The 57309-nt window shown below is 62.1% G+C and carries 56 protein-coding genes and 2 pseudogenes (1 of these 58 only partly in view); 28 read left to right on the plus strand and 30 right to left on the minus strand.

The window, feature by feature from the left end:
• Positions 1–195: 195 nt before the first annotated feature.
• The 3 genes from AC1D14_RS16320 to AC1D14_RS16330 all read right to left on the minus strand — a co-directional run bounded on the left by AC1D14_RS16320 (position 196) and on the right by AC1D14_RS16330 (position 1789).
• On the minus strand, positions 196–549 hold the full coding sequence (locus AC1D14_RS16320) for a hypothetical protein (RefSeq protein ID WP_476968773.1): 354 nt from the start codon (positions 547–549) through the stop codon (positions 196–198).
• 76 nt (positions 550–625) lie between these two features.
• Positions 626–1273, minus strand: coding sequence for a hypothetical protein (locus AC1D14_RS16325; RefSeq protein ID WP_476968774.1), 648 nt, complete (start codon positions 1271–1273; stop codon positions 626–628).
• 303 nt (positions 1274–1576) lie between these two features.
• The gene (locus AC1D14_RS16330) at positions 1577–1789 is read right to left on the minus strand and encodes a hypothetical protein (RefSeq protein WP_476968775.1); all 213 of its coding nucleotides are present in this window, start codon (positions 1787–1789) and stop codon (positions 1577–1579) included.
• A gap of 96 nt (positions 1790–1885) precedes the next feature.
• Between AC1D14_RS16330 and AC1D14_RS16335 the strand changes: the two genes are divergently transcribed.
• The 9 genes from AC1D14_RS16335 to AC1D14_RS16375 all read left to right on the plus strand — a co-directional run bounded on the left by AC1D14_RS16335 (position 1886) and on the right by AC1D14_RS16375 (position 8845).
• A complete protein-coding gene (locus tag AC1D14_RS16335; RefSeq protein ID WP_476968776.1) occupies positions 1886–2077 on the plus strand; it encodes a hypothetical protein in 192 nt (63 codons plus the stop codon).
• Between the two features lie 248 nt (positions 2078–2325).
• Positions 2326–2844, plus strand: a complete 519-nt coding sequence (locus AC1D14_RS16340; protein WP_476968777.1) for a hypothetical protein — start codon at positions 2326–2328, stop codon at positions 2842–2844.
• Positions 2845–2879: 35 nt separating this feature from the next.
• A complete protein-coding gene (locus AC1D14_RS16345; protein WP_476968778.1) occupies positions 2880–3383 on the plus strand; it encodes a hypothetical protein in 504 nt (167 codons plus the stop codon).
• A 774-nt stretch (positions 3384–4157) separates the two neighbouring features.
• The gene (locus AC1D14_RS16350) at positions 4158–4883 is read left to right on the plus strand and encodes a hypothetical protein (RefSeq protein WP_476968779.1); all 726 of its coding nucleotides are present in this window, start codon (positions 4158–4160) and stop codon (positions 4881–4883) included.
• A complete protein-coding gene (locus tag AC1D14_RS16355) occupies positions 4880–5683 on the plus strand; it encodes a hypothetical protein (protein WP_476968780.1) in 804 nt (267 codons plus the stop codon). Before AC1D14_RS16350 ends, AC1D14_RS16355 begins: the two co-directional genes overlap by 4 nt.
• Before the next feature lie 188 nt (positions 5684–5871).
• Entirely contained in the window at positions 5872–6561 is a 690-nt protein-coding gene (locus tag AC1D14_RS16360; RefSeq protein WP_476968781.1) for a GIY-YIG nuclease family protein, read from the plus strand.
• Between the two features lie 627 nt (positions 6562–7188).
• Positions 7189–7503, plus strand: coding sequence for a hypothetical protein (locus AC1D14_RS16365; RefSeq protein WP_476968782.1), 315 nt, complete (start codon positions 7189–7191; stop codon positions 7501–7503).
• A 366-nt stretch (positions 7504–7869) separates the two neighbouring features.
• Positions 7870–8355, plus strand: coding sequence for a DUF6884 domain-containing protein (locus AC1D14_RS16370; RefSeq protein WP_476968783.1), 486 nt, complete (start codon positions 7870–7872; stop codon positions 8353–8355).
• A gap of 25 nt (positions 8356–8380) precedes the next feature.
• The gene (locus AC1D14_RS16375) at positions 8381–8845 is read left to right on the plus strand and encodes a hypothetical protein (RefSeq protein WP_476968784.1); all 465 of its coding nucleotides are present in this window, start codon (positions 8381–8383) and stop codon (positions 8843–8845) included.
• Positions 8846–8880: 35 nt separating this feature from the next.
• Here AC1D14_RS16375 and AC1D14_RS16380 read toward each other — a convergent pair whose 3' ends face one another.
• Both AC1D14_RS16380 and AC1D14_RS16385 read right to left on the minus strand, forming a co-directional pair.
• Positions 8881–10083, minus strand: a complete 1203-nt coding sequence (locus AC1D14_RS16380) for a carboxylate-amine ligase (protein WP_476968785.1) — start codon at positions 10081–10083, stop codon at positions 8881–8883.
• Positions 10084–10255: 172 nt separating this feature from the next.
• Positions 10256–10672, minus strand: coding sequence for a GNAT family N-acetyltransferase (locus tag AC1D14_RS16385; protein WP_307104717.1), 417 nt, complete (start codon positions 10670–10672; stop codon positions 10256–10258).
• 211 nt (positions 10673–10883) lie between these two features.
• Here AC1D14_RS16385 and AC1D14_RS16390 point away from each other — a divergent pair.
• A pseudogene (locus AC1D14_RS16390) lies at positions 10884–11018 on the plus strand (DinB family protein); the annotation flags it as partial.
• Between the two features lie 127 nt (positions 11019–11145).
• Positions 11146–11427 (plus strand): mycothiol transferase, encoded by a 282-nt coding sequence (locus AC1D14_RS16395; protein WP_476968786.1) that lies wholly within the window; start codon positions 11146–11148, stop codon positions 11425–11427.
• 193 nt (positions 11428–11620) lie between these two features.
• On the opposite strand, the gene AC1D14_RS16400 is transcribed toward AC1D14_RS16395, so the two are convergent.
• Positions 11621–12064 carry a DUF309 domain-containing protein gene (locus AC1D14_RS16400; protein WP_476968787.1) on the minus strand — a complete coding sequence of 148 codons (444 nt, stop codon included), beginning with the start codon at positions 12062–12064 and terminating at the stop codon, positions 11621–11623.
• 102 nt (positions 12065–12166) lie between these two features.
• On the opposite strand from AC1D14_RS16400, the gene AC1D14_RS16405 reads away from it, so the two are divergent.
• The 3 genes from AC1D14_RS16405 (at position 12167) to AC1D14_RS16415 (ending at position 14104) form a co-directional block, all read left to right on the plus strand.
• Positions 12167–12292 carry a hypothetical protein gene (locus AC1D14_RS16405; RefSeq protein WP_476968788.1) on the plus strand — a complete coding sequence of 42 codons (126 nt, stop codon included), beginning with the start codon at positions 12167–12169 and terminating at the stop codon, positions 12290–12292.
• Positions 12293–12322: 30 nt separating this feature from the next.
• Positions 12323–13069, plus strand: a complete 747-nt coding sequence (locus AC1D14_RS16410; RefSeq protein ID WP_476968789.1) for a potassium channel family protein — start codon at positions 12323–12325, stop codon at positions 13067–13069.
• A gap of 99 nt (positions 13070–13168) precedes the next feature.
• Positions 13169–14104, plus strand: a complete 936-nt coding sequence (locus tag AC1D14_RS16415; protein ID WP_476968790.1) for an endonuclease/exonuclease/phosphatase family protein — start codon at positions 13169–13171, stop codon at positions 14102–14104.
• 51 nt (positions 14105–14155) lie between these two features.
• Here the strand turns inward: AC1D14_RS16415 and AC1D14_RS16420 are convergent.
• Both AC1D14_RS16420 and AC1D14_RS16425 read right to left on the minus strand, forming a co-directional pair.
• Positions 14156–14362: pseudogene (locus AC1D14_RS16420) on the minus strand (alkaline phosphatase family protein); the annotation flags it as partial.
• Between the two features lie 322 nt (positions 14363–14684).
• Complete coding sequence (locus tag AC1D14_RS16425) at positions 14685–16970, minus strand: CAP domain-containing protein (protein ID WP_476968791.1); 2286 nt, start codon at positions 16968–16970, stop codon at positions 14685–14687.
• 912 nt (positions 16971–17882) lie between these two features.
• On the opposite strand from AC1D14_RS16425, the gene AC1D14_RS16430 reads away from it, so the two are divergent.
• A complete protein-coding gene (locus AC1D14_RS16430; protein ID WP_476968792.1) occupies positions 17883–18077 on the plus strand; it encodes a hypothetical protein in 195 nt (64 codons plus the stop codon).
• A gap of 61 nt (positions 18078–18138) precedes the next feature.
• Here AC1D14_RS16430 and AC1D14_RS16435 read toward each other — a convergent pair whose 3' ends face one another.
• The gene (locus tag AC1D14_RS16435) at positions 18139–20079 is read right to left on the minus strand and encodes an NlpC/P60 family protein (RefSeq protein WP_476968793.1); all 1941 of its coding nucleotides are present in this window, start codon (positions 20077–20079) and stop codon (positions 18139–18141) included.
• 221 nt (positions 20080–20300) lie between these two features.
• Between AC1D14_RS16435 and AC1D14_RS16440 the strand changes: the two genes are divergently transcribed.
• Together AC1D14_RS16440 and AC1D14_RS16445 are read left to right on the plus strand one after the other, a co-directional pair.
• Positions 20301–20855, plus strand: a complete 555-nt coding sequence (locus AC1D14_RS16440; RefSeq protein ID WP_476968794.1) for a hypothetical protein — start codon at positions 20301–20303, stop codon at positions 20853–20855.
• 61 nt (positions 20856–20916) lie between these two features.
• A complete protein-coding gene (locus AC1D14_RS16445) occupies positions 20917–21315 on the plus strand; it encodes a DUF4259 domain-containing protein (protein WP_476968795.1) in 399 nt (132 codons plus the stop codon).
• 40 nt (positions 21316–21355) lie between these two features.
• Here AC1D14_RS16445 and AC1D14_RS16450 read toward each other — a convergent pair whose 3' ends face one another.
• The 3 genes from AC1D14_RS16450 to AC1D14_RS16460 form a co-directional block, all read right to left on the minus strand.
• Positions 21356–22231: a hypothetical protein gene (locus AC1D14_RS16450; protein WP_476968796.1), complete on the minus strand. Its 876-nt coding sequence runs from the start codon at positions 22229–22231 to the stop codon at positions 21356–21358.
• 71 nt (positions 22232–22302) lie between these two features.
• Complete coding sequence (locus AC1D14_RS16455) at positions 22303–23082, minus strand: GIY-YIG nuclease family protein (protein ID WP_476968797.1); 780 nt, start codon at positions 23080–23082, stop codon at positions 22303–22305.
• Positions 23083–23095: 13 nt separating this feature from the next.
• Complete coding sequence (locus AC1D14_RS16460) at positions 23096–23389, minus strand: hypothetical protein (protein ID WP_476968798.1); 294 nt, start codon at positions 23387–23389, stop codon at positions 23096–23098.
• Between the two features lie 334 nt (positions 23390–23723).
• On the opposite strand from AC1D14_RS16460, the gene AC1D14_RS16465 reads away from it, so the two are divergent.
• The 4 genes from AC1D14_RS16465 (at position 23724) to AC1D14_RS16480 (ending at position 26991) form a co-directional block, all read left to right on the plus strand.
• The gene (locus tag AC1D14_RS16465) at positions 23724–24077 is read left to right on the plus strand and encodes a hypothetical protein (protein WP_476968799.1); all 354 of its coding nucleotides are present in this window, start codon (positions 23724–23726) and stop codon (positions 24075–24077) included.
• A 237-nt stretch (positions 24078–24314) separates the two neighbouring features.
• Positions 24315–25535, plus strand: coding sequence for a neutral zinc metallopeptidase (locus tag AC1D14_RS16470; RefSeq protein ID WP_476968800.1), 1221 nt, complete (start codon positions 24315–24317; stop codon positions 25533–25535).
• A gap of 34 nt (positions 25536–25569) precedes the next feature.
• Positions 25570–25923: a hypothetical protein gene (locus tag AC1D14_RS16475; protein WP_476968801.1), complete on the plus strand. Its 354-nt coding sequence runs from the start codon at positions 25570–25572 to the stop codon at positions 25921–25923.
• 225 nt (positions 25924–26148) lie between these two features.
• A complete protein-coding gene (locus tag AC1D14_RS16480) occupies positions 26149–26991 on the plus strand; it encodes a GIY-YIG nuclease family protein (protein ID WP_476968802.1) in 843 nt (280 codons plus the stop codon).
• 8 nt (positions 26992–26999) lie between these two features.
• Here the strand turns inward: AC1D14_RS16480 and AC1D14_RS16485 are convergent, their stop codons facing one another.
• Entirely contained in the window at positions 27000–27626 is a 627-nt protein-coding gene (locus AC1D14_RS16485; protein WP_476968803.1) for a uracil-DNA glycosylase, read from the minus strand.
• Positions 27627–27697: 71 nt separating this feature from the next.
• A complete protein-coding gene (locus tag AC1D14_RS16490; RefSeq protein ID WP_476968804.1) occupies positions 27698–28744 on the minus strand; it encodes a hypothetical protein in 1047 nt (348 codons plus the stop codon).
• A 259-nt stretch (positions 28745–29003) separates the two neighbouring features.
• Between AC1D14_RS16490 and AC1D14_RS16495 the strand changes: the two genes are divergently transcribed.
• A complete protein-coding gene (locus AC1D14_RS16495; protein WP_476968805.1) occupies positions 29004–29882 on the plus strand; it encodes a DUF4839 domain-containing protein in 879 nt (292 codons plus the stop codon).
• A gap of 570 nt (positions 29883–30452) precedes the next feature.
• Here the strand turns inward: AC1D14_RS16495 and AC1D14_RS16500 are convergent.
• The 6 genes from AC1D14_RS16500 to AC1D14_RS16525 all read right to left on the minus strand — a co-directional run bounded on the left by AC1D14_RS16500 (position 30453) and on the right by AC1D14_RS16525 (position 35123).
• Positions 30453–30578 (minus strand): hypothetical protein, encoded by a 126-nt coding sequence (locus tag AC1D14_RS16500; protein WP_476968806.1) that lies wholly within the window; start codon positions 30576–30578, stop codon positions 30453–30455.
• Positions 30579–30654: 76 nt separating this feature from the next.
• Complete coding sequence (locus AC1D14_RS16505; RefSeq protein ID WP_476968807.1) at positions 30655–31461, minus strand: BRCT domain-containing protein; 807 nt, start codon at positions 31459–31461, stop codon at positions 30655–30657.
• A gap of 219 nt (positions 31462–31680) precedes the next feature.
• Complete coding sequence (locus AC1D14_RS16510; RefSeq protein WP_476968808.1) at positions 31681–32277, minus strand: hypothetical protein; 597 nt, start codon at positions 32275–32277, stop codon at positions 31681–31683.
• Positions 32278–32299: 22 nt separating this feature from the next.
• Positions 32300–33466, minus strand: coding sequence for a hypothetical protein (locus AC1D14_RS16515; RefSeq protein ID WP_476968809.1), 1167 nt, complete (start codon positions 33464–33466; stop codon positions 32300–32302).
• Between the two features lie 251 nt (positions 33467–33717).
• Positions 33718–34542 carry a hypothetical protein gene (locus AC1D14_RS16520; RefSeq protein WP_476968810.1) on the minus strand — a complete coding sequence of 275 codons (825 nt, stop codon included), beginning with the start codon at positions 34540–34542 and terminating at the stop codon, positions 33718–33720.
• A 182-nt stretch (positions 34543–34724) separates the two neighbouring features.
• Entirely contained in the window at positions 34725–35123 is a 399-nt protein-coding gene (locus AC1D14_RS16525; RefSeq protein WP_476968811.1) for a nuclear transport factor 2 family protein, read from the minus strand.
• A gap of 207 nt (positions 35124–35330) precedes the next feature.
• Between AC1D14_RS16525 and AC1D14_RS16530 the strand changes: the two genes are divergently transcribed.
• From AC1D14_RS16530 to AC1D14_RS16555, 6 genes are all read left to right on the plus strand, one after another.
• A complete protein-coding gene (locus AC1D14_RS16530) occupies positions 35331–36239 on the plus strand; it encodes a hypothetical protein (protein WP_476968812.1) in 909 nt (302 codons plus the stop codon).
• Positions 36240–36426: 187 nt separating this feature from the next.
• Positions 36427–37086 (plus strand): recombinase family protein, encoded by a 660-nt coding sequence (locus AC1D14_RS16535; RefSeq protein WP_476968813.1) that lies wholly within the window; start codon positions 36427–36429, stop codon positions 37084–37086.
• Between the two features lie 42 nt (positions 37087–37128).
• Entirely contained in the window at positions 37129–38025 is an 897-nt protein-coding gene (locus AC1D14_RS16540; protein WP_476968814.1) for a nuclease-related domain-containing protein, read from the plus strand.
• A 43-nt stretch (positions 38026–38068) separates the two neighbouring features.
• Positions 38069–38590, plus strand: a complete 522-nt coding sequence (locus AC1D14_RS16545; protein ID WP_476968815.1) for a hypothetical protein — start codon at positions 38069–38071, stop codon at positions 38588–38590.
• Positions 38591–39145 (plus strand): RES domain-containing protein, encoded by a 555-nt coding sequence (locus AC1D14_RS16550; RefSeq protein ID WP_476968816.1) that lies wholly within the window; start codon positions 38591–38593, stop codon positions 39143–39145. It abuts the gene before it with no gap.
• 77 nt (positions 39146–39222) lie between these two features.
• Positions 39223–39558, plus strand: coding sequence for a hypothetical protein (locus AC1D14_RS16555; protein WP_476968817.1), 336 nt, complete (start codon positions 39223–39225; stop codon positions 39556–39558).
• A gap of 34 nt (positions 39559–39592) precedes the next feature.
• Here AC1D14_RS16555 and AC1D14_RS16560 read toward each other — a convergent pair whose 3' ends face one another.
• The 10 genes from AC1D14_RS16560 to mobF all read right to left on the minus strand — a co-directional run.
• The gene (locus tag AC1D14_RS16560; protein ID WP_476968818.1) at positions 39593–39718 is read right to left on the minus strand and encodes a hypothetical protein; all 126 of its coding nucleotides are present in this window, start codon (positions 39716–39718) and stop codon (positions 39593–39595) included.
• Positions 39719–40202: 484 nt separating this feature from the next.
• Entirely contained in the window at positions 40203–42329 is a 2127-nt protein-coding gene (brxL, locus tag AC1D14_RS16565; protein WP_476968837.1) for a BREX system Lon protease-like protein BrxL, read from the minus strand.
• Between the two features lie 27 nt (positions 42330–42356).
• Positions 42357–44855, minus strand: coding sequence for a BREX-1 system phosphatase PglZ type A (gene pglZ, locus AC1D14_RS16570; protein WP_476968819.1), 2499 nt, complete (start codon positions 44853–44855; stop codon positions 42357–42359).
• Positions 44852–48361 (minus strand): BREX-1 system adenine-specific DNA-methyltransferase PglX, encoded by a 3510-nt coding sequence (gene pglX / locus AC1D14_RS16575; RefSeq protein WP_476968820.1) that lies wholly within the window; start codon positions 48359–48361, stop codon positions 44852–44854. The genes pglZ and pglX overlap by 4 nt, the downstream gene beginning before the upstream one ends.
• A 12-nt stretch (positions 48362–48373) precedes the next feature.
• Positions 48374–51889 carry a BREX system P-loop protein BrxC gene (gene brxC, locus AC1D14_RS16580; protein WP_476968821.1) on the minus strand — a complete coding sequence of 1172 codons (3516 nt, stop codon included), beginning with the start codon at positions 51887–51889 and terminating at the stop codon, positions 48374–48376.
• A gap of 3 nt (positions 51890–51892) precedes the next feature.
• Complete coding sequence (locus AC1D14_RS16585) at positions 51893–52489, minus strand: DUF1788 domain-containing protein (protein ID WP_476968822.1); 597 nt, start codon at positions 52487–52489, stop codon at positions 51893–51895.
• 8 nt (positions 52490–52497) lie between these two features.
• Positions 52498–53121: a DUF1819 family protein gene (locus AC1D14_RS16590; protein ID WP_476968823.1), complete on the minus strand. Its 624-nt coding sequence runs from the start codon at positions 53119–53121 to the stop codon at positions 52498–52500.
• Between the two features lie 89 nt (positions 53122–53210).
• Complete coding sequence (locus tag AC1D14_RS16595) at positions 53211–53405, minus strand: helix-turn-helix domain-containing protein (protein WP_476968824.1); 195 nt, start codon at positions 53403–53405, stop codon at positions 53211–53213.
• Between the two features lie 261 nt (positions 53406–53666).
• Positions 53667–54248: a hypothetical protein gene (locus tag AC1D14_RS16600; protein WP_476968825.1), complete on the minus strand. Its 582-nt coding sequence runs from the start codon at positions 54246–54248 to the stop codon at positions 53667–53669.
• 1171 nt (positions 54249–55419) lie between these two features.
• Positions 55420–57309 carry the 3' portion of a MobF family relaxase gene (gene mobF, locus AC1D14_RS16605; protein WP_476968826.1) on the minus strand. Its footprint extends 1683 nt past the window's final position, so the window shows 1890 of its 3573 coding nt (coding positions 1684–3573); its start codon lies beyond the right edge, outside the window; the stop codon is at positions 55420–55422.

Here is a 57309-nt window from a genome sequence, read left to right on the forward strand (position 1 = left end):
CCGAAGCCCTTTTCGGCGTTGAACCACTTGACCGTACCTCCGAAGCCCTTTTCGGCGTTGAACCACTTGACCGTACCTGTTGCCATGCTTGTTTCCTTCACGGGTCGCTGGCCGGTTCCGCTTTTCGGATGACCGTCCCAGCCACTCACAAAGTTGAGCCTATGTGTCTGCCCCGACGGTGGGCAATAGATTGCGTCAGGAGCGGACAAACGGGTTAAGCCGCGACGGGCATGATTGCGGTTTCGGAGAGCGGCAGGACTGCCCCGCGGAGGTCGGAGCATTGAGGCCGACGCCTTCGAGGAAGACCAGCGGGAGCGGTTCCATCCATCCCCTGGTGACGTGGGTGAGCACCGCGCCGTTGGACAGGAACGTCAGGCGCAGCAACGGCTGCTGCCCGATCATGTTGAGCAGATCGGCATGGGGCACGACCGCGGCTCCCGCGCCGGGCCTGCCGGATGCGGCCAGCCAGGCCCGGACCGGATCCGACCCGTCCAATGTCACGACGGACTGCCGGAAGCCGGAAAGGACAGGAATGCTGTGGGCGCTCATGCGCGTGTGCGGCGGACCCGACGTCCATCGACAAGGGTCGCGGTCTGGATGCGGAACGGTAGCCGCCCGCGGAGGCCTATCCGCCCAGGCAGTGCAGGTCGGTGAGGCCCATCGACTCGCCAACGCCTGATGTATCCGTCAGCTTCACAATGGCGTCTTTGCCCTGCGGCAACGAAGCTGTGATGCTGTTGGCGCGGCCGACAGAGGCGCCACCGGCATCGACTGTCGCCTCCACGTAGAGGCCGCCTGAACACCCTGCGGGAGCCATGGTCGTAACGTGATAGACGAGACACTGTGAATAGCCGCAGGAGTATTCGGACTTGTCGGCCACCTGGTAGTAGAAGTCCCCGGAGAATTGCTTCCAGCCCTGAGCCTCCATCTGGTTCTTGATAGAATCAGCCTGCTCTGCAGCACGGTCCTGGCTCGCGTTAAAGGCGGCAGCGTCAGCAGCCGCCTTCTCAGCTCTAGCCTTGTTGTCCTTCTCGATCTTGGCCCAGAAAGCTGCCGAGTCATCTGCTTTCTTCTTGGCCGCTGCTTGCGTCTTTGCCTGCTCGGCTGCGCTTGCTTCGGCGGCCTGGCGGGCAGGCAAGCCCACGCCGAACCACCACGCGCCGCCGACGAATGCGGCGAGGATCACGGCCAGAGCGACAACCAGAACGCCCCGGCGACGTTTGTGCGGCCGCTCGCCAGGCAGCGGCAAGTCCATCGTCTGATTGAATTTCATGCTTCCCCCGATTCGTCACCGTCCGGAGTCGGCAATGACATTTTCATTTGACCATAAGGGACACGACCGATTGTGCGAAGGGGGTTACGTCGTGTCCCCGGAATCCGGAATACCCCACTCGAGGCCAGGTAGGCGTCGCCCGGGTAAACAGGGTACTTTCGTCCCCCGTGTGCTCACCGAGCGGACGGTGAGCTACTTCCACAATAAGAAGCAGTCCTTCGAAAGTCTCGACGTCGAGCGTCGTGAATGGACTCCGGTAGCGGCGCCGTACTTCGATTCGGCGGAGTCGCTCGGGCTGTCCGGTTAGGAAGCGCGGCTGCGGGGTTTTCCGGCGGCCAGTTCCTTGACCCAGTCAGGGGTCTCAAGTCCGAGCTGGCTGTCCGTGACGAGGCGCAGGCGGGCTGCCGCGATCTGCACTCCGCGGTCATATGAGGCCGCGCGGTGACTGGTCTTCGGAGCAGGAGCGGCCTCTGCGCTGTGAGCAGCGTTCGCTCCGGCTGTGGACGTGTCGTGCATGTACCCCGGCCTTCGCGCATCACCGGTGACATGTACCGCGCGTTCGGCATGTAGATCCCGGAGCGTCTCAACTCCTGGGCGGAGTGAGCATCGGTCGTGCCGAATCTGGACCGCGTGTTCGCGTTCGCTGGCGTGGAACGGCACGAGAAGGAGAAGCTGGCCCTGGTGGCCCAGGTTGTCGAAGGCTATCTGGTGGGCCGCGCCGCGAACCTTCCCGAGGCAGGAACTGCCAGCGCTGATGAGCTGGCCGTCGGTGATGTACTCGAAGCCGTCGACGTCCGCTGGTAAGGCCATTCCCCGGTCCGCGTCGTCTATACCGTCGCCGCAATCGAGCCCGCCGCGGACGGCAAGCTCACCCTGAGCTTCACTTCCGAGAAGGACCGCGACCGGACGCTCACCGTCCCGGCGGACCGGCGTTTTCTGAAGGCGGCAGACTCGTAGGCGCCCCGGCCGCCCTTCGACGCCGGGTACGCTCTGTGCGTCACAGAGCGGCGGGCTCCCATCCGGGCCCTATCATCTGATTTATGCGTAAACACATGGCCGCACTTGGGGTGGCGGCATTCCTCCTTGCCGGCTGCTCGGCCCCGTCCACCCAGTCCTCAGCCCCGGCTTCTGCTTCGCAGACCTCGGCGCCAACTGCTACCACGGAAGCTCCCAGTCCGACGCCGACTCCCACAGTCGCCGCTGACGCCACCTCGGTCGCCACGGCACTTAGGCCGAAGGTCGCCAGCATCACCAAGATCACCACGGTCACGGCAGCCCTGGACACCAACAAACTCTTGGGACGGCCCAACCAGTACACGTCCGCCGCCTGGATCACTGACAAGGGCGGAACGCCGGGGGAGACCGGCGCCGATGGGGGCGCCGTGGTTGAGGTCTTTGCCAACGCTGAAGACGCGAAGGCACGCTCCGAGTACATCCTGCGCGTCCTGAAGGCAGCAGGATCGATGTTCGGTAGCGAGTGGCACCACCTGAAGGGCGCGACGCTGCTGCGGGTCAGTGGACAGCTGAGTCCGAGCGTCAATACGCGGTACAAGGCTGCTTTCGGCGCTTAAGGCCGGACATCTGAACCTTCAAGCATCGGGACATTATGGAAGACAGACCTCAGAACATCGGCGATCAGCGACTCGCGAAACAATTGCCTGAGCAGTACTCGCCTGATGGGAACGTACCTGCCGGACAATGGGTCTACCAGATTGTCGCGCCAACCGAACCCCACATGCCCAAGTCGGGCTATCGCGTCTCAGCAGGCATCATCAGCATTGTGTTGGGAGTTGTGCAGCTCATGCAGTTCCTGACTTTCTTCCGGATACACTTTCCGCCCCGCCACTTCCTGGACCTGGTGCTGGCGTTACCTGTGATCATCGCGTCGGCCGGCACTCTTGTCTTTGGGATCAGGCTCCTTTGGGCCCACCGCGAACGTCGCAGGGGCGCGCCAGTTACTCTTCTGGCCTTCGCATCGCTCGCCCTGGCAGCGGCCATCGGAAACGCTGTATTCATGCCGATGTTCTTCCCGGTCCTTATTATGCTGCTGGCAGTGCCTGCCATCGTGCTCCTGGCTATCGGATTGTTCCGGGAGACACGGGGTCTTTGATAACTGCCGGACAATCCGGCAGTTACAGCCGGACTGTCCGGCAGTTACAGCCGGACGGTCTGCTCAGCGTGGCTGTAGGAGGTAAAGCTGCCCCTATTGGACGCAGCAGTCGTCTTTCCGCGGCCCGTGCCGGAGCCTGCTGAGCCCATTGCTTCAGCCATCCGGTTCTACCTTCCGCCGGGCGTTCCACAGCTCCGACTGGATTTCGTGAGCTCTGCCTCAGTGGTCGGTTCAGAGGAAAAGCAGGGACCGGGGAGCGTGTTCTAAGCAGCGGGGCCGAGTGGCCGCTGCCGGAACAGGATCCACCTTGCCACCCCTTTCATTCCGTTCACCATGCGCGCCTCGGCCTGTGAGGGCCGCCTAGAGGCTTCCGGACCGACATTGATCGGCTTACATGAGGCAGAGGCGCCTGCGCGCCGGTGTTTATGGTTAGTGCCACGGACACACCGTGGGCTGTCTTCGTGATGCGATCGCGGAAAGCGAGCATAGAGTCAGCGCCGCGAGCCTCGCGCAGTTCCTGGAGGACGGGCTTGGCGGCAAAGATATTCACTTGGACATCACCGGCTCCCTTGATTGGCAGTCCGGTATCCGCTTGACAGCCCGGCAGTAATGACGGTGGAGCCTCATCGATCGAACGACGGGGGAGTGAGCCGATTTGTTCCTTCGACCCCGAGACCGGCTTTGCTATCAATACAAGCACCGTGGACGAGTTGCGCTGGTACACATACCCGAGTCGTGATGAAGGTGACGAAGAAACCTTGCTACAGTCCAGAAATGACGACTGAGCAGACCCAGGATGCAACCAAGCTCGTTGAATCATGCCGAGCGATCTTCGGCGATGAAGCATCGTGGATTACGGCTAACGGGTACCCGGCAAGCCTGGCTCTCTGCATCATTGACTCCATTTTCTCCACTGGATCGCACTACACAAGCGTCATCAACGTAGTCCGTGAGTACTGTGCGCTCAGGCAGGCAAAAGGCGCAGACCCTCACCGAGACGGTGTAGAGGAACTCCTGGCGTCCTTTGAGCACGTTGGCGGTAGCGCGGGGTGGGCCGTGGCCGTAGACAACCACAAACCGGCCCACACAAAGCCTGGTGCACTCCTAAAGGCCGAAGTCATCCATCGGGCAGCGCTGGCCTTGAAAGCGCTCAAGGGCGGGCCGATCTTGACGACGGCGGACATGCACGCGGAGTTCGCAAAGGACGACGAGCTCAAGAGGATCAAGAAGGTTTGGCTAGGTCTTCCCAGCCAGTCTTCTGGCGTGACATTCAACTACCTGCTCATCTTGGCCGGATTTCAGTCCGTGAAGCCCGACCGCATGGTTATCCGATTCATCAAGGAGCAGGCTGGTCTAGATGGCCAGCAGATCACTCCCAAGCGGGCAACGAAACTGATCCGCGAGGTGGCTGAGCTATATCCAACTCAAGTGAGAAAGCTTGACCATGTAATTTGGCGGCACGTGTCCGGACGAGAGGTATTCCGGGCGGATGAGCTGTGACAGACGATGAGTGGGCAAATCTCGCCAAGGAGCTAATTCGAGCTGTACAAGACAACGATCCCAACGTTGCTGACTGGATCTCAGCAGTTTCGACGGCTCTGACGCTGCTTATCGCGGTCGTTGCCGCTGTCTTTGCAAGGGGCCAACTTGTCGAAGCGTCGAAGGCAAGGAAGCAGACAAAAAAGCTGGAACTTGAGAAGTCCCAGCCATACGTGGTGGCTTACCTGGAAGAGAACGGCGTCGGCGCTGAAATCCTTGACCTTGTAGTCAAGAACTTCGGCCAGACCGCAGGGCGTGATGTGCACCTGGCGTTCGACCCCGTCTTGAACCGAACCGAAACTACTGGTGGCGAACAGCCCGTAGGGCTTCCCGAGGTGATTTCTTTCTTGGCGCCGGGTCAGGAATGGCGCACGGTGTTCGATGTCATGAATGAGCGGGCAACACGAGATGACATGCCCTTGACCTATAAGGGAGTTGTCACCTACGAAGGAATCGATGGAGAGGCCCTAAGTAGTGACGTCGTAATTGATCTCCGGCCCTACAAGGCCCGCATCTATACACAGGTCTTTGGAGTCCACCATGCAGCACGAGCTCTTCGTGACATTCGGGACAACCAGAAGAAGTGGACCGAGGGCACGCCCGGAGGGTTGAAGGTCTACTCACGCGATGGTGACGCCAAGGACGAGGCGCTTGTCCGGGAGGCGCAGGAATACCGCCGGCAGAGAGCGGCTGAAGAAGCTAGCAACCCTACTCAGCCACGACGACGTGTTCAGCATAAGGAACCTGAAGAGCAGCAATAGTTTAGCGTTGCTTTAGTCGAGAAACGATCAGAGGTGTCTTCGTAACGTTGACCCTGTCGCTCCGCCGTCTCAGACGGGAAAACTGGAGACCGACGCCGCCGCAGCGGAGGTGCAAGCCGCCACGGCAGAGCAGGAGCCAGCGGCGGTCTTGTCTACCGCCGGGCACGCTGCTTGGGATACTTGTAGGCATGATCAAAATAGAAGGCAAAACAGACGCCGATGCGAAGAAGGGATGGGTCTACGTACTCTACGACAGTGCCCACCCTCTGCAGGTGAAGGTCGGCATGACAAAACGTGACGTTCCCAAGCGAGTGAAAGAGTTGGCCACCGGACGTGCTACACCCCTGGCCCCGGTCTGGACCGAGTACGTAAAGAACATGGAATTGGTAGAGGCCCTCGTTCACGAGCAACTCCAGGCATACAGGTTTCTGAACAACGAGTTCTTCGCCGTCGCGCCTGAGTTGGCGATCCACGTCCTCCAGGTTGAGGCGCGCCCGTTTCGGCTGAATCATCCGCAGTTGAAGGGGTTCCGGTACGACATGCTCCCGGAACTGCTCGAAAAGTATGGACGTGGAGTAGTTAGCTGGGACGCACGGTCACTTGAGATGTTGCGCACGAGCAAGGGAATTTTTCTGGAAGCGCGCCTAAGTTCGGGAGTTACTGGGGGGACGCACACTTTACAGCGGCACCTAGCTGCCACCGACCCGAACGTGGACGATATGTCTTTGCCAGACGACCTTGATGAAAGCGCGTTCTCGACTGAGCGAACGGCCAAGGAAAATGCTGCCGTTTTCCTGACTTTGGACGTTATTACTCAGGCGTACTTGACTGATGAAGTTTTTAATATGGACGCGGTACGTCAGCTCCCTCTGAGCTAAAGCCCGTCTAATCCGTTAAGCAGGTTTCGTCGGCGGGCGCCGCCCTTCCCCCACCCACGCGGTGGAGAGAGAAGAATTTGACGAATGGAACTTTCAGTCGAAGAACGGGCTAGGGCCGCCGCCGCGCTTGAGGAACTGCTGCAACAGATGGCTGGAGGACAGCCCGCCGGCAGCCCTGGCCAGACGGCGTACATAGCGGGCGATCCCGCCGGAGTATCGGAGCTGGGATTACGGGCGATGGCCCAGGGTAGAAGTTGTCCTCCAGTGGCGCCCGCGCTGCGCCCAATCTGGTGGGGGAAACCCACCGTTTATGGTTGCCAGTCTTCGTTGTAGTCGCCCTGGGCGGCATAGGGCTCGTCAAGGGACCGGTCAGCGCTCCTGCCCTCGCGGCGACGGGTTTTCAATTCACCGGCCCACAGCTTTCCTCAGCACCATTTCTTGGTCCGGCCTGACCTCAAGCGCATGCCAGCTGGACATGGAAGGGCTGTTCAGCGTGCTGCTGCCAGGTCGCCGTCAACGGGATTTCTACGCATGTAGGTGGGTAGACGAACACTTCATGAATGACCATGCGGGAGACACTTTGAAAAAGCTCATACCCCTCGCGCTGACGGTGCTGATGCTGACCGGATGCGCCGGCATGCCGTTCGCAGCGTCGCCCACCACGGCCCCGGCGGCCGCGGCCCGGGAGGTCCCGTGCCTGACGCGGCCCAGTGGAAGGCTCTCTTCGCCGACCTGGCCAAAATCGACCCCGACTACACGGGCGCAAGGGCAGCGAATGCGGCCATGAAGGTATGCCACAGCATCCTCAGCGAATCCAAGGAGCCGCTCCAGATCACCGCCGCCCAGTCCGGGTTCGCGGGGGCCGCAAGGAAGCCGGTCACCGACGCCCAGGCTAAAAAGATCATCACGGCCGTCAAGCGCAACGGTTTCTGCAAGAAGTAGATCCTCTGGCCCACCAATGCCGCGAGGCGCGGCCCAGAGGGCTGTCGGCGGACCGGGTTTCGCCCGTGGGGCCGACGACGACTGGGGTACCAAAGTCCCGGTCTCAGAGGGCTTCAGTTCGTCGCCGGCCCCGGTCAAAACCCCGAACGCAACGCGCCCGGGAACTGGCGAAGCAGCCGCTGAGTTCCTAGGGCGCGGCACAGAGGGCTGCTTCACCTTCAATTCAACGCCGGCCGCCCGGGCACGGCATCAGTGGCCGATACCTGACTTTGTGCGTGCCTGGCTACTCACCTGCGCAGATGCCACCTCTCAGGGATGGGCAAGCGCCGGGACACCCGGCCCCTGCGTCTACGCATGTTCCGGTGCATGAGTGAGAACGTGTACACGGTGGGACTGGTCGGCTGCGCCTCGCAGAAGCTGCAGCGCCTGGCGCCGGCCCGTGAACTCCCGGCCCGTGAACTCTACGTCTCCCAGCTGTTCAAGAAGGCCTCCGCCTACGCCGAGCTGACCTGTGACCGCTGGTACGTCCTGTCCGCCAAGCACGGGCTCGTCCACCCCGACGAGGTCATCGAGCCGTACGACATGCGGCTCGGCACGACCCACAGGACGACGCCTCCGATCCACGACTGGGCCGCCAGGGTCCAGGATCAGATGGCGGCCCAGCTGGCCGGCCTAGAGAGCGTCAGGCTCATCGCCCTGGCGGGGGAACAGTACCGGACGATCCTCTGGGACTGCCCTTGGCCCTACGAAGTGCCCATGAAGGGGCTTGGCATCGGGCAGCAGCTCGGCTGGCTGACCGGGAAACTCTCTGCCTGCGTGGCGCAGACGACTGAACCGGGCCCGCGCGATTGACCGCGGCAACAGGTACCGTCAGTCCATGACGGGATACATCCGCTGGGCCGACGGGGCGTGGTCGATGCTGGTCCTGCTCGCAGCCGCGGTGACGGCATGCGGGCTGTCGGAGTCGTTCAACTTCATCGTCCGCTCACCCACGGACGCGGAAGGGCACCGGCTGATACTTCTCGGGTCCATCGCGTTCGCGTGGTCGGCTGTGTGGGCGCGGCTGGGGGGACGACCGATCTGGGTTTCGGCTCTGACGGCCCTGCCGGCGGTGGTCGTTGGTGGGTTGTCCGTGGAAATGCCTGATGGGCTCTACGCCCATTTGGCGGGCCTGTTCCTGATCCCCGGAGCGCTCAGCGATGCTGGCGGAGCTGCTGATACCCCTGAGTGTCCCCGTGGACAGGCACTGAACCCCCGGACCTTTTCCGCCATGCAGCCAACCCGGCGCGGCTGCATCCAGCGCTTCCGTCTTCTGGGGTTGAGTTTGCCGCGCCGCAGTTGAAACGTCGGTTGCTGGCCCCGAAGGTCCCCGGCGGCTCAGCCCACGGTTGCGATGGCGGTGGCTGCGTGCCGGTTCGGGAGTCGTTCCTCAAGGGGGTGATCGGCGGGTGCCCGGTGGGTAATGTCGATGGCATGCGTGATGACGTCGGCCATACTGCCGTTACGCCGGTAGGCTTGGCGCTGCCGGGTGGCCCCCGTGCCCTGGCTGAGGATTCTTTGCAGAGACTCCTCGACGTAGGCTGCGTCGGCGGTCTGGTCGAGAGCGTCCCGGACGTGCGCGTGAAAAGCGGCGATGACGTTCCTGGCCGTATCCGGCGTGTGCCTCACCGGATGGAGCAGGTCCCCGTGCAGGCCGAACCGGCTGGCTCGCCAGGCACCCTGGCGCAGGATTGCGGCTGGAACCAAGTCCGGCGCCTGTCCTGCCTCCCATTCCCTGGCGGCGGTCTCCACCAGGGCCCGCACCAAGGCCGCAATCAGGGCTGCGTCCCGTGCGTCCAGGCAGACATCTGAAACGCGGATCTCGACGGTCGGATGTCGGGCGGACAGACGCGCGTCGAAGTCGGGGCTGGTGACGACCCCGGTGCCCGACAGCCCCGCCACGAGTGCGTGGTACGCCTCGGCCGAGCCGAAGACGTCAGTAGGCCCTGCGCTCGACCACCGGTTCCAGGCCTGGGTGCGGAAACTGGCATAACCGGTGTCAGCGCCGTTCCAGAACGGCGAGTTCGAGCTCAGGGCTAGGAGGGACGGCAACCAGGACCTGATCCGGTCCAGGACCCCGACGCCTTCCTCGTCCGAGGCGACGGAAACGTGGACGTGGTAGCCGCCCGTCAGCTGCTCCCGCGCCGTCAGGGCAAATTTCTCCATCAGTGCGTCGTAGCGGTCGCCGCGGGTGGCGCGGGGCTTGACCGGTATCGGAGAGGTGGCCAGGGCTGCGATCCTCGCGCCCGCCTTCCGGGCGAGGGAGTCTGCATAGGTCCGGCCAGCCCGTATCTCGGCGGCGAGTCCGCTCAGGCTGCTGTCGGGGCGTGTGATGACTTCGAGTTGTTCCTGCTGTAGCTCGACAGCCAACTCGGGAAGGGGAAAGGGATGGTTCAGCGCCTGGCGACCGGGGTCATGGAGCCGCAGCATCTCTCCGGCCAAGGGCAGGGGACTGCCGTTACGGGGATCCACGATCAGGAATTCTTCCTCGACACCAAAAGTACGCACGTCACCAGTGTGGACGATGAAATCGCCGGTCAAGGACAGCCTGCGGGTTATGGCACCCCCACGCCGCGAAATCGCGTGGTGCGTACGAGGAACCGGCCGAAGTGGTCAGCCTATGCCGTCCCGGCAGACCACCCGCTTCCGGGCATCTCAGCTCAGGCGTCCATGCGATTGGTTTCACGCCATTCCGTGCCCGCTGAGCGTCCGGCTAACGGTGCAGGAGCTTCTGTCTCATCACTGGTCGGGTTGGGTAGGTGCGCCCGATCTCGCCGAACCCGGCTCGCTGGAACATGGCGAGTGTTCCAGTGAAGAGGGCAGATGGCGACGGGGCGCCGGCGAGACCGCTGGTGTCAATGGGGTGACCTTCGAGTATGGAGGCACCATGCTGCGCTGCCCAGTCCACCGCGGCGTCGAGCAGCACAGTTCCGATGCCCTTCCCTCGGTATTCGCGGCGCACCACGAAGCAGGACACCCACCACGCGTCGGGATCGTCGTCAAGGATCCTGGCGAGTGCGCGGTTCTCGGTGACTCCCGGCAACGTCGAACGCGGTACCACCCGCGTCCAGCCGACGACGTCGTCGTCGAGGTAGGCCACCAACCCGATCGGGACCTCGGCTTCCTGCACTTCACGTCCTAGCGCGCTCCGATTGTCTGCCTCCTCGTGCCGAAGAAATCGTTGGCACCAGCATGAGTTTGGGTCCTTCTCTCGGGCTCCGAAGACGTGCCCCAGTCGTGGCCACTGCTCAGCAGTCGCTGGCACCACGCGCACGGCGGTCAGGTCGAATCCTTCCCCGGCTTCGAAGTCCATGTCTGTCCTCTGCTCTAAGGCTTTCCCTATGACGCTAGACCTCGATGAGCACGGCCGCACAGAGCCACCCCTGGACGGCAACGAATGGGAAATCTTGACCGGGTTCCTCGACTACCAGCGAGCGACCTTCGCATGGAAGAGCGCCAACCTCACTGCCGCTCAACTCTCGCAACGCCTACCTCCGAGCAGCATGACTCTCGCCGGGCTGATGAAGCACTTGGCCCCTACGTGGAGGACGACTGGGTCGGGCGATGGCTCCATGACGAGCCCCCCGAGAGCCCTGGGCCTCGGTGGACTGGGCAGCAGAACCGGATTGGGAGTGGGAGTCTGCCCGGGCAGACGCCCCAGCCGAAGCGCGCACCCTGTGGCAGGAGTCCGTCGCCCACGCTCGGACCGCCGCGGAAAAGGCCTTCGAGGCCGGCGGTCTCGGCTGCAAGACGCGCAGGACCTGGCCCGACGGCAGATCACCCAGTCTCCGCTGGGTAATCACCCACATGATCGAGGAGTACGCACGCCACAACGGCCACGCCGACCTTCTCCGCGAATCAATAGACGGCCAAGTCGGTGAATAGCTCTCCGCCCGGATAGCGTTCCTCAAACGGCACGGCCAAACCGTCAGTAAAGCAGCGATCTAACCGCTATTTTGGACTAACAGTGACACTCATTGGTGGCTTGACGATTTTCCTCCCGTAAGAAGGCCAACCAGGTCAATCAGCAGTCCCCGGGAGTGACTCCGCCGCCTGCGCGGGGACGCTGGCCGCCGGCTCAATGGCCAGTGCGCATCCGATCACGTGTGCAATTCACCAGGGCGGACAAGTCCAGCCCATAGGTCGGCCCTTCGCCGGAACCGTACTCCTCGAGTCGGGCCGCACCGCGCTCGAAGAGACGGAGCGCGCCAACGCTGTTCCCCCGGGCGGCATGGGTGAGCCCGACGCAGATCTGGGCGAGACCCTGCCAGAGGTTGCGTTCTTCGGCCGGCCCGGCTTTCCAACGGGCCTCGAGTACCTCATGGGCGGCGAAGGGCCGGCCGGCCTCCACCAGACTCCGGGCCGAGACCAACGTCTGCGCCGGCGGCAGCGGCTCCTCCGAGACCGGCTCAACGCCGGCGCTTCCATACGGCAGGGGCCGCCCAAGAGCGTCACGGGGGCGGGCCTGACGCGGGCGCCTTAGAGCATCCCTATCCCTGTCACCGGTCATTGCAGTTTCCATCCCGAGCGTCCCTGGACCTTACCGACTTTCATACGCCCAATGCTAAGACCCGGCACCTTCGAAGACGTGCGGCGCGGAGGAGGCGGTCGGCCCGGAGCAGAAATGATTACCGCTCACAGCATCTTGGAAGCCGCGATCGAAACCAGCCGCGTCCTGTCGACCTTCGTGGAGGAGACATGGCCCAGACCCTTCTTCGTGGGCGTCCCGATGAAGTACTCGCACCGCTGAACCCGACTGAGCCTGTCCTAGAATTCAGCAATGACTCAGGAAGCATGGCGGAGGCATTCCGAATGGCCTCTGACCGCGGCGGCACTCGTATTTTTGGCAGCCTACTCAGTCCAGGTCATCGCCAACACGGACCTGCTGGTCGTTGAAGTCCTGATCTGGGGCACCTGGGCGGCGTTCGTTGCGGACTACGTGATGAATCTTGTTCTTGCGCGGGAGCGCGGGCGCTGGTTCATCCGTAACCTGCACGAACTGGCCATCGTGGCGTTGCCGGCGCTCCGGCCCTTGCGGCTGCTGCGGCTGGTCACCCTCCTTCGGGTCATGCACCGGGTCGGAGGTAATGCCCTGCGCGGCCGAGTCCTGACCTATGTCCTTGGCGCGGCCACGCTCCTGATCTACGCCGGCGCCCTGGGAGTGCTGGACGCCGAGGAAAACGCGCCGGGCTCGAACCTGACCACTTTCGGTGACGCTATCTGGTGGGCGATGACAACGATCACCACGGTCGGGTACGGGGACCACTACCCGGTGACCTTTCTCGGACGCTGCGTGGCCGCCGGGCTGATGGTTGGCGGCGTCGCTGTCCTGGGCGTAGTCACTGCCTCCGTTGCCTCGTGGATGGTGCAGTCCGTCGCCGAGGAAACCCAGGCGGAGCTGGACGCCGCCGAGGCACCGGTCCATGAGGAGCTTGGCAGACTATCAGCTCAGGTGGAGCATCTGACGGAGCTGTTGAAGGCCCGGGGCGTGTCGCCGCACCAGGGCCGCAGCGAGGAAAAGCCTTGACGATCGACTCGGATGCTCGGACGCCGTACGGACACCCTCCGTTCACCGGCCGGCGGTAGCGTGGTTTCGTCAGTGACGTCCCGTTGAAGGAGCCCTGCGATGCCGGTAATCACGACGTGGAACCTGGAGAACTTCTTCCGCCCCGGCGGCGAGTACGGCCCCCGCACCCAGGACGTCTACGAGAAGAAGCTCACCTACCTGGCTGACCGGGTCGTCGCCCTGGCCCCGGACGTGGCCGCGGTCCAGGAGGTCGGGGACCCCACCGCGATGGCGGATCTGGCGGGCAGGCTGCCGGGAACCTGGCACACCGCCCTGTCCTCCCATCCGGACCGGAGGGGTATCCGGGTCGGGTTCCTGAGCCAAACTCCGCTTATCACGGTGGGGAAGGTAACGGCGCTGCCCGCCCCTCTGCTGCCGGTGCAGGTCGGGGATGCCCCCACGGACACTGACGGGTCGATGGGACGCGGTGCCCTTCACGTCAGGACCACGGTCGGCGGCAGCGAGCTGGACCTGGTCACCGCGCACCTGAAATCAAAGCTGCTCACCTACCCGGGCGGCCGATTCGGCCCGCGGAACGAGGACGAACGGGCCCGGTACGGCGCCTACGCCCTGTACCGGCGGACGATGGAAGCGGCGACCCTGCGCATTTACGCCAACGGGGTACTGGAAGGCGGCGTGGAGAATCTTGTGGTCCTGGGCGACATGAACGACACGCAGCTGGCGGCCACCACGCAGCTCCTCTACGGCCCGGACGGATCCCAGCTGGGCACGCCCGGGTTTGACCGGCCGGACGCCGGTGACGCCGCCCGGCTCTGGAACATCGCCCCGCGGATCCCCGACGGGCGCCGGTTCTCGCGCCTGCACGGCGGCGACCGGGAACTCATCGACCACATCCTGCTCAGCCACAGCCTGGTCAAAAATCTCGTCACGGCCGACGCCTACGTCCAGGACATCACCACGATCGGGAACACACCGTCCAGTCGCCGGGACGCCACCGTCCCTGACCACGCACCGGTCGCCGTCACCATCGGCTAGGGGCGAGGGATCGATGTGGCCCGCCGCGGCCACTACTCGCAACTTGGACTTGCCGTCGGGCATTCGCGGCGTCGATTTGTCGCCGAAGCCGCGGACGCCGCGAATCGATCCGAAGTAGTCGTCGAAGGACCTGTTCTCCTGCATGAGCACGATGACGTGCTTGATGGCCTTGACGCCACCGGCAACCCCGGCGTAGCAGTGCGTACGGAGCGGGGGGTTAGGGGGACATACTCGCGCGGCTGGGCCTCGGCTGGTCACAGCGAGCCGGCTCCTGCCCTTCTGCTCATCGAGCCCTGCGTTGACTAGTAAAAACCAACCACAACCCGCCGGGTTGTTCTCCGGGCCATCATGATGTGGCTCAAGGATTTAGGAGACATGTGCTGGCAGTCCGACAACGACCAGACTGAGTTCATCCACCTGAGCAGCCCCATCCCGGTGACGGTGTGGGTTGACGAAAGACGCGCGATGAGCGGATTGCCTACCAGTTCGCCGGAGAGCCCAACAGACGGACAAAACGGAAGGGGAGACGCCCCGCGAAATAGAATCGCAGGGCGTCTCCCTTTTTCTTTGCTGTTGCCTGTTATCCGGCGATGTTCATCGGAGTCCAGCCGGAGCCTTTAGCTACTCGGGCGAACCATGCGCTGGTGCCGGTTCCATAGTAGTAGAGGAACCCGTTAGCGTCCTTCGCGAGGAAGCCGTAGGTCCCCGCACCTGCATAGTCCTTGGTGCTTTGAATCTGAAACGAACCCCAACCGGTGCCAATGACCTTGCGCGCCTCGGACTTGAAGTTACCGAGTCCGTCAGTACGGTATAGGAGCAAGCTTCCAGCACTGTTCTTGGCGATGATGTCCAGGTTGCCGTCCTTATCCCAGTCGAGGAGGTTCACCTGTAGTGCTTTCCATCCTGCACCCTTTAGAGTCCGGGCGTTGATCCCCGTACCGTAGAGGTTGGAATAGTGCCACAGATTACCGGCAGTGTCCTTAGCGATGATCGACGGGTATTTATCTGCCTTCTTGTATTTCCCGATGGAGAGGTCGAAGGAGCCCCAGCCGCTACCAGTAGCCTTTGCCGCTGCGAAAGTGCCAGCGTTGGAACCGTAGCTGAGCGTCATACTCCCGGACTTCCACTGAGTCAGAATGTCAGCAACACCATCCCAGTTCCAGTCAACAGCGAAGACCTTCTTGGCTGTGGCATATCCCGAAGGAAAGACACTCTTCCGCGTTTTCGATGAGTTGTTGCCGTAGTTCCACAACACACCGGCAGCATCCACGGCAAGCAGGTCGCCAGACCTCACGGCTGGTGTGTTCATCATGTTCAGCGTCCACGTCGTGGTGCCGTTGAGAAGGTAGCCGGGAAGAGCGTTCGCTGTAATAGAGACAACACCCGTAGCGGCATAAGTGCCCGCGTTCTTCTGAACGTTGGCGACCTTGTAGATCACTCCTGTGGATACTGGAATAGTGTATGTCCCGGTCTTGGTATTCACCGTAGGAGGCGCAGCCAGGACTGGTACGAGTGGTTTCGTGATGTTCCCCGACCATGAGGTCTTCGCGCCAGCGGCGAAGATGTACCCTGCCTTCGGGGAAGCAGTGACAGTGATGACTCCACTCCCGTTGTAGACACCGGCCGGTACGATGACACCGTTGATCTTGTAGTCAACGCCGATGGTCGTGGGAATAGTGTAGGTTCCCGCTGTAGCGTTGAAGAGAGGCGCTTCGGTAGAGACAACGGTGGGGGCTGGTGGAGTGACGGTCGGAGTGAAGTCATGGCTCCAAGACGTGGGGCGAGTCGGATCGAGGACGAACCCCGCCGTGGCTCTCACCTGAATATTGACGAGTTTCTGCGAGTAGTACAGACCCGAAGGCCAGACGACGCCGTTGACGAGGTACTCAGCTCCGGGCACGTTGGCTAGCATGAACGTTGACTCAACAGTGTTGAAGAACGGGTCCGGGACGGTAGCAATCGAGACGGAGGGTGCAGGGTAGTTTATGCCCCATTGTTCCGACACGGTTGATTCCGGGAAGTAATATCCGGGCAATGGATAGGCATGAACGTTGTAGAAGGTTTCTGTCACATTGTAGGTTCCAGCCTCACGGTCAACTCCATTGACCGTGTAACGGACACCTGTTACGGCGGGGATGGTGTACGTGGAGAGATCGAATGTAGGAGCCGTGGGAACAACAGAAATCAGTGAGCCGGGGAGCGGTAGCTTACCGGCAAAGTAATCAGCCGGGGAATTGTATGTTCCAACCGGGTTCCCGTTGTAGCTGAACAGGTTAGCTGTTCCGTAGGTGCCATACCTTGCAACGCCGTCCGTGAATGTCACACCGATTCCCATCGTGGTCATTCTGGCGTCTGACATGATGGCGTTGTGAGGCGGTGACCCGATCCACTGATCCACGAGACCTTGACCGGACCTGTCCCAGCGGGCTGCGATGATCTCGGACGCTAACAGGCGACCTTCGGGAGTACCTGTCTGAAAATCCGGGTTGTGGGAGAAATCTCCGGTCGTCGCCATGGTGTCAGACCATTTCTGCGATACAGCCGAGATAGGGACACTGAACGTCAGCCGTGAGAGTCCCTTGGTAGCGCGGAAGGCATTGATGCCGTTGAACGTGTCAATGAGGGCCTGCTGGTTGCTGTCATTGACAATGTTGCTGGCAGAAGTAGTCACTATTGGTGCTGCACTGGCAGCTGGAGCAGCAAAGGTGCTGGCCGCGGCCACAACAGTAATTGCCGTAATTATCCTTATCGAAAAGGTTGGCCTCCGGCCGCTCTGCGCGCGCGCTGAAGGAGAACGGCCGTTGAACATGATTCCCCCATGAAAGTGATGTTCGCATCGTGCGATGAGACGCACTATCAGCATCATGCCCTATTTTTGCCAGCCCGCTGCATTAGGAGCCAATTGAGGGAAGAACCAGAGCCAGTCTTCACCCAGTTCACTTGATGTCGCCCACACACCCTCCGTCAAAGTGTTTTCGGAAACACAGGGCCTCGGAAGCGGCAGATGGATGGACCCCTGCGTGGCGGCGACTATTGGAGTGGTTGCCTGCCCGCCAACCAGGAACAGATTTGTCCAGAGTGTCGACCTTGTCAGCGGGCAGCTGCCCGGACGCCCGCAGCATCGAATGCCGTCAGCCCCGCAAGCCTCTGCTGCCATTTGGCCTCGTCGGCCTCGGCACGGGGCGTGGTCTCCCAGCCAGGTATCGCTGCGAGACCGTCCCGGTACTCCGAGCCATGGCCCGGGGGTCTTCCCGCCCCGGCTGCAGCCAAGCCGCCAGAGTCCGATCGGATTCGTTGGGGGATTGCCGGGACGGGTACTGGACGCCTGTTCCCTGTGGAACTCGCACTATCCAGCTGGCTGCGCGCATCGGATTGGGACACCGCATAAGAACTGAATGCGGTGCGGTGCCCCTTTTCCAAGGTCCCACCGGAATTTCCCAATGTGTGCGCGACAGACTGGCCATGTCCTGGAGCTGAAGGAGCCGCATTCCTTCGGCAGCGGGATGGCCGGGTCCGGTCGCATTCCCCAACATCGCCGGACCTGGCCACCCAGAACGATAGCCATAAGACCTCCTGGAGCTGCGCATCCCGGCGCTCAGGGGTCTATAAACTCCGGTCCTCACATGCAGGCTCGGCTAGAGGACGAGCAGGTCAGCGGGACGACGGTGCCCGTGGTTTCTAGTCGAAGTCCTGCTGAATGGACTGAAGGTCGGCCGCCTGTGCGCCCATCTCCGCGCGGGGGAGGCCCGGGCTCTTCTGAATCGTCACCGAACCATTTGTGCCAGACGTTGGCTACGACCTCCGGAGTGAGGTTCTCGCCTTCGGTAATGAGCCGGCCGAACTCTTCCATCTGAGGGTCGCACTCATCGGTCGGCGCCCCAAGGTCGAGGACGTCGAGCAGGTCGTGGGGGTGTTCGGTTACGGCGCTGCGGAGACGGCCGTTAGTCCGGGCTCGTGGTTTCCCTTGGCGTGATTCTAGGAGCATTCGGACCGGCAGGGCTGAGAGTTCCCTGCCTGGGCACGACCGGATTGCCTCAGTACCTCGCGACGTAGGCGTACGGGCTGACGGGCCGGCCGCCGGTGTCCAGCAGCTGGTTGATTGACAGTTCCAGGATCCCTACGGCGGGGTTCAGCGCATTGACCATCTTTCCGTTGCCGGTGTAGATGCCGACGTGCCAGAAGTTGCCGGGGCTGCCGAAGAATACGAGGTCGCCCGGCTGCGCCTGGGCCAGCGGGATCCTGTTGTTCGACGTGCCGGCGTATTGCTGGGTGGCTGTGCGAGGCACCGAGATGCCTCCGGCTGCGAAGGAGAACTGGACGAGGCCTGAGCAGTCAAAGCCGGTGGGTCCGGTACCACCCCAGACGTAGTGGCCGCTGGCGATTTTGCCGCGGGCGACGGCGATGGCTGTCGCGGCCCCGCCGGAGGGCGCCGGAGCGGTTCCGGACCCGCCGCCGTCTGAACGTGTCCAGACCGCCTTGCCGTTCTGATAAATCACGAGGTTGCCGTCGGTTTGGACGTGCAGCTCTCCGCCCGGCAGTCCGGCGGTGCGGCTGTCCCAGACCGGCTTGTTGGCTGCCGTATAGACGACAAGGTTGCCGTCACCTTGCATGGCGGCCCAGTTGCCGGCGCCCGCGGTTGCGGTCGACCACAGGGCACCGTTGGGGCCATACAGGACGAGGTTTCCATCGCCCTGCATAATGAGGCGGAAGCGCCGGTCCAGCGAGAGGCGCCACTGGTTGGCCGTCAGGGTCGTATTGGGCGCCAGCTTGAAGTACAGCGCGCCGCCGAACCGGGCCCACGTCGGGTATCCGGAGCTGTAGATCACCAGGTTCCCGTCGCTCTGCATGACCAGGGATGAAACGCCCAGCCCGTCCGTTCCGGAGCCCCACAGGGCTTTGCCCGCTGCCGTGTAGACGACCAGGTTGCCGTCGCCCTGCATGACGGCCCAGTTCCCGGCTCCACTGGTGCGGCTGTCCCAGACAGCGCCCGTGGGACCGTAGGCGACGAGGTTGCCGTCGCCCTGCATGATGAGGCGGAACCTGCCGTCGGTGGAGAGCAACGAGTTGTTCGCCTGCAGGACAGCCCCGGACCCGAGCGTGTCGGTTGAGACGGCAACGGCCGTGCTGGTCTTAGCGAGGGTGGTGTAGCCGGCCTTGGTCCCGGTGACCTTGACGCTGATGGATTTGCCCGCGTCGGCCGCGGCCAGCAGATAGTCCTGGGCGGTTCCGCCACTGATCGGGGCCCCGGACCGAAGCCACTGGTAGTTCAGGGTCACCGTCGCCGGACCCCAGGCCCCCGGATTGGCTGTCAGGCGGAACCCCTCTCTGGCAGTTCCGCTCACAGTGGGCGCAGGACCCGTGAGCGTCCCGGCCGCGACAAGCCCAGTCGCCCTGCTGGTTCGGGCCACGGCGCCATATCCGGTTTTCGAACCGGTGACCCGGACGGAGAGCGACTTTCCCTTGTCCCCGGGGGCCTGCACATAGGTGGTGCTTGCTGCCCCCGGAATGGCAACACCGGCGCGCAGCCACTGGTACCGCAGCGTCACGGGAGCGGGACCCCAGGTGCCGGACGCAGCCGTGAGCCTGGACCCGACTCTTACCAGGCCAGTCACGGTGGGAGTGGGGGCAGTAAGTGTCCCGGCCGCCACCACAGCGGTGGCCCTGCTCGTCCGGGCCACGCTGGTGTATCCCGCCTTCGACCCGGCAATGCGGACAGAGAGCACTTTGCCGCGGTCCGCGGGGGTTCCGATGTAGCTGGCGCCTGTTGCCCCCGGGATCGCGAGGCCCGAGCGGAGCCATTGGTACCGCAAGGCCACCGGCGCCGGACCCCACGTGCCTGGGACGGCTGTGAGCCGTGCGCCAACCCTGGCGGCTCCGGCAACGGACGGTACCGGGGCGGACAGGGTGCCGGCCGCCGTAGCCCCCGGCAGGCCGACCAGCCCCATCATGATAGCCAGAGTGATGAACAGACCCAAAACACGACCCAGACGGCCAGGACCCACGATGCTTCCCCCATTTGCATTCGACCAGTTGCTCTTGCCGAACCTATGTGCCCGCCAACGGGCTGTCCATGGAACACGGCGGGGCCTGTGTGAATCCTTCGGCAATCTTGATCCGCCGCTTTTGCCCCCGTTTCTTTAGCGTCACGGCACCCGTACTCCCATCCGACCCGACTGTGGTGTCTAGGATGACTGGCATGAGGAAGTGGATAGCCGCCCACCGTAGAGTGCTGGCGCTGGTTCTCCTCGCCTTTCTGTGGGTCGGCGGGATAGTTCTCTTCGTCAGCTTGGGGCATCCGCTGGACCAGGTACTCTTCAATGCGGCGTTGTGGGCAGCCTTCATGGCAGCCTCGTGGCATTTCGACGCACGCCGGCAACGAAAGACAGCGGCCAGGCTCGACTCGCAGGGCGGCATGGTCGTCTACGTCCGCTACCCGGACTCACTTCCCGGCTCCCTCAGCGGCATCTGGAACATGGGTGTGGCCTCATTCGACCAGGCTGCAGGATTGAAGTTTCAACCGGCCGTCTACGACACACTCGAACCATCAGGTCGGCCCACTGCCTTCAGGCTCCTGGGCGCAGGGTTCTCCGAGCCCCGGAAGCTCAGACGAAAGGAGTCCAGATACGTCACGCACATGGGCTACCAGGCAATCAGCCTCACTACCGACAAGGGGGCTATTGAAGTAGCTGGCCGGCCAGAATCACTCCGCAAGATCCTCGACGCCGCTGCTGGATCCTCCGACAGCGGATGATGCCCGGAGGCCGTCAGGCTAGGCTCAAGCATCACTTGAACGCAACCGAAAGGGCGAACAGATGGGCGCGTGGGGCTTCTTGCCTTTCGAGAATGACGACGCACTGGATTGGCTGGAAGAACTCGAAGCCGGGGGCGCAGAAGCAGTCCGTGGGGCGCTGGCGAATGCGGGGGCCGACTACCTTGAGGCGCCCGACGGCAGCGTCGCCATTGCCGCAGCAGAAATCACGTCAGCTTCCCAGGGCAACCCTCACGGTGATCTGCCAGAGAACGTGGCGTCATGGGTGACCGCTCACGGCCAGGAGCTTGGCCCTGAGGACGTGGAACTCGCGCTGCAAGCGGTTGAACGGGTGGCCGGGGAAGAATCCGAGCTTGCTGAACTGTGGGACGACGCTGATGAACCGGAATGGCGGGAATCCCTCGGGGAGCTCTCAGAAAGACTGCGCGCAGCCCTGCGGTAGCGATGGACCGAACAGCTGCTCTCCATCGGCCCCCGCGGCATCACGCCTCCAGCTTCGCGAGGCGCTCACCGATGCGGCTGCCGGCACGGTGGGCCTTCGGGCATCGGGCCAGCCACCTCTTCAGCACCGCGATCTCCTCGTCCTTCTGGGAAAGCTTGCGGTGGATGATGGCCGCCTGCTCCGTATAAGCCGGCGCGGGCGCCCCACGTCCAGCGTTACCTTCTGCACCTTCGATGGCTTTGTAGCAGAGGACGAGGGCTTCTTCGAGCCGGCCCTCGCGTTTGAGTTGCTTGATCGGCTCAATGAGCTCAAGGTAGTGGACGCCGTCGACCATGCCCCGCTTGAACTGGGCCGCCCGTTCGCCGCCTTCCTGCAACGCTTCGTGGACCATCTCAGTCCTGTCAGCATGGGCGCTGTTGATCCGTTCCCTGGACGTGAGCGCCGGCGGGGTCTCCCGGGTGTGCACCCACACGGGTTCGCCGTCTCCCAGCCAGACGTAGGCCTTGGCCAGCAGCTTCTGCTCCCGCAGGACGTGCAGTTGGTATGTCACCGGATGGCTGATACCTGTCGGCAGGGCAACGTTCTTCGCCGCATAGGAGGGGAGGTTGCCGACCTTCTCGCCGTCCACCAGTACGGCCACCGCCTGCGGGTCCACCTGGTTGTGCGGTTCCCGCTGGAGCTGGGCCTGGCCCTCGTAGTAGCCGCGCTCACCAAGGCCCTTGCGGTCAGCCAGCGCAGCGACCGCTTCCTTGGTGAAGGTGGTGGTGCCTGCCAGTTCCACACACGGGTTGAAGCCCATGGAGATGCGGATTGTAAACGGCGGCTGGCCGGCAGCTTGTTCCGCTGGTGCCGCGGGTTCCAGCGGAGTCGACACGCTTCCGCCCAAGGTCTGTCGCAGCCAGCTGCCAAGTCCCACCAATGCCCCCTGAAAAGTTCCAAGCAGCTGAGATGCCGCGGGCCTGACTTTACCAAGAGAGCGCCGCCGGATTACTGCAGGTCCGAGGGCTCCAGAGCCATGGGACCGTCGGGTACGGCCGGAGTCTCTGCTGGCACGAGGCCTCTCCGCTTCATCTCGGCCGAAATGAACAGCCCGCGCATGCCCGTCACCGCTCCGCCGTCGATCCGGTTGAGCAGGTAGTCGGGCGGGAACGTCTTCACGAGCCGGGCCTCCAAGGTGTCGTAGTTGATGGTCCGGGAGGCGAAGATCCGTGTTGTGTCGAGGGCACGGAACGAATCGATCGACATCACCGATTCCTCAACACCGCCCCACAGGAGCCGGTCGAACTGCTTGGTGCCGTTCCAGTGCGCCTTGATGCGTTTGCGCATGTCCCACGAGGACTGGCCGATGTAGGCCTGGCGGTATTCGTCCAGGACCAGCACGTAGACGCCCCACTCTCCGTCCAGGGACTTCAGATCAGTCACCGGCCGCAGTCGCTTGTTCTTCCGGAGCATCTCGTCCAGAGCTTCGTCGAAAGACTCCTGCGGGATCTGCGCGAAGAAGACCATGTTCAGGTCGAAGTTCTCCAGGGCCATTTCCCGGTGGCGCCGACAGAACTCGTCGGTGTGGATCGTCATCTCAGCGTCCTCGTAATGCGGGGCCAGGAAAGCCCTCAGTTCGTCGGTAAGCACGTGCTCGGGGATCCGGGTCGAGGATTTCTTGTTCACCAGCGCGTACATCTCACGGGTCAGGCGGTGTCCGTACTTTCCTGGCCGGACCAGGTCCCCGAAGTGTTCAACCGGGCCGCCTGGAAGGTGTTTGGCTGCCACAGCTGGTCGCCGGCTAACGTTCAGCGAAGGGCAAGAGGGCCTGGAGGTCACTGGCCAGGGCTTCCATCTCAGCCGTGGGAGGTTCGGCTTGTTCGGACGGGTCACCGAACCACTTGTGCCAGCCGACGGCCACGACTTCCGGGGTGATGGGTTCGCGGGCGGCCAGTAGCTGCACGAAGTCTTCCATCTCCGGGTCGTACTCGTCGGCCGGCGCGCCCAGGTCAAGAACCCCGAGCAGGTCATGGGAGTTCAGGCACGCCGTCACAGCTTCGCGGAGGCGGGCATAATCCCGGGTGGTGGTTCCCATGCCGCCAGTCTAGGAGCAATCGGACAGGCGGGCCGCTGAGAGACGATCTCTGCTGAAGCCCGGCCGCGCGCCGATCTTGTACGATGGACGTCGAGGTTGCCCCTCGGAGTGTTGTGCTGGACAGTGCAGTGCTGGAAAGAGGGGCAGCCTTTTCTCTTGCGTAGCTGCGCCCCTTCAGCCGTCTCTCACCGGCACTGTGTGTACCCTCTCTAGGAGAGAAGGACTATTGGGGAACTTCATGAAAGCACGGTGCGTTTTCCGAGCCATCCGGCGGATGTTCCACTTCAAAGGTGTGACCGGGCGTGACGCCCGAGTCCGGCGTTAGGAAGGCAGCATGACCCCGACTGGGACCACCCCCGTGGCCACCGCTGCCAGTGCAGCCAAGGCGTCCCTGGTACCGACAGGGGTCTCACTAGGCGTGGCCATTCTGCTCGCGTTCGCTGGCCTCATCTTTCACGCTCTCGCGCTGGCCTCCGCGTCCGTCGCCTTCGGCATCGGGACGGTGACGGTGTCGGCCGGATGGTCCCTGGTGCGGCCTGGAACCCGCGGCGCGGGATGGCTGCTAGCCTCCGCCATCGGCTGGGCATCGACCGCCCCACTCTCCGCGGCCCTCTGGGCGGCGCTACCGTCCGCCGACTCGACCACCGGTGTGCCAGCGTTCGAGCTAGTCCCGCAGATATGGCTGTAGGCAATCATCCCCGCAGCTATCTATGCGGCGGTCGTCGTGCGCCGCAGGGGCCGGCTCTAGCAGCACTTTGTTAAACGCAGGACGGGTATCTAGGCATACCCGTCCGGCCGATTTTCCTCAGCGGCGTCCCAGGTAAGGTCGGCCCGCTCTCGGGTCTGGAAGGCTTCGATTCTTGCGTCGGCTACGAGCAACGCGAAATGCTCGATCGGTTTCCGCCGTATCCGCTACTGTTCACACATGAACCCGACGCCGAAGAATAGGGTGCGGACCCTTTGGACCGTCATCCTTCTGACGGTCTCAGTAGCGGCCGTCGGACTTGCCGCAATCGTCATCGCGCAACCAGCCTGGAAGGGAACTGACCCAAGAGCCACCGCACCGACGGCGACAGCCTTCGCTTCCACGCCCAGTCCAACCATCACACGATCGACGACGTTGCCGGTTGCGACTGTCACCGTCACCGCCCCCGCGCCGCCTCCGGTATCGGCGGCTCCCGTCGCTGCACCTGGACTCTTGGCGGACATCCAAACGGCCCAAAGGGTCACAGACAAATTCTGGGCCAGGCACTGGAGCGAATACTTTCCCGGCCGTTACACGCCGCCCCACGTTATCGGCACATACGACGGGACGTCACCGGATGCCCCTTACTGCGAAGCGGAACAACTGCCAGCTGAGAACGCCTCCTACTGCCCCCCTGACAATTCCATTGCATGGGATGTAAGCCTGATGAGCGACGGCTACGCAAAGGGGGACTCGTGGCCCTATCTCGTGATTGCACATGAATGGGGGCACGCGGTACAAGCCCGACTTGGCAGATCCGTTACTGCAGTCGCTGAGGAATTGCAGGCCGATTGCTTGGCTGGAGCCGTGCTCTTCGGCGCAGCCGCAGACGGAGACCTCATTCTTGAAACCGGAGATCAGAAGGAACTCGCCAGCGCACTAAGCACATTGGCAGACGAAACCTCGTGGACACGAAGCGCCGATCATGGCGACCCCTTTGAGCGGATTGGTGCTTTTGATCTGGGCAGGCTTCACGGTGTCCTCGCCTGCTTTCCCGACCTCAAGCCAGCACAGTTCGGCGGTTCCGTGCGCTACAAAAGCGGGGTTTCCGTGTCAGTTACCAGGGCAGGATTTAGGGAGCTCACGCCCAATCCTGAGACAACGGGCGAAGGTGCGGTTTTTCAAATCACGGTGTACAACGGGAGCCCAGACCCACTGAATGCTTCACATATGTCCAAGCCCGTAATCAAGTTCGGCGAAACTGGAATCGTGGGGCAGCTCGTTCCCGACCCAGATGGCCTCCTGGGGCCTAGTAACTTGGGCACGATTGGTCCAAGTGAGACGCGAAGCATTTATGTAGGGGCTGCTGTCCCGAAGGGTCAGGACGGTCAACAAGTCCGGATCACTATTCCTGGCCCGAACCCGGAAACGGATTTTTCAGCGGCGTTCGAGGGCCAATAGTAGATCCCTGCACTTGTGCGAAACCGAGGAAGGCTTGGACTTCGCACTCGATCAACGGATCGACGGGGCGCTGGTGCCGATGGATCAGGACTGGCTGGACGGCTTGTTCGCAGGCCGTCGGGCGGTGCCGTTGCAGCTCGACACCTACGCCGCCGCAGTGCGGAACCTCTCCGGCCCTTCCGCGTGGACTCTGCTCTCCGGTCGCGTGGCTCGAATCGATCAGATCTCGGTGCGTTACCGCCCATCGAGGGATCCGGCGGAACGTGGAGCGCGGTTGCCAGAAGTTGGGGAAGCCATGCAGCACAGCGTGCTCGGCCTGAAGAAGCCGCGCGCACATCAAGGTGAGCTTGTCGGTTGGATTGTCAGGATCCGGGAACAGGCTTCGTAAATGGGCAGAAGACGGGGAGATCTGCCCGAAGTTCGACGCCGTGCCTTACGCCGTCGTTCAGCGGCCGGGCACCGGGGATGAAGCGGACGTCTTCATCCCCGGCTTCCTGCGCTGAGATTCGTGCTGGACGGACTAGAATCCGCTGAGCGATAGCTCCCCGGCATCTCAGGATCTGTGAAGATGCGATCCGGGATCCAGGCGGCAAATGACTAGTGAAGGTAAGGCATGAATAACGGCAACTCGGGCGAACTGAGCCTCGGAGATCTCTTCCAGGCTACTGGGCTGGCGCCAGAGGACGTGCAGGTCATCCGGCACACGCTCAAGCCAGATGGGTTGAAAACGCGGGCGGATGCGATGGGATCCAACCTGCTGCCGTACGTGCGAGAACAGGGCATCCGCAACAGCAAGCTGCCGACGACTCCTCCGAGGGTCTGGTTGAACTTCCTCGCCACGACCGGCCGCCGCGCACGGTTCATTACCGCGCACGAGAACCATGGCGAAGTCCTGGCGGAGCGCACCGACATCCGCCGCTTCTTCGATCTGCGGCCCTCGCCGGTGTTCGCTGCCTTGGCGGACCGGCTGGTGATTGAGTGGACGAAGGACACGGTGAACTGGGCCAAGACCGGCGACCAGGCAACCACCATGACGGTTGTGGAGATCTCCGACCCGTCCAGCGTGCCGTTCCCGGGATTTGATTCGCTCCTTGTCAGCTTCGACGAGCTCCAGGCCGTCATCACCGACGACCGCTACGGGCAGTGGCGGACGGCCCTCAGCTCCGTGCAGGGCATCTACCTCATCGCCGACACCAGCAACGGCAGGTTGTACGTGGGGAAGGCCGACGGCGCCGAGCGCTTCTTTGGCCGCTGGAGCGAGTATGCCAGGAACGGCCACGGCGGCAACGTCGCCCTCCGGGAGCTGGCCGCCGCCGACGCCCGGCACAGGCAGCACTTCCAGTTCAGCATCCTGCAGGTCTTCTCGCCGAGCGCGCCGGCCGCGCAGGTCGATGCAGCCGAGGCCCACTTCAAGCGGGCACTTCTCACCCGGCAGTTTGGCATGAACCTGAACTAGCCTGCGGCCTACTTTAAGGCTTGTCTGGCTTCCTGGAACGCCCCGTACCGGCGCTCCTCCCGTGCTTTGCGTACTTCCGGATCGGGATGGCGCAACGCCGTGCGGCCCGGATGGTAGGTTTCCACGACCGTATACCTGCCAGCCAGCCGGGGCTCCTTCCTGGCGAAGCGCTTCCAGAGGGTTCGGGCCTCGCCGCCCTGGAGCAGGACGACTTCAAGGGCGGGCATGAGGTCCACGATTCGGCGCAGCGGGGACAGGCCCTCAGTGATCTGTGGACTGCTCAACCCCGAGCTCTGGTCATAGCGGAACCAGGGGTAGGCGTTCCAGGGTGTCAGGTCCCTTGGGGTGAGGTCCGCGGAGGTGAGCAGGTCGCACTGCAGGGCGGCGGAGTCATCATCGTTTTCGACGCAAAGCATGCCGGAACCGGTGTCCTTGTGGGTTTTCGGACCCGGGTCACGCAGGATGCTGAGGATCCGCGCCTGGGTTCCGCCATGGAGTGGGGCTACATACGGGGCCCACCCGCGTCCGGCCGGTGGTTCGGCTTCGCGCAGCTCGTCCACCAGCCTGTTCACCGGTTCGACGTGCGGCTGGTACTTGCCGGACAGTTGCTCCGCTTTGAACCGGGGGTCCTTCATTCTCCGCACCATGCGAACCAGCATACGGGCGCATGACATACTCCCGATGCCTGACTTGCAGCGCGCCCGGGCTACCTTTTCCACGCCTCGAACGAGGCATCCTCGGCACCCTTACCCTTGCTGAAGCACAAAACGTCGGCCGGACTTTCCTCAGGGACTGGGTAAAAGCAAAGCCAGTCACTGGTTTCGATGTATTGGTAATCTACGCTTCCGGTCTTTTGCACTCGGTCCCAGGCTGCAATCGCCTCATCGCAGCTGAGCCTGCGAAGCTTCTCGTACCGGAACCTGGCCCCGAGGCACTCTGTCTGGGGGACTTCAGTCATATCGGACGGCGCCTGGGGGACTTCAGCCGTATTGGGGTCCTCAGGCGGGGTGAGCCCCTGGAGGCGAAGCAGACCGGTTTGAACTTTGTCCAGTTCGGAGGAGCCGGCTGCGGCGTACTGGATGGACTGGGACAGGGCTCCCTGGTCGTTCTTTTCAAAAAACTTGGCGCACTTGTCAGCGGCGATTTGAGTGCCGGTTCTGCCGTCCTCGAAGGCCTGCACCAGGTCATCTCCAACGGCGGGATCCGGGTCAGGAATATGCAGCAGGCCCTGCGGTGACCACATGGATGCGTAGTCCTGTAGCTGCGAGCAGTTCAACTGCGCGTCTGCCAAATTGCCAGCCTGGGCTGCTGCCGCAAATCGATCCAGAACGCTGATTGTTGAATTTATCTGGTTTCCACCCCGGTCGAACCACCAGTCCTTGGACGCATCCCGGGCGTTCATCGTTGGAGTAGGCGTAGGTGTGGGCGTCTTGGTGGCCGTTGAGGTCACGATGCGCCGCGTGGGTGTGAGGGTTGGCCGGTCCTTCGCCACAGGTGGTGTCTTCGGAGCCGCGGACACGGGCGCCGGCGCAGTTGTCGGGAAAGCCGTTCCCGACGAGTTGGGGTGGTCCGGGAGCAGGTTGCCGATGATGCCGAGCATAACCACACCGCCGGCAATGATGAGCCACATTTTAAGGCCGAGCCGGCGCTTAGGCTTTTGCGGCGGTCGCTGGGGCATCGGCGGCAGATCGGCGCCTTGTCCAGGGCCGTTAATAATCTGATCCCACTCGGAAGGACCTGGATTTTTGCCCATTTTCTCCCCCTCTGTGCCGCACCCGTACTTCGAGCGTTTCCACTCCATAGAGACCAAGCCCAGCCTACAACCGGTGTGAGCCTGGTTTGGAGAGCGAGTGTCGTCAGGTGGGGACGCTCCATTGAGCGGTAAGGCGAGTCCCGAATCATAGAGGACGGGTTCACGCTTTATGCTGATCGAGCGAACCGCGAACTGCGGTGGGAACCATTGGTGCGAGTCCATTAGACGTAGGCACTTTAGATAAGGGTTGGGGAGCCGCATGTCGGACGACATCGAGTACGAATACAAATCTGTTCAGGCTGTGCGGGGTTTGGAGGACCGCTCTATTGCTAAAGCACAGCAGGAAGGCGGCTGGGAACTTTACGACCAGACCCAAGGCACGCTACGGACCACACTGAAGTTCCGGCGCGTGAAGCCCGAGACATTCCTATCGAAAGCGTGGGTCGCGTTCCGGGGACTCGAACCCGCGAGGCAACGAGTTGTCGCGGCAGGTCTGGCGATTCTCCTCCTACTCGCTGCTGTCGGCATCGGAACCGCCACAGCACTGGACAAGGGCTCCGCTAATGCGGAGAACAGCGCCACCAAGCCGACCGAGGCGGTGGCCGTGAACGAGAAGCCGACCCCGTCGCCTACTCCAACCGCGTCTAAAACTGATCAGGTGACCAGTAGGGAGAACAGTGCCACTGCTTCGGACGAGGCGGCGGCCGTCAGCGAGAAACCGGCCCCAGCCTCGTCTGAAGACACCGAGCAGGTGATCAACGTCAAGAACAACAAAGACTTCGCGGCGCTCTTGCTGGCCACCGACTACTGTGCCCCCTCGATGGCGCAGTTCGCGGACAAGTACCAGGGCAGGAAAATTGAGTTCGACGGCTCGATCGTCAACATGCAACATCATGAGAACTACAAGACCCGATACGACATCCTCATCGGGCCCGGCAATGCAGGACCGAAGACCACAGCGGGCCCTGCGTTCAAGTACGAAGATGTGAACATGTTCGACCTCAAGTTCGCCGGAACGAGCGTCCCGTCCTATGTCGCCGAAGGCGACAACTTCCGGTTCACCGCCGAGGTCGGCGAGTACAACGCCAACCAGGGCTGCCTGTTCTTCCTCACCCCGGTCTCCACCACAGTTCGGTAGACGCGCGAGCAATCAGCTGGAGACCTATCTGGAGGACCCGGACCGCTTCGACGCGGTGACCCCTGCGGACGACCACCCGGACGAGGTACGGAACCGCACCTCCAACTGCTCGGCCACAGCTTCTCTTCAGGCGGGGAACCGCCTCCCCAGCGGCGGTTCCGGCCTTTTCTGGCACCAGTCGCACCAGTCCCTCGGCGTCGCGTGGAGGCCGCACCGCAAGGGCAGGACAGGACCCGAAGTGATAACGGCACCGATGGGTGGGGTCGGAGCCGGAACAGGGGCCTTGGTTCGAACTGGTGTCGGGGTCGGCGTCAGTACCGGGGCCGGCGCCGTTGACTTTCCGCCGGGGCTGCTAAGGATGGACCATTTCTCGGTGCGGATTTTCGAGACGAAGAACTGCCCCATCGTGCTGTCGCAGGAAGGGCAGACGAAGGCGCTGTAGAGCCGGCCGCTGGGTTTGGTGCGCCGTGGTTTGATGCCTGCCTCGCGGATGTCAGGCCCGTGGTCGACCTTGCAGCCGGCTTTGCGAAGGTGCGCGAAGAACCCTGGTGGTTTCACCCCGAGCCTTAGCTACCGCACGCACACGGGCATGACCATGCGCTTCCGTTCCTCTGACTTCTGCAGCTCGGACCAGGAGTCAGCGTTGTACGTCGTGGCGTCGACGCGTTCACTGTCGAGCAAGGCAGTCAGCAGCAATATTCCCCCTGGTCCGCGCGTATAACAACGCCGTGCGGGCTCATGTGCCAACCAAGCTCTGCTTGGCAGCCTTGCGTCACGATATGCCGGCAAAGAAGGGCGCCCAGGTCAGCGTGACATCGTGCGACGCACAAAGCGGCCGCCAGTGGGTTGCCTCCTGGGGCTTCTGTTCGAGCACAAGGAAGAGTTTCGGATGAAATCCCCGTGCCTTCACCCGGTGGCCGTAATCCAACACCTGACCTAATCCGTGTCTGATTTGAAAGGCCTCGTTCTCCTCGGTGTTGCTTTTCACCTCAGCGATCCCGACCGCTCCGTCCTCGAATTCCCATGCAAGGTCGAAGTTGCACTTCTTGTGGAACGGGGACAGCGGTGTAAGCCCGTGCATGCCCAGCAGGTCCGCCAGCTTGTCCTGCGTCCTGGCGTGGGCTTTGAGTCCGCGCTCCATGCTGTCGGGATCACGGTAGTACTCACCATCTCCCTGCACGGGAGCGGCGAAGCTGCCCGCCCGGTACGGCGCGCCCAGTACCCCGCCTTCCGCGGCGTCCTCCCGGGCTGGGACAGCCAGTGTGTGGGGCGTGAGGGCCGGAGCCGGGAAACCGGATCGGAGGCCGAAGAAGCCCTCCTGATCGATGAGCTGAATGTGGTGGCCGGCTGCCTGCATGTCCGAAACCTGTTTTTCCCTCTCACCGAAGTCCCCGTACTTCCACTGGGGGCTCCAGCCTCGGACTAAGACGTCGGTGGTGGACTTGTTGACCCAACCCGTCACATTCCCGGCGCCAAGGCTCCTGGCGATCTTCGCGAGATCCTCTTTGACGTAACCGTCGAATTTGCCTGTAAAGACAACTTCCTTGCCCTTCAGGTCGTAGACCCATTCGTTCGCCATGCAGTGATCAAACGGCACGGACGACGTGGGCTGCAAATGTGTTCGCCATGGCAGACGGATGTTACGCGGTTCCCCCACCGTCAACTGCAAACAATTCTCTCGTGGTGGGCGCCGCACATAGAATCGCAGTGGCGGCGATGTCGGCTGAGCCCACAGGTTTCCGATGCCAGGTTCAAACACGGCTGCATCATCGGGTCGGGCCTCCGCTAATGAGACAGGCTAGGCCCGGCCGCCCAACCAATACAGTGCAAGGTCGACTTCGCGGGCGGACCAGTCATACCCGTGATGCTTCGCGTTTGCGGTCAGGTCTTCGACGATTTGCATATAGCGTCCATACCTGCCGCGCGCTGGGGACAGCGAGAGCCCGAGCGCCTCCAGTCCTTTTTGCGCGCGGCGGTCGTATACCGCCATGCGATCCGGCGCGGCTGCCGTCAGAAGCGCCGATGCCAGAGCGTCTCCTCGCGCGAAACCTGGCAACGCGGAGAGTGCGGCGCGGCCCCGGCTGGCGGCAGCTGGGACGTCCAGTGAAGCGTCGTTGGCGGCTGCCGCAGCCTTGCTGGTGACAAGGCGCACCTCGTCGTCCTTCATGACCATCAGGTCCCTGACCCAGCGGGTATCAGCGCGTAACCTCTTCCAAAACAGCAGAGCGCCAATGTCGGCCTTGCCGACGCTGCCTGAATCGCGAACACGTTCAGAGACTTCAATGAACACCTCGTCATAGGCTGGCGAAGTCTCGGACTGGAAGTCTTGGTGCGCCCCGAGGAGGGTCTCCCATGCCTCACCGGTCAGTTGGTTCGATGTCGATCCCTTTGTCATGTTCAGAGCTTTCCACATGCATCTACTTCTCGGCAGGCGCGATGACGTCCAACCCTTCTGCCGTAGGAGCGAGCTCGAGAACAGTCTGATCGGACTCTGTCAAAAGGGGCAGGCTGTCAGGAGTCGAGTGAAGTGCCCGGGCGAGACGCCCGAAGCTCGTGCGGGCTTCGAGTGCGCCTTTGCCTGCGAATGCAACCGGCACCTTGCTCGAATCAATCTGCAAGACATTGAGGTCATCAAGGAGACCCACAAGCTGCTCCTGTCGCTTGGCAAGTCCTGACAGCTGGTCGCGAAGGACCTTCTCGACATGAGGAAGCGGCCGATCCGCATTCGAGAACTCTGCCGCGATTTTCTCAAGTACGACCACTCGTGCCCGGAGCGCCAGTGCCTGGTACGTCTGGGGCACCATCTGCTCGAATTCCCGCACCGGGTTGTCCCGTTTGTCGACGAGTTCCTTCATGAGATCAGGTCCGTACACGCGGGCAGAGTCGCGATGTTTCTCGGCTACCTCCAGCCAACGATCGAGCCGGCGAATGTATTTGTTGGTCAAGGTGTCCATTTCGCCGAATGCATGGCTGACGGAGGAAATATGGGGTATCTCGGCCTGATCCAGCAGGTAACCTGCCACGTTGTGGGCTTGTTGCTCTGCAGTTGCCAAGACCGAACGCTCGTCTTCGTCCATGCGGAACTGGATTCCGATCACGGCGTTCTTGATCGCGTCGAGCTTTATATTCATCTGATGCTGCGCCAGCATCTCTCCCGCTACGGCAAGGCCGACGGTAGCGATGAGAGGCCCGGCTGCCACGGTGGCACCGGTCCCTGCAGCCGCGGGTACGAGGCGTACGTGTCCGGCGATCTTTGTTGATCCTGCCGCCCGGGCGATTCCACGAAAACCGCCACCAACTGCAGGGACGAGATCTCGTGCCACCGATCCGCTCGGCAGGATCACCCGGTATAGGCCTTCGGTCTGTGCGGCACGGCCAGCTTGTCCGATCGCTTGGCTGATTGCCTTGGCGAACGCTCCGGAGGCCGGTGCGACCATCCCGGTTGTGGTGCTTTCTGCAGGCCTTGGGGCCCGACTGATGACGAGCGCCTCTCGATTGAGCAGCATCCGGAGCATAGTCTCGGTGCTGGGCTCCGCTTCCAGTGGGACGAGCGGAACAACAACGGCTTCTTCTTCAAGTCCCACAGGGCCCCCAAAATCGTGATCTATCAACTAGCCAGTAAGTATCGCGTACCCAGGTGATCGACCTCCAATTGGGCAGGAGGGTGAAGCGAATCCAGGCGGGGGAGTGAGAGCCGGTAGTGCCGCGACCTAATGCCTGAGTGTCGATCGACGTGCCCGGTATGACCGCGGGAGGTTCTTACCTGCGGCCTCCGCAGGGCAGCACTCGACAACTGTGTCGGCATGCGGGGTGGCAGACGTACGCATTAGGGGCATTACAACAGTGGATCTGAGTCGCTCAGTTCCACAATCCATGGCTCGGCCCGCTCGATGACTCCACGCCAGCCTTCGCGGTGCTCGGGCGCCATGCCGAAATGCTCGATCAACTTTTCCAGCACGACTCGGCAAGTCGCAAAGAGGATTCCTGCGTAGGGGAGCAGGACATCACGGCGGGGAACAAAATGAAGGCGGCTTTCAGGCGCCTCCTGGATGAACATGGAGACACCAGCGGTCTCCCCGTGTGCCACCGATGACAGCTGTGAATAGAAGTGGCGCCCAAGGGCACCCGGAGAACTTTCGCTCAGAAGGTCGGAGGCCAGCGTGGTCAGCCCAATCCGATCGATCTTTCCAAGCCCCAACTGGGCAAGTAGGCCCCTTATCCCCTCAAGGTATTCCTTGCCGTCTACCCCGGTTCCGTCGAAGAAGGCGAACTCGCTGTGCTTGGTGGATACGAAAAGTTCCATGTTGGCGAGACTGATATGCCGGTGCAGCAGCTCTTCGATTGAGGTGGCGCTCAACAGGTAGTTGGCTTTAGCAAAGGCTTCAACTGCCGCTCTTGTAACCGTCGCCAGGGGCATGATGTGTCGCCCTGCTCTAAGCAGGGTCACGAACGCCCGCATATGGTCGAGTGCCGTGGCGTTGTAGAAGGCCGTGGCCAAGTGGGCATGCCGGACGTGGGTGCTGCCCCGGGAAGTGGCCAAATTCAGGTTGTCACTGAGAAACCGCTGTGCTGCAGAGCCTTCCCCTGGCTCCCGACCTACCGCCAAACCCGTCAATTCCTCAGCCCTGGGGATCACTCCGATGACGAGTTGTCGCATCAACCGCAGATCTTGGTCTGAGAGTACGTCTGAGCGCGCAGCAGTTGTCACTCCACGAATGCTAATCGCCCAGGCCTCTGTGACCTATTGCCAGGTAGGCAGCCGGGGCGAGGTTCCCCGTGGACAGGGCCGGCAACCTTTAGTTCACACGTTTTGATGGGCGACTACCCGCACGTCGCAGGCTCTTACCCTGACGCGGTATCGGCGGGGCGGTGCGCGACCTTCCAGACGCCCTCCTCGCGACGGGAGACCTGCGTGGCCCGAAGGATGAAGGCCCGCCGTTCTCCGTCCACGGAGGCGGAGACATGTTCCAAGCCCGCTGTGTAGGCCATGTCGCCTTTCACATCAGATGCGAGCAGTTCGAAACGGTATGAGCTGCAGTTAGAGAACTGGGCCACAAGGCCGACGAACAGCGCCTCAAGTTCCTGCTGCCCGAAGGCGTTGCGCCACGCGCCCAGGACACAGACGGGTTCGTTGCGGGACCAGATTGCTCGCCGCGGGCCGGCATCGCCGTTGTGAAGCGCCAGTTCCGCCTCATACAACGAGGACCTCACCCAAGCTAGGAATTCGTCGGAGTCAGTCATGTGCCCAGTATGCTCCCGCATGATCCACGTGGGGAGCGGTCCGGCTGGAGCCGAAACCTAAGGCCGTGGCGGACAAGGAATCAGCACATGCACTGGGAGACTTGGGATGTGACTTCGCATTCAAGCCCTGCCGCCGGTCCTTCTCTTGACATTTTTGCTGGGCTATTCCAGGCGACACCGGCCCGTGAGCTTCCGAAGCAAGCAACCGTGAAGACCGTGCGAAGCGCCATAGCCGAAGCGATTTCGGGTGCGAAGGCGTATGAGGTAGCCGCTGAATGCGTCCGCTACGGGCTCGAACCGGCCGGGGAAGGCGAAGACCCGTGGGCGGGTAAATACCGATACGTGGAAGGGAAGCTGAAAGGGTTGACGCTGGAGGAGTTGACTGCCCTTGGGCATAAAGTGTGTGTCGACTACCCGTCTGACGAGCTGGAGCATCTTCTTACCCTGGCGGGAGCCGGAGGCGTGGCGGGGCAGCTGAAGAACCTCATCTTCGCTGCGGACGGACCGAAGCCGAGGATTGTCTTACGCGACGCAGTGAACAACGACATCGAAATCCTCGGGGACGTTGACCGCTGCCTTTTCTATGATCGTCCCCTTCCTCTAGAGGGGCTGACCTGGCGGGCTCTTCTGGCATGGTGGGCAAAAACCGACAAGGTCCCGGACGACACCGAGCGCGATGTCGCCCTGGACCTCTATCGCCGCCTCAAGCTGTCCCTATCTGACAACGAGGCAGAAAAGTTTCTCTTCGACACATATTGTGGCCTCTACGGAACGTTCGGCTTCGACTTGCCTGCCCTGATTCCACAGGTGTATCTGCACTTCGACCCGTACACCAAGAGGGAAGGCAGCCCGCTTGTCCGCCAGCGGATGGACTTCCTTCTGCTTCTGCCAAACCGTCGCCGCATCGTCATCGAGCTCGACGGCAAGCAGCATTACTCGAGCGACGGACGTCCCCGGCCAGACCTGTATGCGTCGATGGTGGCCGAAGACCGCCGGCTCCGACTGGACGGCTACGAGGTGTACCGCTTCGGCGGCCAAGAGTTTGTGGACCGCGGAAAAGCTGAGGACATGCTGAAAGGATTCTTCCGGGAACTGCTCAAGCTGCCGCCGCAATGAACCGACCCCCAGTCGCGAAGGCCGCGCGAAACCGACCCGTATGGTCTCACGAACTATAGGTCATGGCACTTTTGCTCCAGTGCCTGATTTTCCGCCGTTGTGGGGCTAATAATGTCTCACCAAGCCGGTACAAGTTGTTGTCTTAGATGTCCTCAAGGAAACCCGGACTGCGACACCAGGAGCCAAGATGAAACTCGGATACGCCCGCATCTCCACCTCAGACCAGGATGCCAGCATGCAGATCGAGGCACTCATCTCCGTCGGCGTGGATCCGAAGCGGATCTTCACCGATGAACTGTCCGGGGCCAGGGAGGCCAAGGAGCGGCCAGGCATGAAGGCCCTGATGGATTACGCACGCGACGACGACGACATCTATTTCTGGAGGCTGGACCGTATCGGACGGTCGGTGATCGACGTTCTCAACACAGTCAACGACTTCACGTCGCGCGGCGTCCGGCTCCACTCGATCATGGACAATCTGGATCCGACCAGCGTTCAGGGCAGGATGCAGTTGGCGATCATGGCAACGCTGGCGGAGTACGAGCGCGAGCTCATCAACGAGAGAGTGCGGGCCGGGGTTATCAGCGCCCAGAAACGGGGTGTCCGGTTCGGGCCGGCGCCGATGGAGGAGTCTGTCGCCAGGGAGCGCGTAAATACGGCTCGCCGTCTGATGGCCGAGGGCAAGACGGCCGCGCACGCCGCCAAGACGGTCGGCTGGTCCAAAGCCACCCTCTACAGGTACATGAAGACCTATGACGGCGCTCCCGTGGCCAAGGACGCGGTTCGGCCGAAACGAACGGCACGGTCACGGTACGTCGAACAGGAAACTCTGCCCGCCCGGGACTGATCTGCGCATGTTCCCCTGTAGAGCCAATCGAAAGGGAACACCGTGGATCAGTTCGCATGGATGAACGAAGGATCGGGCGACGCAGAAGGAGCATCGGGGAGTACTTCAGCTGTCGCGGTCGCCGATCCGCCCGTGCTCCGGGATGGTCGGGAGTTCGTCTACAACCCCTGGAAGATGAAGGACGTTCGCCGGCTGTACATCAACCTTCAGGACGGGACCAAGGTCGGCTATCTGGATCTGGCCACGATGGAGGCCTTCCCGGAATCGGCAGCCACCAGCGAATTGCTGCAGCGGGCACTTGCTGGCCTGTCCCCGCTCACGGCAGCCCGGCGGCTCATCGCCGCTGCCCAGCTTGGCGAGGCCCCGGAACCGCAGCCATCCCTCCTGAATGTACTTCCTTGGTCGGATCTGTCTGCGAACCGGCCTGGACAGCTCATTGAGAACCAGGATGATGCTTCCTATCGTGCCGGGGTTGCTGGCGAGCAGAGGACGGCCGGCGTCCTGGCGGGGCTGGAGCGGGACGGCTACCGCGTCCTGCACTCGGTCCCGCTGAGTCCGCGGAAAGACATCGATCATCTTGTTATCGGACCGACCGGTGTCTGGGCCATCAACACGAAGGCCACCACGTATGACGTCACGGCCAGAGCCGACGGCGCCGTGTACTCCGACCGCTACCGGCAAAAATGGATCGAGTCCATCTCTCGGGACGCCATCGTCGCAGCCGAGCATCTTTCCCTCGCAGTCAGGATGGGCCTGCGGGGCCGGCCGCTGGTCGCCGTCTGGTCGACTATGGGGGTAGCGAGCGATAACGACGCACTGACTGCGGGGGAGCGCCTACTGGACGCCATCACGCGGCCGGGCGCCGGCTTCCCGCCGGAGTGGGTCGACGTCGTCTTCAACGTGGCCCGCCGTTCCGACACATGGACAGCGCACCACTAAACAGGGCCTTCCAGACGCACAGGCCAACAGATAGTGTTGGGCTATGGAAAAGCAGCGGAAAGCCGTCGAGCAGACCGTCATCCTCAAGGGCGGCGGCCGGGAAACCCCGGTCAAAATGCGGAACGGCGTCATTCTTCTCCCCAAGGGATTCAAGGTTGCGCCCCGCCGTGCCACGGCCCGGGGCAAGGCTCCGGCCAAGACGGTCACAGTCAACCTGGCCGGGCTGAAAGACGCACCGGACTACGGTCCGCGCGCCATCACGCAGCGCCTGGTGAACGCGCTCGGCAACAACGCCGTGGCGGCCCTCCTCGGAGTTAATAAGGACAGGCCCGGCAGGTGGGTGTCGGGGCAGGACGCGCCGAACGAGGAGAACCGCGCCCAGCTCGCTGACCTGGATGCCCTCGTGGGTCATCTGCACAGCGCGTTCACCCCGGCCCAGGCCAGGCTCTGGCTGGAAGGCCAGGACCCCCACCTGGGCGCCCGTCCCATCGACGTGTACCGGCTCGAAGGCGCAGCACCGGTGATCGAGGCGATCCGCGCTTTCGAACAGGGGGCGTTCGCCTAGGTGGAGTTCTGGCGCGTACTCAACTGGCACCCCGCCGCTTCCTCCCCAACCGAAAACGGGCACCCGCTCTACATCTGGCCGCGGCAGGGATCTGGCCGGGTGGATGACCCGGAGCGCGAGTACACGGTGCTCTACGTCGGCGACTCGGCTGAAGGCGCCGTCGCGGAAGCCTTCGGACGATACCCCGTCTGGACTCCCGACGTCCTTGCCCCGCACCCGGGAACTCCCGACGGCACGAGGAAAGCGCTCGTGCGGTACGTGGGAGATCCGCCGATCCTGGACCTGGATGACCCGGAGGTACTGCAGGAATGGTCGCTCAGGCCCAGCAGCGTCGTCTCCAGGGACCGGGCCTCCACGCAGCAGTGGGCGCGGTCAATGTACGAGGCCGGGGACTACGCCGGCCTCTCCTGGTGGTCCTTTTACGAGCCGCGCTGGGCCAGCTTCGGACTGTGGGACGTTGCCGGGCTGACAGTATCCGGCGAGCCGGAACCGCTGACCATGGCCCATGACGCCGTCCAGGACGCAGCAGCACTGATCAGGCGTGTCATCAGTTGACCGGCAGCTTGCACAGACCGTCGACTCCGCCGCGTATGTCCCCGAGAGTTGCGGCGTGAACCGGGGGGAAGCGGGCAGTGGCATGGGCGGCGTCGGCCGCAGTAGTACTGCTGATCGTTCTGGTCCCGATCGGAATCAGGCTGTGGACTGTGTATCTGCAGACCTCGGACTGGACCCTGTGGCCCAAGGAAGTGCCGTCCAAAGTCCAGTACGATGACAGGGAGTTCAACTGCGGGCCCGACGCCAAGCCGCGTCCGGGACGCACGCTGGACGGGCTGACGATACGAGGGAAAACCGCCGGCGGCGCCGACATCTACGCTGCCGAGCCGCCGCCAGGGGAGAGCGTGGTGACCTCCTTTTCGATCCGCACCGCGGAAGGCGTGTTCACGTGCGACCTCATGGGTGGCCCCTAGGCAATCGCCAGCGCCGGGCTCATCCGGTGCCGGCTTACCGTGCGATCACTTCCAGGACGTCGAATATGGTGCGGAGCAGCGCCAGGGCCAGGCTGGCCGCCGCGATCCACAGACCGGCGACCTGGACGCGGGTCGCCTTGCCACTGCCTTGTTGGTTCATTTGAGACCGCCCTTCGCTTGCTGCGGGACCATCGTAGAGGGCAGGCGCTGACACTCAGATGCGGCAGAATCGGGCTCATTGGCGGCTATGTCCACCGAGGCTTCCGGCTCGGGACTGGCGTCGGAACGGCGAAGGGCAAGTACGGATCGGATCGGGAGTTTTGGCCCATCGGGTAACAGGTAACACCATTACCGCCGTTACCGTCCGGAACGAGCCCCAATCAGTGGGGCAGGTTTCCGGGCAGCCACCTGCAGAGCAGACGCCGGCTGCGCTGCCGAGCCGACGGTAGCAGAAGTATGGCCTGGTCCGGATAAGAATCTCGCCCGAGGCTGAGGCTGAGGCGGCCAGAGCGTGGAGTGACGCAGAAGCGATCCGGCTGCATAGGGTAGGGCAGTGCTAGTCGAGCCCGAGTCCTGGCAATGCGTCCACGATCCGGTTGGTCTCTAGGCTGAGCGCCACGACGCGGCCGATCAGGTCGATGATGTCAACCCTCTTCGCGAATGTAGGTGACTCCGAAGGCTCGGACCTGGCGGAACTCCTGGCGGCTCGTGCCAAAGTCGAACCAGCCGCCGTCTGACTTCTGGAAGATGTCGAGGCCGCGGCCGAGGTTGATGCGCCAGCCGGTGTCGGTTCGGATCCAGCGGTCGTGGCCGCCGGGATCCTTCGCCACGTTGACCTTGATGCCTTGCTGAGCGGCTCCCTGAACGATGTCGTTGAGCATGCGGAGTTGTTTCGTCTGGTGCTCGGGGTCTTCGTCGAGCACTGTGAAGAGGTTGACGGTGACCTCGTCTGCCGGGTCCTTTGCCGCGGCGATGAGTGCGAGCAGCTCGACGAGATTGCGGCCTTGGTGTCCCATACGGATGTACGGATCGTGCAGCTCGATCTCGGTTGCACCTCGCAGGTACGGCATGAGCAGCGTCTCGTACGAGATACCCCGCTGGTTGTCCAGGAAGTCCCGTTGTCCTCGGAACAGTTCCGCCTGAAGGGAGCCGGGCGCGGATGCGGGAACCGATGACGATGCCGAGGTGGAGACTACCGGCTCGTCCGACTCGGCCAATGGCCCACCAGTCGGGGCAGTCGAGTGGCGTCGATGGTAGTGGGTCGGGTATTCGTCTTCCTCAAGCGTCGTTACCGCTGACCAGCCACCGCCGGGTGAGTCATAACCGAAGTTCACCGCTGCCATGGTGGCGTCGATCCGGAGGATCTGGTCCTTGACGCGCTTGCGCCCTTCGATTGCGAAGCGCAGTACCTCTTCGACCTCTGCGGTGGTCGCCTGGTCATGCGGGTAGAGCAGCTTCATCAGCCCAGAGAAGGTCTTGTGGATGCCGTCGCGATCACGTGTCGAGATGTCGGACCCGAGCGTGAAGTGCTTGTGGTAGCGGTCGGAGTAGTCGAGATTGCGCATCGACCTGAGGACCTCGGCGATGTAGTCAACGACGAACCCGTATCCGGTCGAGAACATTTCGCCACGGATCGTGTCGACTTCCCATCCGGGGATGTAGAAGTGCAGCCGATCGAGGTATGCGGGGTCGTGGTAGCTCTCGGGCAGCTCGTCAAACAGGTCGGAGTGCTTGAGCATGTACGGCACGGTATGCGAGGTATTGCCGACGAAAACCATCGATGCCTCGGCGCCAAGCGTCTCCACACCGCGGGAGAACGACTTGTTCGCCATGTAGTTCTTCATGATGTCGACCAGCGCCTTATCCGTACGCTTCTTCTTGCCCGCAAACTCATCGAAAGCGACGACGTCCCAGTACCCGACGAGGCCGAGGCGACCGTTTGCGTTGTTCACGAACAGCTTCGGCACGGTCACCTCTCCACCCGAGATGAGCATGCCGTGCGGTGAGAACTCCGAGTAGATGTGCGACTTGCCTGTGCCCTTGGGGCCCAGCTCAACGAGGTTGTAGTTGCGCTCCACGAACGGGATCAGGCGCACCAACTGCAGCAGTTTTCCGCGGCGCCCGAATTTATCGGGTTCAAATCCGATCGACTGGATCAGCAGGTCGATCCACTCATCGGTGGTGAACTTCGCGCGTGCATCGAGATACCCGTCGTAGTCGAAGTTCGACATCTGAATCGGTTTGAGGGAACCAAGAATCCACGGGGACACACGGTTGTCTTCGGTGTGGAAGTACTCGACGTCGCACAGGCACCACACGCCTCCGACAAGCAGCTTCTGGTGGGCATTGACGGTGGCGGAATCCACGACCACGCTGCTGATCCCAAGGTTCGCGAACGAGGCGTGGTAGACATCGTCCTTCTCGTTGAGAGTGACGCTGACCTTGTCGATGATCCGGTAACGCCCGCGCTCTTTGATCTTCGACTTCACCAGCTCAGACTCGTTGCGGTGCACGTAATGCTGAGCGAGGATGTCCCGTACCTTGTCGATACCCGCCTGGATCGTGGCCTCGTCGTCGGATGCCGCGTACTGGCCGAGCAGATACTCCAGCACGTATGAGGGCACGATCGCATTGCCCTTGACCGCCTTGACGAGGTCTTTCCGGACCACGGCCCCTGCGAAGTGTTCATTGATCTTGCGATCCAACTCGCTCGGCGCGCCACCCTCAGAGGACTCGGTGTAGGTGTCCTCTACGGGCGCTAACTGGACCAAGTCGATGTTTTCGCTCAAGATTGCTCCTTAGAAGTCGAAGTCTGTGGTGAAGGAGCGCTTAAGTGTGTAGGGCACGCTCTTGTACTTCTTCCACTCGCCGGTGTCACCGATCGGCTCGGAGAGCCGGAACTCCACGCTCTGGTTGTTCGCCTCATCAGCGTCCTTGCTCAGCAGCAGACGGACACTTTGGAACCGATCACGCCCCTCGGTGCTCTCGGCATCGAAGAGCAACTCGGGCTCGTTGGAAATCAGCTGATCACCGAAGTAGAGACCTGCACGCAGCTTCCTCGCAGTGCGCTGATCAGTGACAGCGCTCTGCTGGAAGAGCTTCACCACGATCTGACCGGTCGTGATCTTGTCGGACTCCGGGTGGATGTCGACATTCACAGGCTCAACGGTGTCGGAACGTCCCTTGTTGATCGAGATGACCGGCACCACGATCTCCTGCAACGACGCACCCCCGTGGACGAACTGGAACCCGGCACCAGGCTTGACGATCCGGCAGATCGAGTTCGGGATCTGAACTTCCAGATCGCTCGACAGCCCGAGCTGCTCTGGCAAGAAACGGCGGAACGCGTCATCTTCCTTCAACCCTCGGCCAAGAACGTAACGGCGGTTCGCGACCACGACCTTGTCGCCCTGCGGCTTCACGGTCAGATTGAACTGTGGCGCCAGCTTCGACTCCTGGTACAGGAAGCCGTGGTCGGCGGTGACGAAGATGTTCGTCGCGTTCGCATTCGCAAGCTTCTTGACGATGTCGACGAGGTCATCGATCGCATCAGCCGCGGCCTTGAACGTCCGGTGCTCCGACACCGCCTTGTCACCGGTCGCGTCGATGGTGTCGTGATAGACGTACAGCACCTGGTGCGCGGCGTAGAGATCGCGCCGCTCCGCGGGCTTCATCTTCAGGAATTCGGTGGCTTGGACTGCCGTGCCGCCGACGGAGTTAAGGATCTTCGAGCGGTTCGCCGTGCCGTTGGAGGGTTGGCCGTCGACGAGCACGGGGTCGCCGTTCTCGGAGTGCGCGAGCGTCTTGTGTGGGAGCAGCGACGCCATCCCTAGCTGGGTGTAGCTGGGCAATACCCCGAGAATGGCCTCGATCTTGGCGTCGTACTTGTTCTCTCTGCGGATCTTGGAAGTCAGTTCGTCGGCGACCTCGTAGCGCAGCGCGTCGGAGATGACGACCACGGCCTTCTTGCGTCCACCGCGCACCTGCGGGGCGATGTAGTGGCGGTAGAAAGAACGCTGCGAGGTAATCGCGAGCGACTTCCACGTCTCGACCTGGTCGACCTGTTGTTGCCAGCTGATCCCGAGCTTGGAGAGGAAATCGGTGACGTAGGCGTTCTCCACCTGCTCGTTCAGCGCTTCCAACGGCTGCGTGAACTCGGCGGTCTGCGACGCGAGCGTGTACTGCCGGTAGAGCTGGTCGATGCGGAAGAGAACATCGCGGTAACGGCTGAAGCCATCATCGAAACTCGACATGTCGATCCGTGCAGAACGGATCGACGGGATCAGCTCGGCCGCCGCGCCGAGCGCCGCATAAAGCGTCGCGTAGTCGTCAAACCAAATGCTGTCACGGCGACGGGTGCGGATCATGTCGGCAATGTCACTGGGCTGGATCGTCTGGGCGGCAATGCCGTCGATCAAGCGGCGGATGATCTCTCTCTCACCCGCATCGAAAATGTCGGTCGCCACGAGTTCAGCAAGCGACGCGTCCTTAGCCTGCTCGACGTAGTCCAAGTCAGTTTCGGCCTGAAGCGCGAGCTTCTTTAGGGCGACCAGGCTCTGACGGTCATTCCGGAAGCTACGAAAGTCAATCTCAATATTGCGCGCGGCGTTCGAGGTCGTGGCCGCGAACCCGCCCCGGGCTTGCTTGAACATCCACAGCACGAACCCGGCCACGCTCGGCGTCTCAGAGTGGTAACCGTAGATGGTCGCGGCCCCTGCCCAATGGAAGTCGGCAAGCCCCTGATGGACGAGCGCCTCGTAACCGGAACTGTCACCCGCGGCGTGCTGCACCAGCAGCGTACGGATCAGCTCGGAGAAGCTGTGTTCCTTCTGGTCGAGCACGACCGCACACATCTTCGCCTGGACCTTGGCGAGATCATCGCTGGTGCTCAGCAATGGCCTAAGCTTCGCAACCAGCTTCGCGTCGCCAAAAAACGTCCCGTGCTCAGCAATAAGTCCTTCGGATCCGGGCGCGGTGAGGCCGAGGTCTGCCCGCATGAGCGCCCGGTGATCTGCGGTGAACACACCGTATGCGAGTTCGAGATCCAGCAGCCAGTTGCCCGGCCCTTCAGCAACAAGACCGCTGCGATAGATCAGAAACTTTGTGCTGGGCTCGTCGCGTAGCACACGATGTTTGATTGAGAACTCGTCGTTCTGGACGCGCAGCAGCGTTACACCGGGCGGGGCCTGGGCGTCGACGTCGGTGGCGTAACTACCTTCGGGGTCGTGCCACACCACCAGCCGGTCCTGATCGAAGCGCGCCGCAAGGTGGGCTGAGATCGAAGACGCTTTGCTCACTCTGCCGCCTCCAACCCGATGATCTTTTTAAGTGCCGGATAGAACTTGGGGTAGTTCGCTCTCACGCCGTCGTCGAGATCGATCGCGAGCTGCCGAGTTGCCAAAGGGTAGAGCACATCGTGCTCGTAGTCACGGAGTTCCGAGAGCACCTTGCGCAGCCGGTCAGCTTCCTTCTGGTCCGTTGTGGAGCCGGCGGCAGCAGCTTGCTCCGCGTTAGCGAGGGCGACCTCCAACTTGGCCCGGTACTCACGCAGGTACTCATTGAGCACCGTCGGGACCGTTGACGGGTTGTAACGGTGCATATAGATCAGTGCGTTGAACGAGCCCTTAGGACTCGAAAACAACCAGTAGATAGGCCGCTTCTTGTACCGCTGGACGTGATCGTCGTAGAACTTCGATTTGCCCGCCTTAGTGATGAAGTAGTCGCGCAGCGTCTTCACACCAAGCGACTCCTCGACGAAACGCAAATTCTCCTCAAAGTACTCCGTACCGAAAGCTGCCCGCAGGAACTGACGGAACCGCTCGACAATGTCGTCCCCGAACCAGCCGTCATCGACGAACGGGATCACGTTGTCGGCATCGGGACAGAATGTTGGAGTCGGGATCCTCGCAAGGTAGTCCTGCAGCGTTGCTCCTTGGTTGGCGAGGACCAGGCCAGCCTCGTCGAGGCTGTAGCGACCGAACATGCAGCCGACAGCATAGGAGATGAGATCTCCGACGGCCTCTGCGCGCTCCAACTGCAAATAGTCGGCAGCGGACTTCCCCTGACCGTATCGGAACTCGATATTTTGCGACAGCGATACTCGATGGAGGGGAACCTCCGTCGACACGTCGCTTTGGAGCCCGAAGGTCTCGGCGACCAGCTCATTATTAGCTTCTTCCCACCGGCGCTGATTGGCCGCTCGAGTTCGACATTCTTCCGAGTCGAAGGCCACACGGCGAGCAAGCACGCCATCCTCGTTTAGGAGGAGCGGATTGGATGAAAAGTCCCAGGATTTTTCGTAGCGGTCCCAGTCACTCCGAGCGGCCGCAGTCAGAGATTCAACTAGCTCTAGGACCTCAATGCGCCGAACTGCCGGGTTTGGCAATGAACGTATCTGCCCAACCTCGAAGTTGAGAGTGGGAGCAAGTGCTCTCATCATCGCTTGCGCCGTACTGGAGTTGAGGAAAGAAGAAATTACACGGAGGTCAGCTGTTGGACTCGTGATACTAACCGCGGCATCCGTGAAGACAAATCCACCAGAATGCTCCCTAAACGAAACGTCGCCAGATCCGATCTTGGAACATGCGAGGGAACACTGAAATGCCGTGGACAAGTTCCGCGGCGTCGAAGATTTCGATTCGATAATCGGGCGACCGTCATCAAACCAGTCAATTACGTACTCGTTATTACCGAACCAGCGCCTAAACTCCCCTCCTTTGTCTGCCGGAACCCAGCGCGCGCCCCCCGGAATACCTGGCTGCCTATCGACTTCGACGTTCGACCACGAGACTTCCCACCAGTTGCGCAAGTATGTTGCATTGGCGCCGGTCGTGATCCCCTTGGCAACTCGTACCGCGTCGCCCAAGGGATCGGCCTTGATTCCCTTGGCGACATTTTTTTCGCGCCACTCGGTGGTGCCCGCGAAAGCATTTCGCATCGGCTGCGATAGCCAGTACGCAATCGGCGAACCAGGCACTGTGGTGAAGTCGTCGGACGATGCTGCGAACCGCCACTCACAATCGGGATCGCTGATCGCCTTTATGAGACGAAGACGCTTCTCTTGTTCATTCAGCGGCGTCAAGCGAACGAAAGGTGCATGCCGGCCCGGAGAATTAGTCATCGAAAGAACGAAAGCGGCGTTTGCTCCGAAGACGTCTGGGTGATTGGAGACGTCGGCCAGATGAACGAAACTGTTAAAAGAGTGGCCATTGAGAATGTCTGTTCGGAGCTCCTGGAAACTATAGATAGACATCCATGTATCGCCAATAATCTTAGCAACGAAGCCGCCTTGGAGGACGAAGTTCATTGCACGCAAGACGAAACATCCATAGAGGTCTTGCCTTCCCCCCGGGTATGCGCCTTTAACAAAGTCAGCGAGACGGGCATTCATGTTATTACTGCCCATGTATGGTGGGTTAGCCGTGGCCACGGAGTACTTACGGCTCAGGGTTTCCGCCTGTACCACAGTTTTACGAGCAAGTTCGAGTGTCCGCTCGTGGATGGCGTCGTTGGTGCCAATATCGATTGCTGCCAGCACGCTTTCCGCATGCTTAGTCCGCTCAGGATCCGGCTGAATGAGCGCCCCCAGAGTGTCGGCATCGCGGAACTGGTTCCAGAACGCCTCCTCCGCGTAGCGGTCCCCGTCCTTGGTGACGAGGAAGTCCAATTCGTCCAGCCCGAACGAGATCGGTTCGATCACGCATATGTTCGGCTCGACCTGCTTGTTGAAGAAGGTCCGCTGCTTGGCCCGCGCCTTCATCGTCAGCGCGAAGGCAGCTAGTGCCCCTGATCGAGGGTCGATTTCGGTGCCGTGGAGGTTGTGAGTGAGGATGAGACCGGGAATGTCCGATGGCGCATAACCCTCTTCTTCGTAGATCGCGTAGAGCAGGTCGAAAGCGTATGTCAGCATGTGCCCTGAGCCGCAAGCAGGGTCGATCACGGTCAGTTCTTCGGGGCCAGCGACCTTCAGGAAGGCGGCCTCTTCATCCACAGGGGCGATGTAGTAGTCCATCTGATCGACAAGGCGTGAGGTGGGCCGGTTGAGCATCCACAAGCGCCCCAGGGAGTTTTCGACGAGATAGCGGACGATCCAGTGGGGTGTGAAGAGCTGAGTCGCTGCAGGGATCTCGGCGGCCCCCCGCCTGGCCTTGCTATCGAATATTTCTTGTTTTCTCTCCGAGATGTAGAACTGGTAGAGCCACCCGATCACTTCGACGTCGTCGCAAACCTGATCTGTGAGCACCTCGCGTGCCCGGGACAGGATCGCACCGTCCGCGAGTAATCCGGTGGGTACAAGCAGTTCGGTGTAGTCGCCCTCGCGCTCAAACATGAATGGCATCGACTTGTGCCAGTAGCGACAGTATTCGGTCAGCAGCAGCGCGTAGGCTTCACCTTCGGCATCGGTGCTGCGGCGCGTGCCTCCAAGTAGTCCGAGAATCGCCTCGGTCGTCTTCTTGTTGATCACAACGTTGGTGTTGAGGTTGCCCCGCTTGGCATCGGCGAGGATTTCCGGCTGGCCATGCGCTTGGCCCTGCGTGGGCGAGACGACACCCGCGTCGGTGTAGCCGCGGGCGTCCATGAAGCGCAGCGCGATAATGCGGTTGAACCAGGTGTATGCGACCTTGTCGATCACGTAGTTGCGGCCATGTGCGGCGATCTCGGCTTCGAGCTTCTTCACCACCCCGCTGCGCTCGGTGCGGGTAACGGATCCTGGGGCGAGCACGGCGGTGGCCTGGGCGTCGACGGCTGCTAGGAGTTCGCGTCGTGCCTGCGTGGCGAAGCGCTCCAGAGGTTTGGTGTCCATATCGTTGCCGTCCTAGAGCGTGATGCGCTTGTTGTCACTGATGGTCGCGAGCAGCGTCGTGCGGAGCTGATTGAGGTAGCCGTCGACGTCGGCCTCTGTTTCGAGCACCTGACCAGCGCCGGGCAGCACAAGTTTCGTGATCGAGACGCTCTGCTTGACCGGGGCGGGCACCGGTGTCGGCCCAGAACTCGCGTCGGTTCCGGGGACCGGCGGCTCCGACACCGGGGAAACTCGTGCCGCGTCCAGCTCATCGAGAATCTGCGGGTAGATCGAGTCTGCGAACTGCGAGGCGAGATTCTTGATCGCGGGGATCTGTGTTTCGTGCTGGACTCGGTCGAGCACGCCCTGGGCCGTGCGTGTCACCGCTTGCTGGGCGGCCTCGGTCGCGTCTCTGTATGACTGGCTGGCGGGCACCTGATCCCAGCGTGCCTTGATGTCCGCTGTGGCGGCAGCGCGCTGCTTCTCAATCACTTCGCCGAGCTGGTCCCGCAAGGCCTTGAACGCAGCCCCTAGCTGGGTGGTCTTGTTGCCCCGGTAGATCTGCGGGTCGTCAAGGGCGGACGCAACCGCGTCGGTGGCGTCGGCTGGAAGGTAGGCGATGTTGGATTGATTCGCTTGCATGAACGCCGCGGCGCTGTCGTAGATGCCGCATTGGGCACCGTGCAGAAAAGCCTTGATCGGGTCGATTACATTGTCTTTCGCGTCGAGTAGATCGTCGGCGCCGGCAAACTCGGTGACGAACCACTCGGCCTTGTTGCTGGACAGTTCGTCGAGTATCCGGATCGGCTCGTCGAGCTGGTCAATGAACGGGTACCGGGAGCCGGCCCGCAGCCCTTTCAGTTCGGTGAGTTTCGTGTCGAGATGCTCCTTGCCGACGCGTGCAAGCTCCAGCGGATCCTTGGGGATCGCGCCGTCGTCGGTGAACTCGATGACGAATTTCCGGAATGCACCCACCACCTTGGAATCGAACACCCGCTGGAGGGCGATGACCATGTTCGGGTAGCTCTGGGTGTTGCGCAGCGCTGGGGTTATCTCGGTGCGCGCGAGTACCTTGCCGTTGAGCTGGATCTCGATCTTTGATCCACCGGCTAGGTAGCCGACCACGGCTGCGATCGACCATTGGTCCCAGCCATACGGTTTGGTGGTGTACTTCTCGAGAAGGTGCTTCATCGTCACCTGCACGTGGCGCTTACCGCTCATCTCCAGGTGAGCGAGGACATCGTCCCCGGGCACTGCCAGGATGCTGGCGGTCTCCTCGAGCAGGGCTCCCTCAGGCGGGTTCACGAACGTGGACAGCTGCTGCTCGGTAAAGCTCATGCCGCCCAGCAGGGTGAGATTCGTGTAGATTGCCGCGATGACCTTCTGGAAGCCGTCGTTTATCCGAGTCATTGCGTCAGCCGAGGCGACATCAAGGATGGCGGCGTTGTGAATCAGGGTCGAGCGGCCGACAGCGGTGCGGAGGCGTTCGACGATCTCATTCTCCCGCTCGGCGTTCTGGGTGCCCTTGATTTGCAGGATCGTCTGCTCGATCGGGGTACGGCTGGCTCCTTGCGCGCGCTTGACGTACTTCGCGGTCTTAAGCAGGAGTCGCAGGTCGGCGAGGATCCGGTCGGTCTCGGGCGGGAGCACAACGCGAAGTTCATCGAGACCGGCACTGTGGGCTTTGATCTGCTCTAGGCTGAATTCGGTCTCGGGACTGGTGAAGTGCAGCGCGAGCTCGTGCTGCTTGCTCATCGCCTGGCCGTCGAGTTTGAACCCGACCGGGAAGTTCTGGCCGTTCTTGCCGTAGACGACCTTGGTCGCCTTGATGACCGAGCCGGTGAGCAGGTCGGAGAGTTTCTTGGAGACCTCCGAATTGTCGATGTCGACGTTCTTAATCTCCTGCTCGATTTTCTGCTCTTCGTTGGTGAGGTAGTCGTAGATGTCGCCGTTGCGCTGGATGTAGGTCTGTGCTTCCAGCGCGGCAAGGGCCTCGTTGACGTCCTTGCCGAGCTGCGTGAGGTCGGTACCGAAACGGTCGTAGACCAGCACGGTGAGGTTGCGCGGCGTCGCCTTGAAGGTATCCACGTACTTGACCAGGAAGAGGGCCTTGAGGAGGCGAATCGCAAGCGGCGGCAGCGACGGACTGCGTTCCGCGTCGTTGATCGCGCGCTGGTTCGCTGACTTCAGCGAGGCACGGATGCCTTCAAACATCTGGTCGAATGAGGCGAGCTGGCCGAGAGGCTTATCGGCCAACGCGCGGGCAACTTCCTGCACGACACCGAGCATGGAACGCTCACCGACCGAGCTGTTGCGCCCCTCGAATATATAGTGGTCGCTGATGCCCTCGATCGCGGACTGGAACAGCGGGAACTGATAGCTCACGAACGGGTATGTGCCGACGAAATGGGTCTCGTCACGGTAGTTCGGATAGTGGCGGCCCTCGACGAAGTCGAAGAGGGTCTTGAAGTTCGCGTGTTCAGTCGCGTAGATCGCCGTCAGATCGGTTTTAGCAGCATCCGTCTTGTCGAGGAGGCGCTTACGGATGACCTCTTCAACGTCCTGGCTGGTGAGCTTGAGCCGGTTTGTGAAACGGGCCTGAATCTTGGAAAAGTCGTTGGCCTGCGACTTCGTGCGGTCACCGCCGACCTTCTCCATGTCTTCCTGCGACGTGACGAAGATCCATGCCCTCCCCTTGCACTTGGTGGCCAGGGATTCGGCGATGGTCTGGAGATTCAGCATCAGCTGGGTGTTCGTGCCGATGAACTGGCCGACCTCGTCGACGAAAAAGTTCAGGCGGAACCCGTCGGGTTGCTGGTCCAGCCAAGTTGCGACCTCGTCGGCGAAGTCCTCGATCGAGACCGAATAGCTGGTGCTGTATTGACGGATGATGCCGGGGCTCTCGGTGCCGTTGACCTCGGCGAAGGCCTGGTCGATGTGCCCGGCTTCGAGTGCAGCCTGTTCGCGTCCTTGGGTCCACGGGATACCGGCGATGCGCTCGAATGCGGTCCTGAAATCGTTGTACTGCCCGCGGCTGTCGAGGTCGCGTTCGAAGCGGGCAATGTGGCCCTGGTTACCGTAGTATCCGCGGGATTCGTCGAAGATCTTCATGAACACCTTGAGGAGGGCGTCATTCTGATCCTTCGAGATCAGCGTGGCCTTCTGGTCGATGTTGAACAGCAGGCTCTTCGCGGCGATGCGGTCAGCCTTTTCGATCAGCGCGGGCAGGAACGCGTCGTCGGCCTTGCCACGGAAGTACCCGGAGACCCTGGCACGCGGGTAGTCGTGGCCATCGATGTCTCCGAGCAGGTGCGCGAGCATCTTCAGCAAGTGTGACTTACCGGAGCCGAAGAAGCCCGAGATCCAGACGCCGTTGGCGTTCGTGTAGTTCGTGTAGGCCTCCAGCACGTGTTCGAGACCCTTGGCTGCCTCGTTCGTGAGGACGTACTCCTCGACCTCGGTGGCGAGGTGGGAGGTGTCATCGGCCTTGATGACTCCCTCGATGGCCCGGCTGATCGGCTTGGCAAAGATTTCGTTGATCGTAGTCATCGCTTATGCTTCCTGTTCCAGAATGTCCTTGGCGCGGTAGTAGCTGTCGCTTGCGCTGACGTTCAGCGCCCGCAGCTGGTGACCGCTGGCCTGGGTGAATTCGTATGTCCCCGGGAACCACGCCAGCATCGGACGACCCGTCACGACGCTCTGCAGGTTCTCCAACACCGTGTGGGTGCGAATGAAGGGGAACACCTCGCCGATGCCTGCGAGGAAGACCATGTCGCTCGGCTCTGCGTCGAGACGGTCGCGGATCGCGGGTGCGAGGTGATCGTGCGGGTCGAGCATGCCCTGCAGCGTGTCGCGGAACTCGGCCTTGTCCATGTCCGGTTCCAGTGCCAAGACGCGATCCCACACGCCACGTTCTCTGAGGAGCTGCACGGCAAGGTCGTAGAGGTTGATCTCCAGGACGTTCAATCCGTCGTCGCTACGGAGTTTCGTGATGACGCGGTCGCGGAGGCCGTCGACGTCGCGCGCCCACGCGGGCGGGTAGTGATAGATGAAGAACGGCACCTCCTTGGAGAGGCCCTCCATCTTCAAGAACCGCGTACTGCGCAGCACTTCGTAGACGTGCTTCTCATCGCTCGTAAGGCTTCGCATGGTCGTGCTCATCGCGTCGCCTCCATGGGCAGAGTGGTGGGGAAGAATCGGATGTCGCTCGGGCGGCGTGCAGCAAGGGCTTCATGGACTCGCTCTGAGAGCACCGCCGGAACGATGGCGCCTTCTTCGCTGCGGAGGCCCGCTTCGTGCAGCATGCGGAAGATGTTCTGCCGGAGTTTGGCGCGCGTTGAGGGCTTCAACTCGTCAAGCTCGGTGTGCCACAAGCTTTTGCCCGTCATGAACCGCTCAAAGTCCTCGGTGGCGAGCGTGGGCGTCATCAGGAGGAACCGTTCGCGAACGACCTCTTCCGCGAAGTCACCAATCAGCTCGTAACGACGGCATGCAGCGGCCCACATCAAGTGACAGCGCTCGGTGAGACTCGACTTTGCGAGGAGTTCAAGTTCCGAATCATCGAAGACGCCCAGCCGCTGGATTGTTTCCCGCGTCAGGCGAACACTCGACGAAGTCGTACGCGCCTGCAGCAGGTTCTGCTCAGTGACTGCCTGACGTACCGCCACCCAGTCGCGCGAGCGTAGATACTCGGAGACGATCACGTCTGCCTCGCGCACCAGGAGCCCACCGCTGGTGAACGACAGTGCATAGCGATCATGTGACTGGATGCTCGTGGCCAACAGGGGCCTCCCTTCGGGTATTGGGCTGTGGGTCAGGATATACGGGCTGATCGGCATTAGCGTCGAGGCAGTTTGAAGGGGACAGCTAATCAGTCGGAACCAAGTCCCGATGCATTGGCGCCACCACCGCGGACCCAGTCGTCGATTTCGCTGGCTTGGAATTTCCAAAGGCGCCCGATCTTGTGCGCGGGCATGCCTTTGTCGGCGATCCAGGAATAGACGGTGTCCTTCGTGATGCCGAGATGCACAGCGATGTCGTCAGCAGAGAGCCAAGGCTCGGGCATGTCGGTCCTCTCAGTACTTTTGCGGCCTCTGGGGCCGCCCCCTGATACTACCTGAGAGCCCTCTTTTGACCCGGTTTGACCGGGCATATGCGGGTAACACCTATCCTCAAGGACGCGTAAATCGTCCCATTGCGCTGTTCCCACTGTGGGCCCGTGGAGACCGGAGTACGAATCTCGATGAGTCCACCGTGGGGACGGGACATGAAGAGGGCTACCGCTTTAACGGCTATAGCCCTCTTCGTTTTCCGTTAAATGACGAACCTAGCTCTTGGCAACTTTGGCCTCTTCCATTTCTTCCCGATGGGCCCGGTCCTCGTCTTCTATGGCCCGATTCCAGTTGTCGTCAACTTCCTCAAAGGTGGTTCGGTAGGCGGGTAGGAAGTCAGGTTCGTCGGGCATCGGCTTGCCCATGATGTGAGCTTGAACCATAGGTGGAATCCACTGCTGCACGTCGTAGACAATGCGGCTAACGGACGCACCCAGGTACTCTTCGAACTCCGGCGGGGGACGCAGGAAGCTGATGGCTTCCGTGATTGCCTCTTGAAGCTTGATGTCATCGATGTACCTGGCGTGGTGCTCCATCGTTGAACAGCAGTCCATAAGCTGATCGTTGCCAATTTCCGTCAACTGGAAACTGTTGGATGCGCGGTTTCGGCGTGCGATGCCACCGGCGGCAGCCAGCTGCGACACCACTTCCCGTGCGGAGTCGTGCGAGAGCTTGCGCCGTTCCGTGGCACGGGCTGCCTTGTCCGTGCGTTTACTGGCGAAATATCCGCCGATAAGTGTCAAAGCTCCGCCGACGACGGGGCCAATGGCGGGCTGAAGGGTTGTAAGAATGTCCAAACGAGCGGTCCTGTTCTTGGGGTGAGGGTAAGACAAGTCAAAGCAACCGTAGCTGACTGCAGAGGGGTGACCGATGCTTCCACTTCATGCCCGATGAGGTCGGGATCTATTTCAGCAAGGACAAGGCAGAAATCACGCACGGCACGGCGATTAATGGCAGGAGGGATCCGTCTAGGGCAACCCAAGTTCAATGGGCTCCCGTGCAGGAACGCGAGGACATAGACGGCTTCGTCAATCAGGCCATCGAATGGGAAATCGTCGGTGGCGCGTCGGGCGGCATTCCGGCAGGTACTACCTCCGCTTTTGCTCGCCATGGCGCCCGCAAGAACTCTCTGCACGTTACCGCGGAGGGTGAGGAGAGTCGCGGGCCCATAAACTTGGAGGGCCGGACCCAATCGACCGCATCATCATACGCGGGCGGACAACGGACGGGCAGGTACACGTCATGGTTGCACTACCTCTGATAGTGTCACCAATGTCTGCACCCTCTCGCTGCCGGCCGTTCGCGCCATATCCTGCCCATGCATCCAGTGCGGTTGGCTAACTGGGACCTCACCCCTGAGCACGAGGAGAATAATGACGGCTGAAGCCGTTCGCCCGCCCCGAGGGTCGGGCTCCGGCCTTGATCAAGCCTCCCTGCCCGGTGCCCATGCCAGTGAATCTGAAGCCCGTATGTAATAAGTTGCCGGCCATGGTGCCCCAGGCCTGACTTGCGCCGGATCCGGTGAGATAAGCAGAACAGTCCCCCGCCAGATCGGTTCAGGCAGGGCTTCGATCCATGCGGGCTGAACGTGGTCGAACCGGTTCCACTTGATGGTGATCCACGACCCTGTGGGCTCAAGAGCGTCAACGCTGAGAACCGTGAGCTCTGCCGTCGTGCCACTGCTTCGCTTCATGTCGTTGAAGTGATTCCACTTTTCGGTAGCGCCGGCTGCCCATGAACGCCGCCGGCGTGTTCGGACCACCCAGACGGCTCCGGCGACTACGGCCGCGAGGAGTGAAATAGCTACGGTTAGTAGCAGGAACAAATTATGCGGCCGATTGGCGGCCGCGGTCCCTACGAGGTAGACGACACACGCAGCGATTGCCACGCTGCTCAGAATCAAAGCAGGTGTTGCAAGCTTCGGCTTCAGGACTGGGTTCGCATCCACGGATTACCTTCCCGACCAGTTTAGAGTTGCCAGCCGACATTGATAAGGCGGTCTTCCCATTTCTGCGGGCCATCAGTCCACCTAGGGGAATCCACAGGACTGAGGGACGAGACGCCTGCTTGCTCAACGAGTCGATCGATATTTACACGCTGCTCCTTTTGCTCCCAATCGTAAGCCGCAGGAACTGGCCCCAGAGGAAGGGGCGAATCGTCTATGCCCCACCGGTCCCTGAAGATGGCAATTCGGCGAACCACACTAGTGGCCCCTTCTTGAGTGACGAACGGTCCCAAGGCCTCAAAGAGGTTGTGTTTCCATTCGGCGTCACTCACCATCGCGGCCATGGTGACATGGTCCATCCTGTGCCGGATCCGCTCCCGCACCTGGGTGATCATGTTGGCAAGGTCGGGACGAACGGTGCGGAGTTCCTCGGTCAAGGGATCAATGCCTGAGGCGGGCATCGTGGACAGGAACTGCCGGAGCCGGCAGTGGACGACTGCCGCTGTGTCTCGAGCGGAAGCGGTTGGTTCCAGCGCGGCGGAGACAACCCGTTGCGTGCCCGGCCGACTGACTCCAACTGATGTCCGCCACGCAGCTACAACTGCACCCGACGAAGGCGATTGCTGAAACTCGGAGACCCTGCCCGGTGAGCGCGCCGCGAGGAACGCCCTCAGATCCTCAGCCGCTGCCAGTTGTGCGAGGTAGTCGTACTCAGCACTGAGGCGCTCCAAGCTGTCCGCTTTCGACTGCTCGGCATCACGGACTTCGTGGGCCGTTCGTTCGGCGCCTTCGGCGGCAAGGACCTCGCCGAGGATCTGCCGCCACGAGGCTTGCATAGCGGGATCCATAGGCTCGTCATCCAAAGGATCATTCTCGCTGACATACGCGTGGTTTCCCGCGCGTCCCCGGGTCATGCTCACGTACAACAGCTCACGGGTGAGCCGGCCTTGTGTCACCACGGTGTGGCCGGTGTCCACGGTGATGCCCTGCGAGCGGTGGGCCGTCGTCGCATATCCCAGCTCAACGGAAGCCGCAACGTAGTCACGGCTCAAACAAATCGTTGCGCCGGTGTCCCGGCGAACCGCGGTCAGCGAGCCGTCGTGCCTGCCAGTACGGACGACGTCGAGCATGGATCCGTTCCGGATGAAGTCACCGCTGCTGTCTGTTACAGCGCGGTCATTCTGACGGGCAATGACAGTGTCGCCAGTGCCAGCACGAAGTCCGTCGCTGAGCCATACCGAGTTATCCGCATCCACGGCGCCTTGGACCGCGCGATCGGCCTGGGCGCGCTGGTTGAGCATGCTCACCGTGTCATTGTCCGCTGCGATAAGAATAGACGACCTGCCGGCGAGTATGTCGGCCTGCCATCGGAGGTACGCCTGATCGACCATGTCGAGGTACACGCCGTGTTGAATGCGCCCGTGGCTCTCGTAGTCAGCAATGGCACCGAAGTCCCCGGCACGAAGCTTCAGCGAGGCGTCTTGTTCCCACGTCTCCTTGAACCGCCAAATCGTGCTCAGCCGCACCGTTTTGCCTTGCCGGTCCAGCCAGCCGAGGACACCGCCGGCGTCGATCGCGTCCAATTGCCCCGGGTCTCCCACTAAGAGCACCTTGGCTCCGGCATCCCGGGCCTGCTGTACAAGTGCCGACAGCTGCAGGGTGGACACCATGGAGGCTTCGTCGACGACGACCAGTTGGTTGGGATAAAAACGCCACCTGTCCTGTTCGGCGGCAAGCCGGGCGGCTCTCTGGGCGAGGCGCGTCGCCTGCGGGCCTCCGTTAGCCGCCTGATTGGTGAGCCGCTGCTCAGTGTCGAAAAACTGTGCAGCCCGGTTGCCAGCTCCTTGGCCGACAGATTCGTACAGCCACTTGGCGACATTCTCGGTAGCCAGTACAAGCTCCCGCCCAAGGAC

The organism is Arthrobacter sp. P1_B11 (assembly GCF_056406715.1).

Excerpts from the sequence above, each read along its gene's own strand:
- brxC (WP_476968821.1), bottom strand. The coding sequence starts at position 51,889 with ATGACTACGATCAACGAAATCTTTGCCAAGCCGATCAGCCGGGCCATC.
- AC1D14_RS16490 (WP_476968804.1), bottom strand. The coding sequence starts at position 28,744 with ATGGGCAAAAATCCAGGTCCTTCCGAGTGGGATCAGATTATTAACGGC.
- AC1D14_RS16545 (WP_476968815.1), top strand. The coding sequence starts at position 38,069 with ATGGAAAAGCAGCGGAAAGCCGTCGAGCAGACCGTCATCCTCAAGGGC.
- AC1D14_RS16465 (WP_476968799.1), top strand. The coding sequence starts at position 23,724 with ATGACCCCGACTGGGACCACCCCCGTGGCCACCGCTGCCAGTGCAGCC.
- AC1D14_RS16535 (WP_476968813.1), top strand. The coding sequence starts at position 36,427 with ATGAAACTCGGATACGCCCGCATCTCCACCTCAGACCAGGATGCCAGC.
- AC1D14_RS16440 (WP_476968794.1), top strand. The coding sequence starts at position 20,301 with ATGAGGAAGTGGATAGCCGCCCACCGTAGAGTGCTGGCGCTGGTTCTC.
- AC1D14_RS16525 (WP_476968811.1), bottom strand. The coding sequence starts at position 35,123 with ATGACTGACTCCGACGAATTCCTAGCTTGGGTGAGGTCCTCGTTGTAT.
- AC1D14_RS16365 (WP_476968782.1), top strand. The coding sequence starts at position 7,189 with ATGCGCCGGCATGCCGTTCGCAGCGTCGCCCACCACGGCCCCGGCGGC.
- AC1D14_RS16320 (WP_476968773.1), bottom strand. The coding sequence starts at position 549 with ATGAGCGCCCACAGCATTCCTGTCCTTTCCGGCTTCCGGCAGTCCGTC.
- AC1D14_RS16445 (WP_476968795.1), top strand. The coding sequence starts at position 20,917 with ATGGGCGCGTGGGGCTTCTTGCCTTTCGAGAATGACGACGCACTGGAT.
- AC1D14_RS16330 (WP_476968775.1), bottom strand. The coding sequence starts at position 1,789 with ATGCACGACACGTCCACAGCCGGAGCGAACGCTGCTCACAGCGCAGAG.
- AC1D14_RS16560 (WP_476968818.1), bottom strand. The coding sequence starts at position 39,718 with ATGAACCAACAAGGCAGTGGCAAGGCGACCCGCGTCCAGGTCGCCGGT.
- AC1D14_RS16460 (WP_476968798.1), bottom strand. The coding sequence starts at position 23,389 with ATGGGAACCACCACCCGGGATTATGCCCGCCTCCGCGAAGCTGTGACG.
- AC1D14_RS16585 (WP_476968822.1), bottom strand. The coding sequence starts at position 52,489 with ATGCGAAGCCTTACGAGCGATGAGAAGCACGTCTACGAAGTGCTGCGC.
- AC1D14_RS16485 (WP_476968803.1), bottom strand. The coding sequence starts at position 27,626 with ATGAAGGACCCCCGGTTCAAAGCGGAGCAACTGTCCGGCAAGTACCAG.
- AC1D14_RS16415 (WP_476968790.1), top strand. The coding sequence starts at position 13,169 with ATGCCGGTAATCACGACGTGGAACCTGGAGAACTTCTTCCGCCCCGGC.
- AC1D14_RS16495 (WP_476968805.1), top strand. The coding sequence starts at position 29,004 with ATGTCGGACGACATCGAGTACGAATACAAATCTGTTCAGGCTGTGCGG.
- AC1D14_RS16405 (WP_476968788.1), top strand. The coding sequence starts at position 12,167 with ATGATTACCGCTCACAGCATCTTGGAAGCCGCGATCGAAACCAGCCGC.
- AC1D14_RS16400 (WP_476968787.1), bottom strand. The coding sequence starts at position 12,064 with ATGGAAACTGCAATGACCGGTGACAGGGATAGGGATGCTCTAAGGCGC.
- AC1D14_RS16410 (WP_476968789.1), top strand. The coding sequence starts at position 12,323 with ATGACTCAGGAAGCATGGCGGAGGCATTCCGAATGGCCTCTGACCGCG.
- AC1D14_RS16505 (WP_476968807.1), bottom strand. The coding sequence starts at position 31,461 with ATGGCGAACGAATGGGTCTACGACCTGAAGGGCAAGGAAGTTGTCTTT.
- AC1D14_RS16595 (WP_476968824.1), bottom strand. The coding sequence starts at position 53,405 with ATGCCCGAGCCTTGGCTCTCTGCTGACGACATCGCTGTGCATCTCGGC.
- AC1D14_RS16360 (WP_476968781.1), top strand. The coding sequence starts at position 5,872 with ATGATCAAAATAGAAGGCAAAACAGACGCCGATGCGAAGAAGGGATGG.
- AC1D14_RS16480 (WP_476968802.1), top strand. The coding sequence starts at position 26,149 with ATGAATAACGGCAACTCGGGCGAACTGAGCCTCGGAGATCTCTTCCAG.
- AC1D14_RS16470 (WP_476968800.1), top strand. The coding sequence starts at position 24,315 with ATGAACCCGACGCCGAAGAATAGGGTGCGGACCCTTTGGACCGTCATC.
- AC1D14_RS16350 (WP_476968779.1), top strand. The coding sequence starts at position 4,158 with ATGACGACTGAGCAGACCCAGGATGCAACCAAGCTCGTTGAATCATGC.
- AC1D14_RS16375 (WP_476968784.1), top strand. The coding sequence starts at position 8,381 with ATGACGGGATACATCCGCTGGGCCGACGGGGCGTGGTCGATGCTGGTC.
- AC1D14_RS16370 (WP_476968783.1), top strand. The coding sequence starts at position 7,870 with ATGAGTGAGAACGTGTACACGGTGGGACTGGTCGGCTGCGCCTCGCAG.
- pglX (WP_476968820.1), bottom strand. The coding sequence starts at position 48,361 with ATGGACACCAAACCTCTGGAGCGCTTCGCCACGCAGGCACGACGCGAA.
- AC1D14_RS16325 (WP_476968774.1), bottom strand. The coding sequence starts at position 1,273 with ATGAAATTCAATCAGACGATGGACTTGCCGCTGCCTGGCGAGCGGCCG.
- AC1D14_RS16345 (WP_476968778.1), top strand. The coding sequence starts at position 2,880 with ATGGAAGACAGACCTCAGAACATCGGCGATCAGCGACTCGCGAAACAA.
- AC1D14_RS16340 (WP_476968777.1), top strand. The coding sequence starts at position 2,326 with ATGGCCGCACTTGGGGTGGCGGCATTCCTCCTTGCCGGCTGCTCGGCC.
- AC1D14_RS16510 (WP_476968808.1), bottom strand. The coding sequence starts at position 32,277 with ATGACAAAGGGATCGACATCGAACCAACTGACCGGTGAGGCATGGGAG.
- AC1D14_RS16425 (WP_476968791.1), bottom strand. The coding sequence starts at position 16,970 with ATGATGCTGATAGTGCGTCTCATCGCACGATGCGAACATCACTTTCAT.